Source organism: Curtobacterium sp. 18060 (genome assembly GCF_902706105.1).
Lineage (GTDB): Bacteria > Actinomycetota > Actinomycetes > Actinomycetales > Microbacteriaceae > Curtobacterium.
Genome location: NZ_CACSJV010000005.1, coordinates 1 through 57,671, shown reverse-complemented (window position 1 = coordinate 57,671; position 57,671 = coordinate 1). Strand labels below are relative to the sequence as shown.

The 57,671-nt window shown below is 71.4% G+C and carries 49 protein-coding genes and 1 tRNA gene (1 of these 50 running past the window's edge); 29 read left to right on the top strand and 21 right to left on the bottom strand.

What is annotated here, in order from left to right; all coding sequences use genetic code 11:
- On the top strand, positions 1-950 hold the 3' portion of the coding sequence (locus GVL05_RS04300; RefSeq protein WP_159571600.1) for an ABC transporter family substrate-binding protein. Its footprint begins 769 nt before the window's first position; the window shows 950 of its 1,719 coding nt (coding positions 770-1,719); the start codon falls outside the window, past its left edge; the stop codon is at positions 948-950.
- Positions 951-1,041: 91 nt separating this feature from the next.
- Here the strand turns inward: GVL05_RS04300 and GVL05_RS04295 are convergent, their stop codons facing one another.
- From GVL05_RS04295 to GVL05_RS04285, 3 genes are all read right to left on the bottom strand, one after another.
- Positions 1,042-1,593 (bottom strand): PH domain-containing protein, encoded by a 552-nt coding sequence (locus GVL05_RS04295; protein WP_159571597.1) that lies wholly within the window; start codon positions 1,591-1,593, stop codon positions 1,042-1,044.
- 225 nt (positions 1,594-1,818) lie between these two features.
- Entirely contained in the window at positions 1,819-2,298 is a 480-nt protein-coding gene (locus GVL05_RS04290; RefSeq protein WP_123294109.1) for a peroxiredoxin, read from the bottom strand.
- A gap of 9 nt (positions 2,299-2,307) precedes the next feature.
- On the bottom strand, positions 2,308-3,057 hold the full coding sequence (locus GVL05_RS04285; RefSeq protein WP_159571594.1) for a CPBP family intramembrane glutamic endopeptidase: 750 nt from the start codon (positions 3,055-3,057) through the stop codon (positions 2,308-2,310).
- Positions 3,058-3,178: 121 nt separating this feature from the next.
- Here GVL05_RS04285 and typA point away from each other — a divergent pair, with 121 nt between their 5' ends.
- The 7 genes from typA (at position 3,179) to GVL05_RS04250 (ending at position 11,309) form a co-directional block, all read left to right on the top strand.
- The gene (gene typA, locus GVL05_RS04280) at positions 3,179-5,101 is read left to right on the top strand and encodes a translational GTPase TypA (protein WP_111084979.1); all 1,923 of its coding nucleotides are present in this window, start codon (positions 3,179-3,181) and stop codon (positions 5,099-5,101) included.
- A 66-nt stretch (positions 5,102-5,167) separates the two neighbouring features.
- Positions 5,168-6,361: an amidohydrolase gene (locus GVL05_RS04275; protein WP_165918732.1), complete on the top strand. Its 1,194-nt coding sequence runs from the start codon at positions 5,168-5,170 to the stop codon at positions 6,359-6,361.
- Positions 6,362-6,588: 227 nt separating this feature from the next.
- Positions 6,589-7,131, top strand: coding sequence for a hypothetical protein (locus GVL05_RS04270; RefSeq protein WP_123673112.1), 543 nt, complete (start codon positions 6,589-6,591; stop codon positions 7,129-7,131).
- A gap of 19 nt (positions 7,132-7,150) precedes the next feature.
- Positions 7,151-8,341 carry a PIG-L family deacetylase gene (locus GVL05_RS04265; protein ID WP_159571591.1) on the top strand — a complete coding sequence of 397 codons (1,191 nt, stop codon included), beginning with the start codon at positions 7,151-7,153 and terminating at the stop codon, positions 8,339-8,341.
- Positions 8,342-8,376: 35 nt separating this feature from the next.
- Positions 8,377-8,694, top strand: coding sequence for a ferredoxin (gene fdxA, locus GVL05_RS04260; RefSeq protein ID WP_069711637.1), 318 nt, complete (start codon positions 8,377-8,379; stop codon positions 8,692-8,694).
- A gap of 13 nt (positions 8,695-8,707) precedes the next feature.
- Entirely contained in the window at positions 8,708-9,826 is a 1,119-nt protein-coding gene (gene dapC, locus GVL05_RS04255) for a succinyldiaminopimelate transaminase (protein ID WP_159571588.1), read from the top strand.
- A gap of 184 nt (positions 9,827-10,010) precedes the next feature.
- Positions 10,011-11,309, top strand: coding sequence for a citrate synthase (locus GVL05_RS04250; protein ID WP_123340789.1), 1,299 nt, complete (start codon positions 10,011-10,013; stop codon positions 11,307-11,309).
- Positions 11,310-11,425: 116 nt separating this feature from the next.
- On the opposite strand, the gene dapD is transcribed toward GVL05_RS04250, so the two are convergent.
- Positions 11,426-12,412: a 2,3,4,5-tetrahydropyridine-2,6-dicarboxylate N-succinyltransferase gene (gene dapD / locus GVL05_RS04245; RefSeq protein WP_159571585.1), complete on the bottom strand. Its 987-nt coding sequence runs from the start codon at positions 12,410-12,412 to the stop codon at positions 11,426-11,428.
- Between the two features lie 131 nt (positions 12,413-12,543).
- Between dapD and dapE the strand changes: the two genes are divergently transcribed.
- Together dapE and GVL05_RS04235 are read left to right on the top strand one after the other, a co-directional pair.
- Positions 12,544-13,626, top strand: a complete 1,083-nt coding sequence (dapE, locus tag GVL05_RS04240; protein ID WP_159571582.1) for a succinyl-diaminopimelate desuccinylase — start codon at positions 12,544-12,546, stop codon at positions 13,624-13,626.
- The gene (locus GVL05_RS04235) at positions 13,611-14,855 is read left to right on the top strand and encodes a hypothetical protein (protein WP_159571579.1); all 1,245 of its coding nucleotides are present in this window, start codon (positions 13,611-13,613) and stop codon (positions 14,853-14,855) included. Before dapE ends, GVL05_RS04235 begins: the two co-directional genes overlap by 16 nt.
- Here the strand turns inward: GVL05_RS04235 and GVL05_RS04230 are convergent.
- A complete protein-coding gene (locus tag GVL05_RS04230) occupies positions 14,834-16,069 on the bottom strand; it encodes an AI-2E family transporter (protein WP_235035843.1) in 1,236 nt (411 codons plus the stop codon). The genes GVL05_RS04235 and GVL05_RS04230 overlap by 22 nt on opposite strands.
- Positions 16,070-16,196: 127 nt before the next feature.
- On the opposite strand from GVL05_RS04230, the gene GVL05_RS04225 reads away from it, so the two are divergent.
- Positions 16,197-16,370, top strand: a complete 174-nt coding sequence (locus tag GVL05_RS04225; protein ID WP_123673120.1) for a DUF3117 domain-containing protein — start codon at positions 16,197-16,199, stop codon at positions 16,368-16,370.
- 124 nt (positions 16,371-16,494) lie between these two features.
- Complete coding sequence (locus tag GVL05_RS04220) at positions 16,495-17,223, top strand: AAA family ATPase (protein ID WP_159571576.1); 729 nt, start codon at positions 16,495-16,497, stop codon at positions 17,221-17,223.
- Between the two features lie 27 nt (positions 17,224-17,250).
- On the opposite strand, the gene GVL05_RS04215 is transcribed toward GVL05_RS04220, so the two are convergent.
- Positions 17,251-17,883 (bottom strand): O-methyltransferase, encoded by a 633-nt coding sequence (locus GVL05_RS04215; RefSeq protein ID WP_123294100.1) that lies wholly within the window; start codon positions 17,881-17,883, stop codon positions 17,251-17,253.
- 64 nt (positions 17,884-17,947) lie between these two features.
- Here GVL05_RS04215 and GVL05_RS04210 point away from each other — a divergent pair, with 64 nt between their 5' ends.
- Positions 17,948-18,322, top strand: coding sequence for a twin-arginine translocase TatA/TatE family subunit (locus GVL05_RS04210; protein WP_111084987.1), 375 nt, complete (start codon positions 17,948-17,950; stop codon positions 18,320-18,322).
- A gap of 94 nt (positions 18,323-18,416) precedes the next feature.
- Here GVL05_RS04210 and GVL05_RS04205 read toward each other — a convergent pair whose 3' ends face one another.
- From GVL05_RS04205 to GVL05_RS04185, 5 genes are all read right to left on the bottom strand, one after another.
- Positions 18,417-19,715 carry a carbohydrate-binding protein gene (locus tag GVL05_RS04205; RefSeq protein WP_159571573.1) on the bottom strand — a complete coding sequence of 433 codons (1,299 nt, stop codon included), beginning with the start codon at positions 19,713-19,715 and terminating at the stop codon, positions 18,417-18,419.
- Positions 19,716-19,882: 167 nt separating this feature from the next.
- Positions 19,883-20,731 (bottom strand): bifunctional 2-polyprenyl-6-hydroxyphenol methylase/3-demethylubiquinol 3-O-methyltransferase UbiG, encoded by an 849-nt coding sequence (locus GVL05_RS04200; protein WP_159571570.1) that lies wholly within the window; start codon positions 20,729-20,731, stop codon positions 19,883-19,885.
- 10 nt (positions 20,732-20,741) lie between these two features.
- Positions 20,742-21,902 carry an Mrp/NBP35 family ATP-binding protein gene (locus GVL05_RS04195; protein ID WP_159571567.1) on the bottom strand — a complete coding sequence of 387 codons (1,161 nt, stop codon included), beginning with the start codon at positions 21,900-21,902 and terminating at the stop codon, positions 20,742-20,744.
- Positions 21,895-22,395 (bottom strand): DUF1003 domain-containing protein, encoded by a 501-nt coding sequence (locus GVL05_RS04190; protein ID WP_111085044.1) that lies wholly within the window; start codon positions 22,393-22,395, stop codon positions 21,895-21,897. Before GVL05_RS04190 ends, GVL05_RS04195 begins: the two co-directional genes overlap by 8 nt.
- A gap of 52 nt (positions 22,396-22,447) precedes the next feature.
- Complete coding sequence (locus tag GVL05_RS04185) at positions 22,448-23,767, bottom strand: CBS domain-containing protein (RefSeq protein ID WP_123313343.1); 1,320 nt, start codon at positions 23,765-23,767, stop codon at positions 22,448-22,450.
- 84 nt (positions 23,768-23,851) lie between these two features.
- On the opposite strand from GVL05_RS04185, the gene GVL05_RS04180 reads away from it, so the two are divergent.
- The gene (locus GVL05_RS04180; RefSeq protein ID WP_159571564.1) at positions 23,852-24,766 is read left to right on the top strand and encodes a general stress protein; all 915 of its coding nucleotides are present in this window, start codon (positions 23,852-23,854) and stop codon (positions 24,764-24,766) included.
- Between the two features lie 31 nt (positions 24,767-24,797).
- Here GVL05_RS04180 and GVL05_RS04175 read toward each other — a convergent pair whose 3' ends face one another.
- On the bottom strand, positions 24,798-25,286 hold the full coding sequence (locus tag GVL05_RS04175; RefSeq protein ID WP_159571561.1) for a GNAT family N-acetyltransferase: 489 nt from the start codon (positions 25,284-25,286) through the stop codon (positions 24,798-24,800).
- A 9-nt stretch (positions 25,287-25,295) separates the two neighbouring features.
- Positions 25,296-26,762, bottom strand: coding sequence for an aminopeptidase P family protein (locus tag GVL05_RS04170; RefSeq protein ID WP_159571558.1), 1,467 nt, complete (start codon positions 26,760-26,762; stop codon positions 25,296-25,298).
- A 69-nt stretch (positions 26,763-26,831) separates the two neighbouring features.
- Here GVL05_RS04170 and GVL05_RS04165 point away from each other — a divergent pair, with 69 nt between their 5' ends.
- Positions 26,832-27,704 carry a PHP domain-containing protein gene (locus GVL05_RS04165; RefSeq protein ID WP_159571555.1) on the top strand — a complete coding sequence of 291 codons (873 nt, stop codon included), beginning with the start codon at positions 26,832-26,834 and terminating at the stop codon, positions 27,702-27,704.
- Positions 27,705-27,882: 178 nt separating this feature from the next.
- Here GVL05_RS04165 and GVL05_RS04160 read toward each other — a convergent pair whose 3' ends face one another.
- Positions 27,883-29,385 (bottom strand): DEAD/DEAH box helicase, encoded by a 1,503-nt coding sequence (locus GVL05_RS04160; RefSeq protein WP_123294092.1) that lies wholly within the window; start codon positions 29,383-29,385, stop codon positions 27,883-27,885.
- Between the two features lie 90 nt (positions 29,386-29,475).
- Between GVL05_RS04160 and GVL05_RS04155 the strand changes: the two genes are divergently transcribed.
- Positions 29,476-30,192 carry a ferritin-like fold-containing protein gene (locus GVL05_RS04155; protein WP_235035842.1) on the top strand — a complete coding sequence of 239 codons (717 nt, stop codon included), beginning with the start codon at positions 29,476-29,478 and terminating at the stop codon, positions 30,190-30,192.
- Between the two features lie 22 nt (positions 30,193-30,214).
- Here the strand turns inward: GVL05_RS04155 and GVL05_RS04150 are convergent, their stop codons facing one another.
- Both GVL05_RS04150 and GVL05_RS04145 read right to left on the bottom strand, forming a co-directional pair.
- Positions 30,215-30,511: a hypothetical protein gene (locus GVL05_RS04150; protein WP_123294090.1), complete on the bottom strand. Its 297-nt coding sequence runs from the start codon at positions 30,509-30,511 to the stop codon at positions 30,215-30,217.
- Between the two features lie 4 nt (positions 30,512-30,515).
- Complete coding sequence (locus GVL05_RS04145) at positions 30,516-30,740, bottom strand: DUF3107 domain-containing protein (protein WP_111084998.1); 225 nt, start codon at positions 30,738-30,740, stop codon at positions 30,516-30,518.
- A gap of 127 nt (positions 30,741-30,867) precedes the next feature.
- On the opposite strand from GVL05_RS04145, the gene GVL05_RS04140 reads away from it, so the two are divergent.
- Together GVL05_RS04140 and GVL05_RS04135 are read left to right on the top strand one after the other, a co-directional pair.
- Positions 30,868-34,023: a UrvD/REP family ATP-dependent DNA helicase gene (locus GVL05_RS04140; RefSeq protein WP_159571552.1), complete on the top strand. Its 3,156-nt coding sequence runs from the start codon at positions 30,868-30,870 to the stop codon at positions 34,021-34,023.
- On the top strand, positions 34,020-37,304 hold the full coding sequence (locus tag GVL05_RS04135; protein ID WP_235035841.1) for an ATP-dependent DNA helicase: 3,285 nt from the start codon (positions 34,020-34,022) through the stop codon (positions 37,302-37,304). Before GVL05_RS04140 ends, GVL05_RS04135 begins: the two co-directional genes overlap by 4 nt.
- A gap of 377 nt (positions 37,305-37,681) precedes the next feature.
- Here the strand turns inward: GVL05_RS04135 and GVL05_RS04130 are convergent, their stop codons facing one another.
- Complete coding sequence (locus GVL05_RS04130; protein WP_123294087.1) at positions 37,682-38,680, bottom strand: phosphotransferase; 999 nt, start codon at positions 38,678-38,680, stop codon at positions 37,682-37,684.
- 129 nt (positions 38,681-38,809) lie between these two features.
- Between GVL05_RS04130 and nudC the strand changes: the two genes are divergently transcribed.
- Together nudC and GVL05_RS04120 are read left to right on the top strand one after the other, a co-directional pair.
- Entirely contained in the window at positions 38,810-39,745 is a 936-nt protein-coding gene (gene nudC, locus GVL05_RS04125; protein ID WP_159571549.1) for an NAD(+) diphosphatase, read from the top strand.
- The gene (locus GVL05_RS04120) at positions 39,742-41,565 is read left to right on the top strand and encodes an ATP-dependent helicase (protein ID WP_235035840.1); all 1,824 of its coding nucleotides are present in this window, start codon (positions 39,742-39,744) and stop codon (positions 41,563-41,565) included. The genes nudC and GVL05_RS04120 overlap by 4 nt, the downstream gene beginning before the upstream one ends.
- Here the strand turns inward: GVL05_RS04120 and GVL05_RS04115 are convergent.
- Together GVL05_RS04115 and GVL05_RS04110 are read right to left on the bottom strand one after the other, a co-directional pair.
- A complete protein-coding gene (locus tag GVL05_RS04115) occupies positions 41,456-42,313 on the bottom strand; it encodes a hypothetical protein (protein WP_159571546.1) in 858 nt (285 codons plus the stop codon). The genes GVL05_RS04120 and GVL05_RS04115 overlap by 110 nt on opposite strands.
- Before the next feature lie 75 nt (positions 42,314-42,388).
- Entirely contained in the window at positions 42,389-43,855 is a 1,467-nt protein-coding gene (locus GVL05_RS04110; protein WP_235035839.1) for a zinc-dependent metalloprotease, read from the bottom strand.
- Positions 43,856-44,007: 152 nt separating this feature from the next.
- On the opposite strand from GVL05_RS04110, the gene GVL05_RS04105 reads away from it, so the two are divergent.
- From GVL05_RS04105 to GVL05_RS04090, 4 genes are all read left to right on the top strand, one after another.
- Positions 44,008-45,117 (top strand): PDZ domain-containing protein, encoded by a 1,110-nt coding sequence (locus GVL05_RS04105; protein ID WP_235035838.1) that lies wholly within the window; start codon positions 44,008-44,010, stop codon positions 45,115-45,117.
- A 114-nt stretch (positions 45,118-45,231) separates the two neighbouring features.
- Positions 45,232-48,252 carry a UPF0182 family protein gene (locus GVL05_RS04100; RefSeq protein WP_235035837.1) on the top strand — a complete coding sequence of 1,007 codons (3,021 nt, stop codon included), beginning with the start codon at positions 45,232-45,234 and terminating at the stop codon, positions 48,250-48,252.
- Between the two features lie 63 nt (positions 48,253-48,315).
- Positions 48,316-48,392: transfer RNA gene (locus tag GVL05_RS04095), tRNA-Met, on the top strand.
- 123 nt (positions 48,393-48,515) lie between these two features.
- Complete coding sequence (locus GVL05_RS04090; RefSeq protein WP_159571543.1) at positions 48,516-49,385, top strand: carbon-nitrogen hydrolase family protein; 870 nt, start codon at positions 48,516-48,518, stop codon at positions 49,383-49,385.
- Between the two features lie 168 nt (positions 49,386-49,553).
- Here the strand turns inward: GVL05_RS04090 and GVL05_RS04085 are convergent, their stop codons facing one another.
- The gene (locus GVL05_RS04085; protein ID WP_159571540.1) at positions 49,554-50,756 is read right to left on the bottom strand and encodes an aminotransferase class I/II-fold pyridoxal phosphate-dependent enzyme; all 1,203 of its coding nucleotides are present in this window, start codon (positions 50,754-50,756) and stop codon (positions 49,554-49,556) included.
- Between the two features lie 191 nt (positions 50,757-50,947).
- On the opposite strand from GVL05_RS04085, the gene GVL05_RS04080 reads away from it, so the two are divergent.
- The 5 genes from GVL05_RS04080 (at position 50,948) to GVL05_RS04060 (ending at position 57,334) form a co-directional block, all read left to right on the top strand.
- Positions 50,948-53,011 carry a S1C family serine protease gene (locus tag GVL05_RS04080; protein WP_235035836.1) on the top strand — a complete coding sequence of 688 codons (2,064 nt, stop codon included), beginning with the start codon at positions 50,948-50,950 and terminating at the stop codon, positions 53,009-53,011.
- A gap of 183 nt (positions 53,012-53,194) precedes the next feature.
- Positions 53,195-54,238, top strand: coding sequence for a glycosyltransferase (locus tag GVL05_RS04075; RefSeq protein ID WP_159571537.1), 1,044 nt, complete (start codon positions 53,195-53,197; stop codon positions 54,236-54,238).
- 4 nt (positions 54,239-54,242) lie between these two features.
- Positions 54,243-55,064, top strand: a complete 822-nt coding sequence (locus GVL05_RS04070) for a CDP-alcohol phosphatidyltransferase family protein (protein WP_159571534.1) — start codon at positions 54,243-54,245, stop codon at positions 55,062-55,064.
- 86 nt (positions 55,065-55,150) lie between these two features.
- Positions 55,151-56,059 (top strand): glycosyltransferase family 2 protein, encoded by a 909-nt coding sequence (locus GVL05_RS04065; protein ID WP_159571739.1) that lies wholly within the window; start codon positions 55,151-55,153, stop codon positions 56,057-56,059.
- A 42-nt stretch (positions 56,060-56,101) separates the two neighbouring features.
- Entirely contained in the window at positions 56,102-57,334 is a 1,233-nt protein-coding gene (locus tag GVL05_RS04060; RefSeq protein WP_123938939.1) for a CDP-glycerol glycerophosphotransferase family protein, read from the top strand.
- A 17-nt stretch (positions 57,335-57,351) separates the two neighbouring features.
- On the opposite strand, the gene GVL05_RS04055 is transcribed toward GVL05_RS04060, so the two are convergent.
- Positions 57,352-57,654 carry a hypothetical protein gene (locus tag GVL05_RS04055; RefSeq protein WP_111085009.1) on the bottom strand — a complete coding sequence of 101 codons (303 nt, stop codon included), beginning with the start codon at positions 57,652-57,654 and terminating at the stop codon, positions 57,352-57,354.
- Positions 57,655-57,671: the final 17 nt, after the last annotated feature.

The following is a 57,671-nucleotide window of genomic DNA, read 5'->3' as shown; positions in this document are numbered from 1 at the left end:
ACGAGGGCAAGCTCGACACCATCGTCTTCAAGACGGTCTCGCGTGACGGTGTCGCGCAGGCGTACGGCAACAAGGAACTCGACGCGTTCAACCTGAACGGCAGCGCCGACAACCTCAAGACGGCGAACTCGCGCTCCGACTCGAAGATCGAGCGCTCGCTCGGCACCACGCAGCGGCAGATCACGCTGAACGGCACCTCGGACGTCTTCAAGGACCAGGACGTGCGCCAGGCGTTCGCGCAGGCCATCAACCGCAAGGTCCTCGCCCAGGCGATCCTGTCGCCGGTGAAGAGCCCGGGTGACGTGCTCAACAACCTCGTCTACCTGCCGGGTCAGCAGGGGTACGAGGACGACGTCTCGTCGGTCTACGGCTACAGCACGGACAAGGCGAAGTCGAAGCTCGAGGACGCTGGCTGGAAGGTCGGTTCGGACGGCTACGCGACCAAGGGCGGCAAGGAACTCGACGTCCGCTTCGTGATCCCGTCGGACAACCCGAACTCGGCGAACGTCGCGCAGCTCGTGCAGCAGCAGACGAAGCTCGCCGGCTTCAAGGTCACGATCGACACCGTGCCCTCGGACGACTTCTTCACGAAGTACATCACCACCGACGGCCGTGACTTCGACGCCACGTACTTCGCGTGGCAGGGCACGCCGTTCCCGATCTCGTCGCTCAAGTCGATCTACTACCCCGCCGACGCCGGCCAGAACTACACCGGCGTGACGGACGACTCGCTCGGCGCGGCATGGGACAAGGCGAACGGCGAGCTCGACCCGGATGCCCGCATCAAGGACGCGCAGGCGATCGACAAGAAGATCGTCGCCGTCGCCGGCACCATCCCGCTGTTCGCCGAGCCGTACGCCTGGGGGGTGCGCAAGGACCTCGTGAACTACGGGCCCGCGCAGTTCCAGCAGTCCTCGGTCAAGTGGCAGGACGTGGGCTACTCCAAGTAGTCCCGCGGTCGCACGACCCGCAACGACACCCTCGACGTCGCACGACGTCGGGGGTGTCGTTCTGCGTCGGCGGGGGCGTGGACGCCTGGCGCTACAGCCGGGCCGCCGCGAGCGACGCCGCGATCCCGAGCACGACGAACGCCAGGACCGTCCAGCCGTGCACCCGGTGGGTGATCGGCGCCGCCGTCACGGTCGCGGGTGGTGGGCCGTCCTGCGGAGCCGGGGCGGGTACGAGGGCCAGCATCCGCGCGGCCGCAGCGTCGACGTCGAGGTGATCCGGGCCTCCCGGTCGGCCTTGGACCTGCGCGGTGAGCCGCGCGGTCGGGCGCGTCGCGGTCCAGACGCGGCGGACGCCCTCGCTCGTGACGACCTCGATGCCGTACTTGGTGCGCACCTCGGTGACGCGCGACCACGTGTAGGTGCTGGTGCGGCGGACATCCACGATCCGCAGGTGCTCGGGCGTCAGCTCGATGCGCGGACGCCAGAGGGCGGCCCACGCCACGAACGCGACGCAGATGCTCGGGACCGGGACGAGCCACGGGTTGCTGCCACCGAGCAGTGCCAGGGGGACGAGCGCCACCCCGACGACCCAGAGGACGATGGCGAGACGGCGAAGACCCGGGGCGACGATGGTGGTGTGCACCGGACGAGGTTACGAGATGCCTCCCCGGAGACGCCCGGGGAGCGGGTGTGACACACCAGCGCGTATCTCCGGACGACCCGATTCCCCGGGGAGGCAGATCCTGCGTGGACCTCTCGTGCCGACAATGGTCGTCGCCCCCAGTTCGGGTGTCAATACCCCATGGCGACGGATTCCGGGATTCCCCACGCCGGGAACGGCCGAAGCCGTGGGAGCCGCGAGATCCGGTTACGAGACCAGCAGTTCGATCTGTTCACGGATGGTCTCGGCCTTCGGGAACCGCAGACCGACCAGCCCGACGTGCCGCCACCGCACGACCCCGTCGGGGCCGATCACGAACACCGACCGACGGAGTCCGATCCCCGGCGCGCGCACGCCGTAGTCGCGGATCACCGAGCCGGCGGTGTCACTCAGCAGGGGGAACGTGAGCGAGGAACCGCGCGCGAACGTCTCGTGCGAGTCGAGGGCCTGCGGGCTGATGCCCCACACCACGGCACCCAGGTCGTCGAACTCGTCGAGTTCCGCCTGGTAGCTGCAGAGCTGTGCGGTGCAGACGGCCGTCGCGTCGCCGGGGTAGAAGGCGAGCACCACGGTCCGGCCGATCTCCGACGACAGGTCGTACTCGTCGTCGGTGCGAACCCCGTCGCGGACGATCATGCCCGGCAGGGTGAACGTCGGCGCGGACTCGCCGACCTCGGGGATGCTCATGTGCTCACGCTACGAGAACAACCGGGGGAACGCGCTCGCGACCCAGGGGTACCCGACGAACACCGCGGCGTCGAGCAGGCAGTGCGTGATGATCAAGGGCATCAGGCGGCCCCACTTCGTGTAGATCCAGCCGAACACGATGCCCATCACGGCGTTGCCGACGAACGCGCCGAAGCCCTGGTACAGGTGGTAGCTCCCGCGCAGCAGTGCCGTCGACAGGATCACCTGCCACCGCCCCCAACCCAGGTCGCCGAGCCGGGCGTAGAGGTACCCGATCACGATGACCTCCTCCTGCAGGCCGGAGCGGATCGCGGACAGCAGCAGGACCGGCACCGTCCACCAGTACGAGTTCAGGGCAGCGGGGTCCACGTCCACCGTGATGCCGAGCGCACGCCCGACGAAGTACAGGGCGAGCCCCGGGATCCCGATGCACAGCGCGATGAGCGCCGGACCGCCCAGGTCGGGCTTCACCCGGAACCGGTCGATGCCGAGCCGGGACAGGTGCGGGCGCGACGTGCTCCACAGCAGGAAGCACACGAGCGCGACCGGTGCCAGGTCCACTGCGATGCCGAGCAGCTGCCGGGCCAGGTCGACGTACTGCACCGTCGTCGACGACGTGTTGAGCGCCGTGGACTGCTCGCCGAGCGGCGTCGTCTGCGACAGGTCGTCGATGATCTGGAGGATCGAGTACAGCGCGCTGGCACCCAGTGAGAGCAGCAGCACGATGGTGATCTCGACCCACGTTCGCCGTCGGCTCATCTGCTGTACTCCTGACGGTTGCGAACTACCGGTAGACTGGCGTGTCGGGCGTTCTGCCCGCGGGTGCGGTGCCGACAAATCACTGGCCCGACACTCTCCCAGAAATTGAAGGATGTCCTGTATGGCGCTCGCCACCCGGTCCGACCTGCGCAACGTCGCCATCGTGGCACACGTCGACCACGGCAAGACCACCCTCGTCGACGCGATGCTCACGCAGACCAACTCGTTCGACGCCCACTTCGAGGGCGAAGACCGCATGATGGACTCGAACGACCTCGAGCGCGAGAAGGGCATCACGATCCTCGCGAAGAACACGTCGGTGCTCTACAACGGCAAGCACGCGACCGAGTTCGGCGCGGACGGCCCCATCACCATCAACGTGATCGACACCCCGGGCCACGCCGACTTCGGTGGTGAGGTCGAGCGAGGCCTCTCCATGGTCGACGGTGTCGTCCTGCTCGTCGACGCGTCCGAGGGCCCGCTGCCGCAGACGCGCTTCGTGCTCCGCAAGGCGCTCGCCGCCAAGCTCCCGGTGATCCTGCTCGTCAACAAGACGGACCGCCCCGACTCCCGCATCGACGAGGTCGTCTCCGAGTCGCAGGACCTGCTCCTCGGCCTGGCGTCCGACCTGTCGGACGAGGTCGACGACCTCGACCTCGACGCGATCCTCGACGTCCCCGTGGTCTACGCCTCGGGCCGTGCCGGTGCCGCGTCGCGCAACAAGCCGGCCGACGGCTCGCTGCCCGACAACGACGACCTCGAGCCGCTGTTCGAAGCGATCCTGCAGCACGTCCCCGCGCCGAAGTACGACGACCAGCACCCGCTGCAGGCCCACGTCACCAACCTCGACGCGTCGCCGTTCCTCGGTCGTCTCGCGCTGCTGCGCATCTTCCACGGCACGATGAAGAAGGGCCAGACGGTCGCGTGGGTCAAGCACGACGGCACCGTCGTGAACGCCCGCATCACCGAGCTCCTCATCACCAAGGCCCTCGAGCGCTACCCGGCCGAGTCGGCGGGCCCCGGTGACATCGTCGCCGTCGCCGGCTTCGACACGATCACCATCGGTGAGACGCTGACCGACCCCGAGGACGTCCGCCCGCTGCCGACCATCACGGTCGACGACCCGGCGATCTCGATGACGATCGGCACGAACACCAGCCCGCTCGTGGGCAAGGTCAAGGGGCACAAGCTGACCGCCCGCATGGTCAAGGAGCGCCTCGACCGCGAGCTCATCGGCAACGTCTCGCTCAAGGTCCTCGACATCGGTCGCCCCGATGCGTGGGAGGTCCAGGGCCGTGGTGAGCTCGCGCTCGCCATCCTGGTCGAGCAGATGCGTCGTGAGGGCTTCGAGCTCACCGTCGGCAAGCCGCAGGTCGTCACGAAGCGTGACGAGAACGGCAAGCTGCAGGAGCCGTACGAGCACATGACGATCGACACGCCGGAGGAGTACCTCGGCGCGATCACGCAGCTCATGGCCGCTCGCAAGGGCCGCATGGAGAACATGACGAACCACGGCACCGGCTGGGTGCGCATGGAGTTCATCGTCCCGTCGCGCGGCCTGATCGGCTTCCGCACGTCGTTCCTGACCGAGACCCGCGGCACCGGCATCGCCAATGCGATCTCGCACGGCTACGACGAGTGGGCCGGCCCGATCCAGACCCGCATCAACGGCTCGATCGTCTCCGACCGTTCGGGTGTCGTCACGCCGTTCGCCATCACGAACCTGCAGGAGCGGATGACGTTCTTCGTCAACCCCACCGAAGAGGTCTACGAGGGCATGGTCATCGGCGAGAACTCGCGCGCCGACGACATGGACGTCAACATCACGAAGGAGAAGAAGCTCACGAACATGCGTTCGGCGAACGCCGACTCCTTCGAGTCGATGACGCCGTCGCGCCAGCTCTCCCTCGAGGAGTGCCTGGAGTTCGCGCGCGAGGACGAGTGCGTCGAGGTCACCCCGGCCGTCGTCCGCATCCGCAAGGTCGAGCTCGACGCGCAGGCCCGCCAGCGCTCGTACGCCCGCCTGAAGCGTCAGGACGCGTAAGCACCAAGCGACGCGTCGCGTCAGCAAGAGCACGACCTGAGGAGGTCGGGGGTTACGGTGGATGCCGTGACCCTCGACCTCCTCTCGCTGTACCAGGACCTGCACGCCCACCCCGAGCTCGGTTTCCAGGAGCACCGCACTGCGGGCATCGTGGCCGACCGGCTCGCCGAACTCGGTGGCATCGAGGTGACCACCGGCGTCGGCGGCACCGGTGTCGTCGGCGTCCTGTCGAACGGCGAGGGCCCGGTCGTGTGGCTCCGCGCCGACATGGACGGCCTGCCGGTCCAGGAACGCACGGGGCTGTCCTACGCCAGCCAGCACCGCGGCACCGACGAGGACGGCAACGACGTCCCGACGATGCACGCGTGCGGCCACGACATCCACGTCACCTGGCTGCTCGGCACGCTCGAGCGCCTCGTCGCCACCAGGGACCAGTGGAGCGGCACGGTTGTCGGCGTCTTCCAGCCGGCGGAGGAGGTCATCTCCGGCGCCCGCGCCATGGTCGAGGACGGTCTGGTCGACCGGTTCCCGAAGCCCGACGTCGTGCTCGGCCAGCACTCGGCTCCGGCCCCGGTCGGCATCGTCGCGATCGGCTCCGGCCCGGTGATGGCCTCGAGCGACCGGCTCACCGTGACCTTCAACGGTCGCGGGGCGCACGGGTCCGCGCCGCAGGCATCCCTCGACCCGGTCGTCACCGCCGCGTCCGCCGTCGTGCGGCTGCAGACCGTCGTCTCGCGCGAGGTCTCGCCGAGCGACGCCGGCGTCGTCACCGTCGGCAGCTTCCACGCCGGCACCCGCGCGAACATCATCCCTGACCAGGCCGTCATCGAGATCTCGACGCGTGCTCGCAACGAGGACACCCGTGCGCGCATCATCGCGTCGATCGAGCGGATCGTCCGTGCCGAGAGCGACGCCGGCGGGCTGCCGGAGCCGACGATCGTGCGGTCGCCCGGCGCCGAGGTGACCGTGAACGACGCGGAGTCTGCTGCCCGGGTGCTCGCGGCCGTCAGCGCCGCCGTGCCGGGTGCCCGCGAGCTCGAGATCGGGCTGGCGATGGCGTCGGAGGACGTCGGGCAGCTCGCGACGGCGGCGGGCGTCCCGCTCGTGTACTGGTTCACGGGGATCACCGACCCGGAGCTGTTCCGCCGTGGCGAGGACATCCCGAGCAACCACTCGCCGTTCTACGCGCCGCAGGCCGAGACCGCGATCCCGGTGGGCGTCGACGCCTTGGTCGCCGCGACGCGCGCCTACGTCGCCTGACGCTTCCTTCCCATCGCGCGGGCGGTGGGAAGCGGAAACGGGCGTACCTGGTCGGAACGAAGGACCAGGTACGCCCGTTTCGGCCAGGTACGCGCGACGGGCGCGACGGGCGCGACGGGCGGACGGGAGGCGCGGGGCGGCCCCGCCGCGCGGGTGACCGTCCCGGGGACAGGACGTTCACAGCCAACTCGCGCCGTGCCTCCCGGCTCACCCGTTACCGTCGGCGCATGCGTTCCCTCCGTACCCCGCTGATCGCCGCCGTCGCCGCCGGCATCGCCCTGGCCGGACTCACCGGCTGCTCGTCCGACTCCGTGAAGCAGGCGACGGACCTCGGGTCATCGGTGGCCTCGACGGTCGCGGACGGCGTCGCGGGCATCGACGGCAAGGCGATCCAGGACGGCATGTCCTCGGTCGCGGGCGGCATCGACGGGGCGCTCGACACGGCACTCAAGGGCGCGAACGTCACCTCTGACGGCAAGGTGCCCGACGGGTTCCCGTCGTCCGACGTGCCGCTCGTCGACGGCACGGTGCTCGGCGGGGGAGCGGGACCGAACGGCTCCGGGTGGGTCGTGCAGGTGCGTGCCGGGTCGGTCGACGACTTCGCCTCCGCCGCGCAGCAGCTCGCCGACGCCGGCTACACCGAATCGGCGAAGCGCGCCGACTCGTCGAGTGCGTTCGGGATGTTCCGCAGCGACGGGTACCGCGTCGTGCTCACGTTCTCGGACGGCGACGACGGCGTCACCGCGACCTACATCGTCACGGCCCGCTAGTCCCGTACCCTTGGGGGCGATGTCGAAGGCCTCCGTCACGCGCCCCGAGCGCGTCCTGTTCGTGCACGCCCACCCCGACGACGAGACCCTGTCGTCCGGTGGGACGATCGCGACCCTGCTCGAGCTCGGCGCCGAGGTCACCGTGTTGACGGCGACCCGCGGTGAGCGCGGCGAGATGCTCACCGAGCGGCTCGCGCCCCTGGCCGGCGACGCCCAGCGCGTCGCCGCGCACCGCGAGACCGAGATCGACGCGGCACTCGCAGCCCTCGGCGGCCCGGCGCACCTGTGGCTCGGCGGGCGCGGTGCCCGGCCCACCGACCTGCCGGAACGCCGGTACGTCGACTCCGGCATGCAGTGGGGGCCGGACGGGCGGGCGACCGCCGCCGACGACGCCCCCGCCGACTCGCTGACCGCCGCCGACCTGGGCGAGGTCGTCGACGACGTCCGTGCCGCGATCCGCTCCACCGGGGCGGACGCGGTCGTGAGCTACGCCGACGACGGCGGGTACGGCCACCCCGACCACGTGCGTGTGCACCACGCTGCTCGGTACGCGGCCCGGGCGGAGGAAGTGGCGTTCTCGATGATCGTCGCCCCGGAGACCGGGGACGCCGACGTCACCGTCGACGTCCTGCCGGTGCGGGCGAAGGTGCGTGCCGCCGTCGAGCAGTACCGCTCGCAGGTCACCGTCGACCCGGTCGACACCGCCGACCCGACCGCGCTGTCGTGGGTGATGCCGCACGGCGTCCGCGAGCACGCCCCCGCCGTCGAGGCCTTCCGGCACGACGCCGACCCGCAGCCCCCGGCACCGCAGACCTACGCCGAGATGTCCGGCCAGGGCAAGGTCGCCGCGGTCGCCGTCGCGCTCGTGCTCGGGCTCGTCACCGGCGGCCTCGGCACCGTGACGCACCAGCAGACCGTCGGCGCCGCCGCGTTCCCGATCGGCATGGTGATCACCACGCTGCTCGTGATCGGGCTGACCGTGGGCATCCGGCTGCTGTACCGGTCGCGGGCGATGGTCGCCGCGATCGGCATCGGTATCCTCGTCGCCACCCAGGTGCTCGTCTCCGTCGGCGGCCAGGGCTCGCCGCTCGTGCTGGCGAACGCGGCCGGGTACGTGTGGACGTTCGCCCCCGCCGTCATCGCCGCCCTGGTGCTCGCGTGGCCGGACCTGTCGGGGCTCCGGTCCCGGACGGCCCCGGGCCGCGAGTAGACTCGAACCCGCTCGTCGAAGGGAGCACCCGAACCGTGACCTACGTGATCGCCCAGCCCTGTGTCGACGTCAAGGACCGTGCCTGCATCGACGAATGCCCCGTCGACTGCATCTACGAGGGCGACCGCTCGCTGTACATCCACCCCGACGAGTGCGTCGACTGCGGTGCGTGCGAGCCGGTGTGCCCGGTCGAGGCCATCTACTACGAGGACGACCTGCCCGACGAGTGGGCCGACTACTACAAGGCCAACGTCGAGTTCTTCCAGGAAGTCGGCTCGCCCGGTGGTGCCGCGAAGGTCGGTGTGATCCACAAGGACCACCCGGTCGTCATGGCCGAACCGCCCCGCGGCTGAGCCGGACACGCACGTGGCGCTCGACCTGCCCGACTTCCCCTGGGACCAGCTCGTCCCGTTCAAGCAGCGCGCGGCCGAGTACGAGGGCGGCATCGTCGACCTGAGCGTCGGTTCGCCCGTCGACCCGACCCCCGAGGTCGTCCGACGCGCTCTCGCCGACGCCACCGACGCGCACGCCTACCCGCAGGTCGCCGGCACCCCGGCGCTGCGGCAGGCCATCGCCGACTGGTACGGCCGACGCCACGGGGTGCGGCTGACCGAGGCGCACACGCTGCCGACGATCGGGTCGAAGGAGTTCATCGCCGGCCTGGCGCTCTGGCTCGGCATCGGCGCCGGCGACACCGTGGTGTTCCCCGCCGCTGCGTACCCCACCTACGAGCTCGGCGCGGCCCTGGTCGGTGCGGACGCCCTCGCATCGGACGACCCGGCGGCGTGGCCGGCGACGACGAAGCTGGTGTGGCTGAACTCGCCCGGCAACCCCGACGGCCGCGTGCTCTCGATCGACGACCTGCGTGCAGCGGTGGACCGCGCCCGCGAACTCGGTGCCGTCATCGTCGGCGACGAGTGCTACGCCGAGCTCGGCTGGGACCCGCAGTACGCGACCACCCCGACCCCCACGATCCTCGACCCCCGGGTCGTCGGCGACTCGGTCGACGGCGTGCTCAGCGTGTACTCGCTGTCGAAGCAGTCGAACCTGGCCGGGTACCGCGCGGCGTTCGTCGCCGGTGATCCCCGGATCCTCGCCGACGTGCTCGCGGTCCGGAAGCACGCGGGGCTGATGCCGCCGCTGCCGGTGCAGGAAGCGATGATCGTCGCACTCGCGGACCAGACCCACGTGCAACAGCAGAAGGCCCGCTACCGGGCGCGCCGGAACATGCTCCGACGGGCACTCGAGGACGCCGGCTTCCGCATCGACCACAGCGAGGCCGGCCTGTACCTCTGGGCGACCCGCGGTGAGCCGGCGCTCGACACGGTGTCGTGGTTGGCCGACCGCGGGATCCTCGTCGCACCGGGCACGTTCTACGGCACAGCGGGCGGGGAGCACGTGCGGGTGGCCCTCACGGCGACCGACGAGCGCATCGCCGCGGCGGCCCAGCGGCTGGCCAGCAGTCGTCGGCTCGGCACCGCGTAGCGCGGGGACGGGCCCCGCGACCGGGCGGATCGTGCATTCCGCCCGGAGCGCAACCGGGGGTTCCCACCAAGTCGTGACCATCGATGTGTGCACGAGCGACAGACGCCGCGATTAGGCTGTCAACGTGACTGACACTGCCAACGACGCTCAGAAGACGGCCACACCGCCCACGACGCCCGTGCCCGTGAGTCCCGCCGCCGAACAGACGGGCGAGACCGCGACGCTGACGTACCCGGGCGGCAGCGCGGAGTTCCCGATCCTGCCGAGCGTCGACGGCGCGTCCACGATGGACATCTCGACGTTCAAGAAGCAGACCGGGATGAACACGCTCGACTACGGGTTCGTGAACACCGGGTCGACCAAGAGCGCGATCACCTACATCGACGGCGACGAGGGCATCCTGCGGTACCGCGGGTACCCGATCGACCAGGTCGCGTCGAACTGCACCTTCCTCGAGGTCGCGTGGCTCCTGATCTACGGCGAGCTGCCCGACGAGTCCGAACTCGCCGACTTCGACGCCCGCATCCGTCGGCACACCCTGCTGCACGAGGACCTGCGGCGCCTGTTCGACGCGCTCCCGCACTCCGCGCACCCGATGTCCGTGCTGTCCAGCGCCGTCAGCGCCCTGTCGACGTACTACGAGGACGACATGGACGTCGACGACCCGGAGAAGGTCGAGCTGCAGACCGTGCGGCTGCTCGCCAAGCTGCCGGTGATCGCCGCGTACGCGCACAAGAAGTCCATCGGGCAGGCGTTCCTGTACCCGGACAACGGGCTGTCGTTCGTCGACAACTTCCTGCGCCTGAACTTCGGCACCATGGCCGAGACCTACCAGCCGAACCCGGTGCTGTCGAAGGCCCTCGACCGGCTCCTCATTCTGCACGAGGACCACGAGCAGAACGCCTCCACCGCGACGGTCCGCCTGGTCGGCTCGACGAAGGCGAACATGTTCGCCTCGATCTCGGCCGGCATCAACGCCCTGTACGGGCCGCTGCACGGCGGCGCGAACGAGGCCGTGCTCGAGATGCTGCAGCAGATCAAGGACTCCGGCGAGCCGGTGCAGCGCTTCGTCGAGCGGGTGAAGAACAAGGAGCGCGGCGTGAAGCTCATGGGCTTCGGACACCGCGTCTACAAGAACTACGACCCCCGCGCGAAGCTCGTCAAGGAGTCGGCGGACGAGGTCCTCGAGTCCCTCGGCGTGCAGGACGACCTGCTCGACATCGCGAAGGAGCTCGAGCAGATCGCGTTGAGCGACCAGTACTTCATCGACCGCAAGCTCTACCCGAACGTCGACTTCTACACCGGCATCATCTACAAGGCGATGGGCTTCCCGCCGCGCATGTTCACGGTGCTGTTCGCGATCGGCCGCCTGCCCGGCTGGATCGCGCAGTGGCGCGAGCTGAACAACGACCCGCTCAACAAGATCGGTCGCCCGCAGCAGCTCTACGTGGGTGCGCCGAAGCGGGACCTCCCCGCGCGGTAGCCGCTTGGTGAGCAGAAATGGTCGGGTCCCGAGATGGGACCCGACCATTTCTGCTCACGAAGTGACGTACGGGAGGCCCGTGGCGGCGTGGCCACGGGCCTCACGTCCGACGCGTCCTACGCGTGGAGCGCGGTGTTGAGCTGGATGCCCTCGCCCTTGCGCTGCAGCGCCTCGACGGCGCCGCTGACGCTGTTGCGCCGGAACAGGACGTTCGGGGTGCCGGACAGCTCGGCGGCCTTGACGGTCTTCGGCGTGCCGTCCGGGTTCGGTGCGGCGCCGACCAGGACGACCTTCGTTCCGGCCGTGACGTACAGGCCGGCCTCGATGACGGAGTCGTCGCCGAGGGAGATGCCGAGACCCGCGTTCGCACCGAGCAGCGCGCGCTCGCCCAGGGAGACCCGGTGCGTGCCGCCGCCGGAGAGCGTGCCCATGATGGACGCCCCGCCGCCGATGTCGGTGCCGTTGCCGACGACGACGCCCTGCGAGACGCGGCCCTCGATCATGGCGTCGCCGAGGGTGCCGGCGTTGAAGTTCACGAAGCCCTCGTGCATGACGGTCGTGCCCGGCGCCAGGTGCGCACCGAGACGGACGCGGTTGGCGTCACCGATGCGGACGCGGTCCGGCACGACGTAGTCGACCAGACGGGGGAACTTGTCGATGGCGTGCACGGCGATGCCCGCGCGCTGCAGCGACGGGCGCAGGCGGGTCAGGGACTCCGGGTGGACCGGCCCCGCGTTCGTCCACGCGACGATCGGGAGGTACCCGAAGACACCGTCGAGGTTGATGGTGTTCGGGCGCACGTGCAGGTGGCTCAGCAGGTGCAGACGCAGGTACGCGTCCTCGGTGCTGGTCGGGGCGGCGTCGATGGTGACCTCGGTGGTGACGGCCTCGATCCGGACCTCGCGGCGGGGGTCGTCGCCGACGTGCGCCTGCAGTTCTGCGGGGAACACCGCGTCAGCGGGCAGCGGGCCGAGGTGGGTCTCCGGGTACCAGGTGTCGAGCGTCGTGCCGTCGGCGGCGATCGTCGCGAGGCCGTGGCCCCAGGCGTGCGTCGGGCGGTCGGCGGTGGCGGTCGGGTCGGTGGCAGCGGTCGTGTCGGTCACCGCACCAGGGTACCGACGCACTGGACGGGAGCACCGGACCGACCGGACGGACGCTGCGGAACCGCACCGTGCCTCCCGGCCGCCGTGCCGTGGGCCAGCGCGACGGGAGCGACGGCAGATAAGGTGACCGCATGCCGGAGCAGCTCGACCTCACCGCCTCGTCCATCGACATCACCCGTGCCATCTGCGACATCGAATCGGTGTCGGGGAACGAGCAGGCCCTCGCTGACGCGATCGAGGCGGTGCTCGCACCGCTGCCGCACCTCGAGGTGATCCGGGACGGCGACGCGATCGTCGCCCGCACGAACCTCGGCCGCGACCGCCGCGTCGTGATCGCCGGGCACATCGACACGGTGCCGCTCAACGACAACCTGCCGACCGAGTTCCGCACCGCCGAGGACGGCACCGAGATCCTGTGGGGTCGCGGCACCGTCGACATGAAGGCGGGCTGTGCAGTGCAGCTCAAGCTCGCGTACGACCTCGTCGAGCCCTCGGTCGACGTCACGTGGGTCTGGTACGACCACGAAGAGGTCAGCGACCTGCTGAACGGCCTCGGTCGTCTCGCCCGGACCCGTCCGGACCTGCTGGCCGCCGACTTCGCCATCCTGGGGGAGCCGTCCGGCGCGCAGATCGAGGGTGGCTGCAACGGCAACCTCCGCGCCGAGATCCGCACGTTCGGCAAGCGCTCGCACAGCGCCCGCAGCTGGATCGGCGACAACGCGATCCACAAGACGGCACCGATCCTCGCCACGCTGGCCGCCTACGAGCCGCGCACCGTCACGGTCGACGGGCTCGAGTACCGTGAGGGCCTCAACGCCGTCGGGATCAGCGGCGGCATCGCGGGCAACATCATCCCGGACGAGGCGATGGTGCACGTGAACTACCGCTTCGCGCCGTCGCGTTCGGCCGACGAGGCCGTGGCGCACATCCGTGAGCTCTTCGACGGCTACGACGTGACCATCGTCGACCTCGCCGCCGGTGCCCGCCCCGGCCTCGACGCCCCGCTCGCGCAGGACTTCGTGTCGGCGGTCGGTGGCCCGGAGCCCCGCCCGAAGTACGGCTGGACCGACGTCGCCCGCTTCTCGGCGCTCGGGGTGCCCGCGGTCAACTACGGACCCGGTGAACCGGTCTTCGCCCACCACGACGACGAGCAGGTCCCGGTCGCGCAGATCACCGCGGTCGAGGCCGGCCTCCGTCGGTGGCTGACGGCCTGACGACGGCCGGGGCCACCCGGCCGACCCCAGCACGCACCCGCTGGCGCGCCCGCTACCGGGTGGTGCCGTGGTGGGTCCGCATCACGGTCGTCTACGTGCTCGCCCGGTTCGTCACCGGACTGATGATGCAGGCCTTCGCGAGCGTGCAGGCGGCGAACTCGTTCACCGTCCAGCACCCGGCGTACCTGTCGTTCGCGTCCATCTGGGACGGCGCCTGGTACCGCGTCATCGCGACCGGCGGTTACCCGTCGACCCTGCCCGTGGACGCCGCAGGGCACGTGACCGAGAACGCGTGGGCGTTCATGCCCGCGTACCCGTTCCTGGTGCGCGGCCTGATGCTGCTCACCGGAGCGTCGTTCGAGTTCGTCGCGGTGGCGGTCTCGCTGCTCGCCGGACTCGGCGCTGCGCTCGTGTTCCGTCGCCTGATGGGGCGCTTCCTCGACCCGGCGCGGGCGACCTTCGCCACGGTGCTGTTCTGCGTCGCGCCCGTGTCGGCGATGTTCCAGGTGGCGTACGCCGAGTCGATGGGGCTGTTCCTGCTGCTCGTCGCGCTGCTGCTCATGGTCGACCGACGGTGGTGGACGATGCTGCCCGTCGTGCTGCTGCTCGGGATGACCCGGCCGACCGGGCTCGCCTTCGCGCTGCTCGTCGTGCTGTTCGTCGGTGCCTGGGCGATCCGGCCCGCGTGGGTGCGGTCGTCGGAACCGCTCACCCTGCGCCGCCTCGTGCCGCCCGCCGTGGTCGCGGTCGTGTCCGGACTGGTCGGCCTGGCGTGGCCGGCGATCGCCTGGGCCGTCACCGGGGTGCCCAAGGCCTACACCGACACCGAGCTCGCCTGGCGGTCGTCCTACGTCGGGTGGCAGGAGCTCGTGCCGTTCGCGCCGTGGATCCAGGGCTTCGGGTGGTGGTTCCACCAGCCCGCCGGCGGGGTCCTGCTGGCCGTCGTGGTCGTCGGCTTCGTGGCGTTCGTCTGCATGCCCGCAGCCCGGGTGATCGGGATCGAGCTGCGCCTCTGGGGCATCGCCTACGTCGTGTACCTGCTCGCCGTGTTCTTCCCGCAGTCGAGCACCTGGCGGATCCTGGTGCCGATCGCGCCGCTGCTCGGCATCGTGGCGCTGCCGCGGTCCCGCGTGTACTGGGTGGCCGTCGTGGTGGCGTTCGTCGGGCTGCAGTGGGTCTGGCTGTACTACTGCTGGTGGATCGACGGCTACGACTGGACCCCGCCGTGATCGGCACGGCGCTCACGGGCCTGGGCGCGGGCCAGGAGCCGTGCGGCGGGACCGCTCCGCTCGCGCTTCGGCACCGTCGCTGACATCGGCTCCGGGTCACCCGGCCGCCAGTTCGCCGCCGCCACGACCATCGCGTTGACGGTGGCGATGAACGGCACCGCGAAGAACGCGCCGACGACACCCGCGATCGTCGTGCCCGCGGTCACCCCGAGGACGACTCCGAGCGGGTGGACCTTGACGGCCGTGCCGGTCAGGAACGGGTGCAGGACGTGGCTCTCGAGCTGCTGCACGACCACCACGATGCCGAGCATCACGAGCGCCGGCACCCAGCCGTTGAAGACCAGGGCGATGAGCACCGCGACCGCACCGGCGACGATCGCCCCGACGACGGGGACGAACGCGCCGAAGAAGACGATGACGCCGATCGGGATCGCCAGCGGGATCTGCAGCGCGAGGGCGCCGATGGTGACACCGAGGGCGTCCGTGACGGCGACCACGAGCTGGACGCGGATGAAGCTCGTCAGGGTCTTCCAGCCGGCGTGCCCGGCGACGTCGATGCGAGCACGTGCCCGGCGCGGGAAGAGCCGGACGACCCACCCCCAGATGCGCGGGCCGTCGATGAGCACGAACAGCGTCGTGAACACGATGATGAACAGCCCCTCGAGCACGTGCACGGCGCCGGTGCCGGCGGCCTGGAACCCGGACAGGATCGTCGCGGCGTGCGCCTGCAGGTAGTCGAAGCCGTTCGACACCCACGAGTCGACGTCCTTCGCCGTGATCCCGAACGGCTCGCTGTCGAGCAGGGTCCGCAGGGACTGCACGCTGTGGTGGAGCCGGCGTTCGAGCGACGGCAGGTCGGACCGCACCTGCTCGGTGACGAGCAGCGCCAGCCCACCGAGCGCCAGCACCAAGGCGACCAGGCTCGACAGCACCGCCGTCCACTTCGGCCACCGGTGCCGCTGCAGGAACGCCGACATCGGCATGAGGAGCGCGCAGACCAGCAGCGCGATGAGGAACGGCACCACGATGTCCTGCAGCAGCACGACCAGCGCCACCAGGACGGCGAGGCCGGCACCCACGACGAGGATGCGCCAGGTGAACGCCGCGCCGATCCGCAGGCCGGCGGGCACTGCGTCGTCGGACCTGCCGGTCGGCTCGGACCGGTCGGGTCGTCCGCTGGGGGACTGACGGCGCATGGAGCGGATGTTCGGCATCCGCCAAGGTTACGAACGGAACCCGCGAAGAACCGCCGATCCGACACCCCCAACCTGGGCGGTTTCGCAGTTGCCCCATCAATACGAGATAATGAGTGGGCATGTACTGCACGAAAGGGGACATCTGATGGCAGCCATGAAGCCGAGGACCGGTGACGGGCCGATGGAGGCTGTTAAGGAGGGTCGACTCATCATCGTGCGGGTTCCGCTCGAAGGAGGAGGCCGCCTGGTCGTCTCGGTCAACGATGCCGAGGCCAAGGAACTCCATGACGCACTCGCTGAGGTCGTCTCGGCCTCGTAGTCGAAAGCACCAGAACGACGGGTCCGGAGCGTGTACGCGCCGGGCCCGTCGTCTGCGTCCGGGGCGCCGCGCCGTCGGCGTGCGCGCCCGTCGCGCTGTCGGTCGCGTCCGGCAGGATGGCCTCGTGCCGAGGACCCACATGCCGATCCGCCGCGTCGAGGAGTACCGCGACCCGGACCCGATGCCGCGAGACGTCTGGCCGGCGACGCTGCCCCCGGTGCGGCAGCTGCTCGACGAGGGGCTCGACCTCGACCCGGTGACGGTGTTCGTCGGCGACAACGGTGTGGGCAAGTCCACCCTGATCGAGGCGATCGCGCTCCGGTTCGGCATGTCGCCCGAGGGCGGCTCCACCCTGGCGAACCACTCGACGCGTCCGTCCGAGTCGTCGCTGTGGCAGCACATCGTCCTCCGCCGTGACTTCGGTGCGCCCCGCGGTGGGTTCTTCCTGCGTGCCGAGACCATGCACGGCTTCTTCACCTACCTCGAGGACCACCCCAACCACTCCCGCCCCGAGCCGGTGTTCCACGAGCGCAGCCACGGTGAGTCGTTCCTCGACTTCGTCATCGACCGCGCGCAGTGGCCGGGGCTCTGGATCCTCGACGAACCCGAGTCGGCGCTGTCCTTCTCCGGCTGTCTGACGCTCATCGCGCTGCTGCGATCGATCGTCGACAGCGGGGTCGGACAGGTCGTGCTCTCGACGCACTCGCCGGTGTTGGCGGCGTTCCCGGGCGCGACGATCCACGAGGTCGGCGAGTGGGGGTTCCGGCGCACCGAGTGGGAAGAGCTCGATCTGGTGCGCAACCAGCGCTCGTTCCTCGAGTCACCCGAGCGGTACCTTCGGCACCTCGAGTGACCGACGGCGAGGGTGACGCAGCGTGCGCTACGCGGTGACCTTCGTCAGCTGCAGCAGCCCGTCACCAGCCGGCGAGAGCGCACTGCGCACCGCACCCGACGTCGACACCTCGGTGAGCAGCAGCCGGAAGTCCGTGGTCGCCCGGTCGCGCTTGACCGGGTCGGCGACGCGTCCGCGCCACAGTGCGTGCGGCACCAGGACGGTCCCGCCGAGGCGCGCGAGCCGCAGCCCGTGCTCGACGTACTCGATGACGTGCTCGGGGTCGGCATCGACCAGGACGACGTCGTACGACGCCTCGTTCATCCGGGGGAGCACCTGGTTCGCGCGGCCCGGGATGAGCCGGATCCGAGCGGGGGCGGTGCCGGCGCTGATGTAGGCGTCGCGGGCGAACTGCTGGTGGTCGACCTCGACGTCGATCGTGGTCAGGGTCGCGTCCGGCGCGCCGCCGAGCAGGTACAGCCCGGAGACTCCCAGGCCCGTCCCGATCTCGATGATGCTCGTGGCTCGGGAGGCTGCGGCGATGACGCCGATCTGCGCGCCGATCGCGGGCGAGATCGCCTCGACACCGAGCTCCAGGGAGTGCTCACGAGCGCGGGCGATCGCCTCGGACTCCGAGACGATGTCCTCGGCGAACTTCCAGTTCGACTCTTTCTCTGACACGCACACTCCGTTCGGTTGACAACTCTAGGGGTGCATCGGAGCCGTACGGGTTAGGCTCGCTCACGTGAACATCCCGCTCGACAAGATCCTGATCATCGGGATCATTGCCGTGCTCCTGCTCGGGCCGCAGCGCCTGCCGATGTACGCCCAGAAGTTGGCCGAGTTCGTGAAGGCCGTCCGCCGGTTCGCCGACACCGCGAAGGAGCGGATGCGCGACGAGATGGGCCCGGAGTTCGACGACATCGAGTGGCAGAAGCTCGACCCGCGACAGTACGACCCCCGCCGGATCATCCGCGATGCGCTCCTCGACTCCGGCAGCGCCAGCAGCGCCGCCGCGGTCCAGACCGCGCAGGTGACCGCCTCCAAGGTCCGCGCGACGGCTCCCGTCGTGCCGCTGGCCGCGGGAGAAGCGCCGCCCTTCGACGCGGAAGCGACCTGACGCCCGTCACGTGACCACCTGACGGACGGGAGGCCCGGTGCCAGCTGGCACCGGGCCTCCCGTGTTCGGTGTGGTGACGACTACTTCAGGTCGGCTACTTCAGGTCGGCGAGGAAGCGATCCGTCCAGGCGAGCGCCGGTGCGCTCGGGACGGAGCTGCAGGTGGACGACGCCGTGGTCGAGGCGCAGGGCGTGTCCCGGTCGAGCGACCAGTAGTGGATCCCGGCGAGGCCGTTGGCCTTCGCGTAGGCGGACAGGGTGTCGACGTCGGCGAGGGTGAAGACCTCGTCGGTGGTGTCGTTGACGCCGATCATCGGGGTGACCTCGATCTTCGACGACGCGATGCCGTACGTGTGCTGCAGGTTCGTGACGGCCTGGATCGAGGACTTGCCCATCTGGCAGGTGGAGCCGGAGAGCACGCAGTTCGCGGTGGTCGCGCGGCCGAAGTCCATCGTCATGAGGTTGATCGTGTAGTTCGTCAGGGTCGACGCCTTGATCGCCTTCACAGTGGCGTCGCCGGTGCTGTTCAGCCCGCCGTACGAGCCGTCGCTGGCGGCCAGGGTCGCGAGCGTGAACGAGAAGCGCATGCCCGGGTACTTCGCCTGGGCGAGGGCTGCGGCGCTCACGAGGTTCTGCACGTCGGCGGCCGACTGACCGCTCTCGATGTCGAAGTCGACGCCGATCATGTGCGGGGTCGCGTACCGGGCGATGAACGACTGCAGTGCGGCGCCCGAGCACTTGAACGAACCGGCGGCTCCACCGGTGCTGACGATGTAGTTCACCCCGGCGGCGTCGAGCTTCGGGATGTTGGCGTTCGCGAAGGCATCCGCCGCGACGCCGCCCCAGTTCTCGCTGCCGCACGTGCCGGTCGCGAAGGCGAGGGTGATCGCCTTGAGGCCGGGCTCCCGGGTCGACACCAGGCTGTTGCTCGAGCCGACCACCGGGACCCGCGTCCCGGTGACCGCGGTGTTCATGACGTTCGTGTTCCAGTCGAGGTTCACGGTGATGTCCTTGTACGGGCTGAACACCAGTCCGCTGGCCGTGCCGCCGCTCCCGCCCGTGCCGGGGGTGGTCGTTCCCCCACCTGGAGGAGTGGTCCCGCCGCCCGTGCCCGTGCCCGTGCCGGAGCAGGCGCCGGTCGACGTCCACGGCTGGCCGCTGCCCGTCGCACCGGCGTGCGTCGCGGGGTCGTCGCCCTGCGTCCACCAGTTCGCGGTGTAGTTCGATCCGTTCTCGCTGACGGTGGCACCGCCGGAGTACGCGGTGCCGGCGGTCCACGCGGTCGCGCACGACGGTGTCGCGGCGATGGCCGGTGCTGCGGCGAGGGATCCGCCGGCGATCACTGCGGCGACGGTGGCCACGAGGCCGATCCGTACTCGGGTGTTCTGGTTCACACGGTTCTCCTGTCCTCGGCCGGACGTCGTCGTCCGGCGGGTGGAGCCCAGGCGGTCACATTCCGCACGGGCATTGTGCAATGCCCTTGCATAATGCTCCGGGGTGGAACGACCTGTCCATGAACGAACGTACAGGCGCGCGCCGAGCGGATGGCAGGCGCCCGTCGTCAGTCGCGGGTGGCGACGATCGTGTACGTCAGGGGAACACGGTCGCGGTCAGCGTCGGGCCACGCCCACGAGCCGTCGCCGGTGTCCTCCATGCGGGGACTGAAGCGCCAGGGCAGTGTGCGCCCCTCGTCCAGGCGGCGGAGTCGGAGTCCGGCGCCGAGCAGCGCGTTCACGATCTCGGACAGCGGGTGCGGCCATTCGAACGTGCGGGTGTTCGCCACGGTGCCGTCGCCGGCGTAGGTGCCGGCGTCGTCCCACTGCTGCGCGGTGCCGTCCGGGAAGTACCGGTACCGGGTGACGAGCTCGTCGGCGGTCTCGTCGAGGCCGTAGAGCGCGGGGTGGCCGTCGCGGATGAAGAACACCCCGCCCGGGCGCAGCAGGCCGGCGACCTGCGCTGCCCAGCGGTCGAGGTCGGGGAGCCAGCAGATCGTGCCGATGCTCGTGTAGACGACGTCGAAGTCGCCGGAGACGGCAGCGCGGGCGTCGAGCACGTCGGTCTCCACCCAGGTGACGTCGAGTCCGAGCCGCGTCGCGAGGCCGGCGGCGGAGGCGAGCGCCGCGGGGGAGAAGTCGACGCCGGTGAGCCGGGCTCCCTCGCGGGCGAGCGACACGGTGTCGGTGCCGATGTGGCACTGCAGGTGGCAGACGTCGAGGTCGGCGAGCGTGCCGTCCGGCAGCCACGGCGTCAACACCGGCAGGTCGTCGCGCACGACGTCGGAGCGGTGCGCCGGGTCGGACAGCTCGTCCACGGCGTAGGCGCCCTCGTGGATCGGGACCCGGTCGTCCCAGTTCGCCCGGTTCGTGTCGCGGGCGCGGTCCCAGTCGACGCTGACGTGATCCATGCTCATGCTGATGAGCCTAGGACAGCGAGAGACCCAGCTTCCGTCCGGCCAGTCCGCGCCCCATCGTCGTGATGCCGTCGGCGATCGCGGCGAGGGCGACGGCCGCGGGGTCCTCCGGCGCGCCGAGCACGACCGGCAGGCCGGTGTCCCCGCCCTCGCGGAGCGGCACGGACAGCGGCACGCTGCCGAGCACCGGCACCGGGGCGTCCTGGCCGCGGGAGAGCCGTGCGGCGGTCTCGGCGCCACCGCCCTCGCCGAACAGGTGCAGGACCGAGCCGTCGGGCTGGACGAGCCCGGCCATGTTCTCGATGACCCCGATCACCCGTTGGCCTGTCTGGCGTGCGACGATCCCGCTGCGCTCGGCGACGTCGGCCGCAGCCGCCTGGGGTGTGGTGACGACCAGGACCTCGGCGTGGGGGAGGAGCTGGCCGACCGAGATCGCGACGTCGCCGGTGCCGGGGGGCAGGTCGAGCAGGAGCACGTCCAGGTCGCCGAAGAACACGTCGGTCAGGAACTGGTTCACGGTGCGGTGCAGCATCGGGCCACGCCAGGACACCGCGGTGGAGGCGTCGTCGACGAACATCCCGATCGACACGACCTTCACGTCGTGGGCGACGGGCGGCAGGATCATGCTGTCCACGCGGGTCGGACGTGGCGCGACACCGTGCTCGTCGGTGAGCCCCATCAGCCCGGGGATGCTGAAGCCGTGCACGTCGACGTCGACGATCCCGACCCGCAGGCCCCGTCGGGCGAGCGCAACGGCGAGGTTGGCGGTGACCGTCGACTTGCCGACACCGCCCTTGCCGCTCGTCACGGCGATGACCCGGGTGAGCGAGTCCGCCGTGAACTGGATGCCGTTCGGCCGGCCGGCGCGCAGGCGCTCGGTGAGCGCGGCACGCGTCGCGGGGGCCATCACCGAGACGTCGACCTCGACCGACGACACCCCGTCCACGGAACCGGCGGCGACGCGCACGTCGCGCTCGATGGTGTCGGCGGCGGGGCACCCCACGATCGTGAGCTGCAGGTCGACGCGCACCGCGCCTCCCGGCTGCACGTCCACCCCGCGGATCATGTCGAGCTCCGTGACGGGCCGACGGATCTCGGGGTCGATCACGCGGCCGAGCGCAGCGAGGACCGCCGTGCCCAGCTGCTCGTCGGCGGGAGCCGCGTCAGCCACGGGTGGAGCTGCCGGGCTCGTTCGCGTACCCGGCGTCGTCGGCGTCGCGCCGGTCGAGTTCCTCGAGCAGCGACCGGAGTTCGGCGCGGATGAAGTCCTTGGACGCCATGTCGCGCATCGCCAGCCGGAGCGCGACGACCTCGCGCGCCAGGTACTCGGTGTCCGCCAGGTTCCGCTCGGCGCGCTGCCGGTCCTGCTCGAACTGCACGCGGTCGCGGTCGTCCTGCCGGTTCTGCGCGAGCAGGATGAGCGGCGCGGCGTACGAGGCCTGGAGCGACAGCACCAGGGTCAGCGCGGTGAAGCCGATCGCTGCCGAGTCGAACTGCCACGGCTTCGGCGCGAGGGTGTTGTAGCCCATCCAGACCACGCAGAACAGGGTGAGGCCGATGAGGAACCACGGCGTGCCCATGCCACGTGCGATGCCCTCGGTCGCGCGACCGAACGTGTCACCGCGTCCGCCGCGGCGGCGGGTCGGGAGCACGCGCGTGCGCATGCCCTTGGGCGAGTCGAGGCGGACGTCGGAGCGCTCGCGATCGCGACGGTTCTCATCCGTTCGGGCCACGGGTGGTCCTCCTTCCCGTCGTCACGGGTGTCTTGCGCGGGCGTTGGCGTGGAAGCGGTGAGGGTTCCCCCTCGCCCTGACTTCGCCAGTCGTCCGGCAGGACGTGGTCGAGGACATCGTCGATCGTCACCACCCCGACGAGGCGGTGGGCGTCGTCGACCACGGGGACGGACAGCAGGTTGTAGGTCGCCATCACACGGGTGACCTCGGCGGCGCTCGCGTCGACCCGGACCGGTTCGGTCTGCTGGTCGATGAGCGTGCCGAGCCGTTCGTTCGGCGGGTAGCGGAGCATGCGCTGGAAGTGCACCAGCCCGAGGAACCGGCCGGTCGGCGGCTCGTACGGCGGCAGCGTGACGCACACCGCGGCACCGAGCACCGGGGCGAGGTCGTGGCGGCGGACGAGCGCGAGCCCCTCGGCGACGGTCGCGTCGGCGGAGACGATGACGGGCTCGGTGGTCATCAGACCACCGGCGGTGTCCGGCTCGTACTCCAGGAGCATGCGGACGTCCTGCGCCTCCTCCGGCTCCATGAGCTGCAGGAGCGCCTCGCTCCGTTCGTCGGAGAACTGCGCGAGCACGTCGGCGGCGTCGTCGGGCTGCATCTGGTCGAGCACGTCCGCCGCACGGGCGTCCTCGAGCCGCGACAGGATCTCGACGCGCTCCTGGTCGGGCATCTCCTCGAGCACGTCGGCGAGACGGTCGTCCGGGAGTTCCTCGGCGACCTCGAACCGGCGTTCCTCCGGCAGGTCGAGCAGGGTGCTCGCCAGGTCGGCGGGCACGAGGTCGGAGTACGCGGCGATGACGTGCTCGGCGGACTGGGCCTCACCGGGGAGCTCGTCCTCGGTGACCTCGTTCCACGTCGCGAACGTCGTCGGGCCCTTGCCGAACGGCGACGGCGTGGTCTTCGGCTTGCGGAGGAAGAGCTGCGCGACCTCCCAGTCGCCCTGCCCGCGGTCCTCGATCGCGACGTCCTCGATGGTGGCGCGGATCCGCTGGTTCTTGATGAGCACCTTGCGGCCGAGCATCTCGGCGATCACCCGGACCTCGCCGCCGCGCTGCTCGAAACGGCGCATGTTGACGAGCCCGGTGGTGATCACCTGGCCGGCACCGATCGAGGTGATGCGGCCGACGCTGACGAAGATGCGGCGCTTGCCCGGCACCTCGACGATCAACCCCACGACGTGCGGGGGATCGGCCCGGCGGTAGACCACCAGGACGTCCCGGACCTTGCCCACGCGGTCGCCCGCGGGGTCGAAGACGGAGCACCCGGCGAGGCGGGCGACGAAGACCTTCGTGGCGCTCACCCGACCCAGCGTAGTCGGTGTGCGTGGTGGCGCTTCCCCGGCGGTGCACGTGCGATCGCAAGGTGTGCGGTGAATGATGGCTGTGTGAGCAATCAGAGTCCCTTCGCCGGCAGGACCGCCCAGGCCTTCCCGACGCTGCCCAAGGGCGACGTCCTCGGCACGTACGACAGCTACCCCGACGCCCAGCGCGTCGTGGCGAAGCTCGCCGACGCCGACTTCCCGGTCAACCAGCTCTCGATCGTGGGCAACGACCTGAAGACCGTCGAGCGTGTCACCGGCAAGATGACCTACGGCCGCGCGGCGATCGCCGGAGCGCTGTCCGGGCTCTGGCTCGGCATCTTCTTCGGCATCGTGCTCACCCTGTTCTCGCCGAGCGCCGGCGGCCTGATCCTCGCCGCAGCGATCATCGGCGCCGCGTTCGGCATGCTCTACGGCATCGTCTCGTTCGCGATCACGAAGCGGCAGCGGGACTTCACGAGCGTCCACCAGGTGCTCGCCACGAACTACCAGATCGTCGTCAACCCGCAGCTGACCGGCCAGGCGCAGCGGATCCTCGGCGAGCACGGCGCGACGCCGTCCACGCACTGGAACGAGCAGCCCCAGCAGGGCGCTCCCGGTGCGCCCGTGCAGGGACAGCAGCCGTGGCGTCCCGCCCCGCCGCAGCAGTCGCCGTACGGCGGACACGCCACGCCCCACCAGCAGCCAGGAGGCCCGCAGCAGCCCGGCACGTCGGCCCCCGGCGCGCAGACGGATGCGCCCACGGCGCCGGGTGCGTCGAGCGCGCCGCGGTACGGCACGAACGACGGGCCCCGGTACGGCGAGAACGCCGACCCGTCCGCTGCCGCCCCCGCCGACCGACCCACCTCGGGTGGGCCGGCGATCCCCGAGCGTCGTCCGCAGGACCCGCCGCAGTACGGCGAGCGGGTGCCCGGTGCGACGCCGCCGGCACCGTCGTCTTCGTCGACCCCGTCGTCCCCGAAGGGCGACGAGCGCCCCTGACGCCTGCGTGCTCGGGGCCGGTGTGTTCGGGTTACAGCACCTTCGAGTAGCAGATCGACAGCGGGGCGCCGATGTAGGGGCCGAAGTTGGCGATCCGCGTGAAGCCCTCGCGCTCGTAGAACCCGACGGCGCGCTTCTGCTCGTTCCCCGTCTCGAGCACGAGCGCCGGTGACCCAAGGTCCAGCGCGGCCTCTTCGAGACGACGCAGCAGCGCGGCCGCCACACCCGAGCCGCGGGACTCCGGCCGGACGTACATGCGCTTGATCTCGGTGATGCCGTCGTCGACGACCCGCAGTCCGCCGCACGCCAGCGGAGTGCCGGCCTCGTCGCGCGCCAGGAAGAACACCGCGATGGAGTCTGCCGTCGGCTTCTCGCCGGGTTCGGTGTCGCCGCCGTAGGCACGGTCGATCTCCAGGCGCTGCGCGGCTCGGAGTCGCTGCGCGTCGGGGGAGTCGAAGTGCTCGACCTCGATCGAGAACTGCGGCGTGCGGGAGTCGGTGGAGGCGTCGGGCGTCGTCACCCGCTCAGGCTAGCGGCCGGAGCGGGCGATCCACGCCTCCACGTCCGAGGGGGTCCGGGGGATGCCGATCGACAGGTTCTCGGCCCCGTCCTCGGTGACCAGGATGTCGTCCTCGATCCGGACGCCGATGCCGCGGAACTCCGCGGGCACGGTCAGGTCGTCCTGCTGGAAGTACAGACCGGGCTCGATCGTGAACACCATGCCGGGCTGCACGACGCCGTCGATGTACATCTCGCGACGGGCCTTCGCGCAGTCGTGCACGTCGAGGCCGAGGTGGTGGCTCGTGCCGTGCACCATGTAGCGGCGGTGGAACTGGTTGTCCGCCTCGAGCGACTCTTCCGCCGAGACGGGCAGGAAGCCCCACTCGGCGGTCTTGCGGGCGATGACCTCCATCGCCGTGGCGTGCACCTGGCGGAACGTGATGCCCGGTTTGACGATGGCGAACGCGGCGTCTGCTGCCTCGAGCACGGCGTCGTAGACCATGCGCTGCACGGGGGAGAACGTGCCGCTGACCGGCAGCGTGCGGGTGATGTCGGCCGTGTAGAACGAGTCGACCTCGACCCCGGCGTCGATGAGGATCAGGTCACCCGGCTGCACGGCGCCGTCGTTCCGGGTCCAGTGCAGGATGCAGGCGTGGTGGCCCGAGGCGGCGATCGTGTCGTAGCCGACCGTGTTGCCGTCGGCACGAGCCCGGCGGTTGAAGGTGCCCTCGACGATGCGCTCGCCCCGCTGGTGTGCCAGGACGGCGTCGAAGTCGGCGATCACGTCGTCGAAGCCGTGCTTCGTCGCGTCGACGGCCTTGCGGAGCTCGCCCACCTCGTACGCGTCCTTCACCAGGCGCTGTTCGGACAGGTCGCGGGCGAGGACGTCGTCGGTCGCCGGTGCGCCGCCGACGGCGCTGCCGAGTCGTGCGTCGAGGGTGCGGGTGAGGTCGTCGTCGGCCTCGCGCACGAGCAGCGCCGAAGCGTCGAGTCCGTCGGCGACGTCCGAGAAGGAGCCGAGGTCGGCCGTGGCCAGCCCGAGGTCGGCGGCGACGGCGTCGAGCGAGGGACGCGGCCCGACCCAGAACTCGCCGATCTCGGGGTTCGCGTAGAACTCTTCCGAATCACGACCGGCCGTGGCACGGAAGTAGAGCGTGGCGTCGTGCCCGGAGCCGTTCGGCGTCATCACGAGGACGGAACCGACGACGGTGTCGGTGCCCCACCCGGTCAGGTGCGCGAACGTGGAGTGCGGGCGGAACGGGTAGTCGCAGTCGTTCGAGCGGACCTTGGCCTGTCCGGCGGGGACGACGATCGTGCGGCCCGGGTGCAGCTCGGAGATGCGGGCCCGACGCTCGGCAGCGAAGGCGGCCTGCTCGCGGGGCTCGGGGATCGTCTGCTCGCGGTCGGCCCACTGCGACCCGATGAAGTCCTTGAAGGTCGAGGACCCGGGGGTCGTGGATCGGTTGCTCGTCGCGCGGGGAGTCGTGTCGGCCATGCCCCCATCATCGCACCGCGCTGCACCGGCGTCCTGTGCGGCCCCTCACCTGTGGATAGCATTGTCGACGTGCCCGACCCGTTCATCGACCTGCACGCGCACTCGAGTGTCTCCGACGGCACCGAGCGACCCGCGGAGCTCGTCCGAGCGGCCGCGGCCGCCGGCCTGGACGCCGTCGCGCTGACCGACCACGACACGACCGCCGGCTGGGCCGACGCGTCCGGGTCCGCCCGCGAGCTGCCGCTGACGCTCCTGCCGGGTCTCGAGCTCAGCACGCGCATCGGTTTCCGGAGCGTGCACGTCCTCGGCTACCTGGTCGATCCACACGACCCGGGCCTGGTCGAGGAGACGGACCGCATCCGCTCCGGCCGCCTCTCCCGCGCGCACCGCATGGTCGACCGCATCGGCGAGGACCACCCGATCACCTGGGCCGACGTCCTGGCCCAGGCGAGCCCCGGGGCCACCATCGGCCGCCCGCACATCGCCGACGCGCTCGTCGCGCGGGGCCTCGAGTCCGACCGGAGCGCGGCGTTCCGCGGCATCCTGCACCCGGCGTCCGGCTACTACGAACCGCACGAGGCACCGTCGCCCCTGCGCGGCGTCGAACTCATCCGACAGGCGGGCGGTGTGCCGGTCATCGCGCACCCGGCAGCCTCGTCGCGGGGGATCGTCATCGACGAGCCGATGCTCCGCGACCTCGTCGACGCCGGGCTCGGCGGGCTCGAGGTCGACCACCGCGAGAACCTGGCGCACGGCAGGCGCACCCTGCTCGACTGGGCGTCGCGCTACGGCCTGTTCGTCACCGGTTCGAGCGACTACCACGGCACGGGCAAGCCGAACCGGCTCGGCGAGCACCGGACGGCGCGGGTCGCGTTCGACGCCATCCTGTCCGAGGCCACCGGCAGCGCCCCCGTGGTCGGCCCCGGCTCGCGCCTGTCCTGACCCGAGGCTCGTCCCCACCGAAGCGACAGATCTCGCTCGGCGCGGCCTGACCCCTTCGCGAAAGCGACAGATTCCCGCCGACAGTTCGCGGCAATCTGTCGCTTTCGCGGGGGCAGTCGGCAGGTGAGGACGACGAAGGGCCCGTCGCGTCAGCGACGGACCCTTCGGTCTGGAGGCGCTACTCGCCGTCCGACGAACCCTGCGGTGCCGAGGCGGTCGCCGAGGCATCGCCGGTGCCGGCTCCGCGACGGCGGCGACGGCGGCGACGCTTCGCGGCGCCGTCGGTGGTCCCGCCCTCGGTGGCCGACGTGTCGTCGGTGGGCGCGGAGGTCGGAGCCGCGGACTCGGTGGCGGGAGCCTGCGAGGCGGGCTGCTCCGAGCCTCCTGACCGGGTGCGGCTGCGCGACCGCGAACGCGACGCGTCACGCGGACCGGACGCCGGACGGTCACTGCTGCGCTTCTCGGCGGGGGCACCGGCCGACGCGGCGTGCGACGAGGCACCGGGCAGACGGCCCTTGGTGCCCTTCGGGATGTCGAGTTCCTCGAACAGGTGCGGCGACGACGAGTAGGTCTCGACGGGCTCGGGGATGCCGAACTCGAGGGCCTTGTCGATCAGCGTCCACTTGTGCAGGTCGTCCCAGTCGACGAACGTGACCGCGATGCCGGTCTTGCCGGCACGGCCGGTACGACCGGCGCGGTGCAGGTAGGTGTCCGGGTCGTCCGGGATCGTGTGGTTGATGACGTGCGTGACGTCGTCCACGTCGATGCCGCGGGCGGCGACGTCGGTGGCGATGAGCACGTCGCGCTTGCCGGCCTTGAAGGCGGCCATCGCGCGCTCGCGCTGCTCCTGGTTGAGGTCACCGTGCACCGCTGCGGCGTTGAACCCGCGGTCCTTGAGCTCCTCGACCAGCTTCGCCGCCGCACGCTTGGTGCGGGTGAAGATCACGGTCTTGCCGCGGCCCTCGGCCTGGAGGATGCGGGCGATGACCTCGTCCTTGTCCAGGGAGTGCGCGCGGTAGATGAGGTGCTTGATGTTGGCCTGCATGAGGCCTTCGTCCGGGTCGGTCGCCCGGATGTGCACCGGACGGCTCATGAACCGGCGGGCGAGGGCGACGATCGGCGCGGGCATCGTGGCCGAGAACAGCATCGTGTGCCGCACCTCGGGGATGGCCTGGAAGATGCGCTCGATGTCCGACAGGAAGCCCAGGTCGAGCATGCGGTCGGCCTCGTCGAGGACGACTTCCTGCACGTGGGACAGGTCGAGGAGTCGCTGGCGCTGCAGGTCGATGAGCCGCCCGGGCGTGCCGACGACGATCTGGGCGCCGGCCTTGAGCTGCTCGATCTGGCCCTCGTACGCCTTGCCGCCGTAGATCGCCGCGACGGTGGTCGGGCGGTTCGAGGTGGCGACCTCGAGGTCCTCGGTCACCTGGACCGCGAGTTCTCGGGTCGGGACGACGACGAGGGCCTTGACGCCGGGCGCCGGGTCGGCGCCGAGGCGCTGGATGAGGGGGAGGCCGAACCCGAAGGTCTTGCCGGTACCGGTCTTGGCCTGGCCGATGATGTCCTGGCCGGTGAGGGCGAGCGGGATCGTCTGCTGCTGGATCGGGAAGGGCTCGAGGATGCCCTTGCCCGCGAGCGCGTCGACGATGTCCTGCTCGATGGAGAGGTCTGCGAAAGTCAAAGAATCACCTTAGTTCTGGTGGAAGTCCGGGCCAGTCTACCGATGGGCGGGTGGAGCGGGGCGCGAGGCGGTTCCCGCTATGCTCTCCGGGTGGTGTCGTGGTGGAACCGGAAGCGCGCGGCGCAGCTCGCAGCAGCGTGGCTCGCGTCGCGGAACCCGCGCAACGCAAGCCAGGTCAAGCGTCTGGCGCTCGACGACGTCACCCCCGAGCTCGACGTCTACCTGGGCCAGGCCGCGTACCTGCAGCTCTCCGTCTACGAGACGATGGGTCGTGCCGGTGCCTCGGCGCCGACGCTGTCCGGTCGCCTGGTGACCGGTGTGCTCGCGACGACGGCGCTCGACCGGCACCGCACGATCGTCGCCGAGATCGAACGCAACGGTTCGGACCCGGCGGAACTGATGGCGCCGCACCGCGAGGCGATCGACCGGTTCCTCGAGCGCACGAGCGGCGCCGACTGGTACGAGTCGATGCTGACCGGCTACGTCACGGCCGGCATCCTGAACGACCTGTTCGGCAACCTGCTGCGGTCGCTGCCGAACGACGTGCGGCAGCGGTTGCGCTCCGTGTTCGACGCGCGTGAGGAACCCGCGGTCGTCGAGGAACTGACCGCCCGGATCGAGGACGACCCCGAGGTCGGCTCGCGCCTGGCGATGTGGGGCCGGCGTCTGGTCGGCGACACCCTGCTCGTGGCACGGTCGGCGCTGGCGTCGCACGCGCGCGAGGACCAGGAGCGGCTCGAGCCGGTGTGGACCGAACTGATCGCGGCGCACACCCGACGGATGGACGCGCTCGGCCTGACGGCCTAGGCGCGGCGGTCCCGTGCTCGGCTCAGGCCCCGCGGGCCTTGAGTCGTTCGTAGTACTCGACGTCGCTCTTGTCGCGGCGCGTCCCGAGCAGCCACTCGACGACGAGGGCGACGACGCCCGCACCGACCAGGGCCACGACCCAGATCCAGGTGGCGTCGTACCGCCACCCGGCCCAGGTCAGTGCCTCCCACAGCACGGCAGCGGCGATGCCGCCCACGGCGGGCCCGATCAGGACGCCACGACTGGCGCGCCACGGCAGGACCACGTGCGCGATCCCGCCGATGATCAGGCCGCCGAGGACGGCGAAGAGCAGTTCCACGTCGTCAGGCGACGAAGCCGATGCGGCGTGCCTCTTCCGCGCCGACCTCGACGTACGCCAGGGCGGCGACCGGAACGATGAAGCGACGGCCCTTCTCGTCCTGGAGTGACAGGTGCGTCGCCTTCGACGCGAGGGCCTCAGACACTGCCTTCTCGATCTCGTCGGCGGTCTGGGCGGTCTCGAACGCGATCTCGCGCGGGCTGTTGATGATGCCGATCTTGATGTCCACGAGCACAGCGTATCCGAGCGGTCCCGGAGGACATCGGACGTTCGCCGCGGGCGCACTCGGCGGCCCGGGTGCGCGCCGCGCCCGCGTCGGGCCGGGTGGTGTCGGCGGTCGTGGGTACCGTACGAGCGTGCCGCAGACCACGCTGACGCCAGCCCCCGCAGACGTCGGCGTCGCACGCGCCCTGGCCGACGACCCGTCCCAGACCGCCGTGCTCGCGCTGCCCGACGGCCGGCACGCGGCGGTCATCGGCGCTCCCGGCACGGGCAAGACGACCACGCTCGCCCGGCTCGTCGCCGACCGGTTGCGCCGACCGGACGCGATCAGCCCCGACGGGCACGCCACCGTGCTCGCGCTGACCTCGTCGCGGACCGCTGCCACCGCCCTGCGTGACCGCCTCGCCGCCGCCGTCGACCGCGTGGTGCCCGGAGCCCTCGCCCGGACCGTGAACTCGTTGGCCTTCCAGATCGTCGCGCACGCCGCCGCGGTCCAGGGGCAGGAAGCGCCCACGCTGCTGACCGGTGGCGAGCAGGACCGCATCATCGCCGACCTGCTCGCCGGTCACGAGCTCGACGGCACCGGTCCGGACTGGCCCGAACCCATCACCGCGGTGGTGCGGGAGCGCGCCGGGTTCCGGACCGCGCTGCGCGACGTCATGATGCGTGCGGTCGCGGCGGGCGTCGAGCCCGAGGACATGCGCGAGCTCGGCGACGAGGGCGGTCGACCCGAGTGGCGGGCCGTCGGTGACTTCGTCGACGAGTACCGCGCCTCGGTCACCGCGTTCCGCGCGACCAGCCTCGACTCCGGCGAGCTCGTCGCGTTCGCCACCGCGGCCGTGCTGCGCGGTGAACTGCCCGCGAGCATCGCCGCCCTCGGACTCATCGTGGTCGACGACACCCAGGAACTCGTCGAGGGCGAGGTGGCACTCCTCGGTGCGCTCGCCCGGTCCGGCGTGCAGGTCGTCGCGTTCGGCGACCCGGACATCGCCGCCTCGGCGTTCCGCGGCGCCGAACCGGACGTGCTCGGTCGCCTGGCCGTGCGGCTCGGCGTGGACCGCGTCGACGAACTCTTCCTCGGCACCGTGCACCGGTACCCCGCGCCGATCCGGTCGTTGGTCTCCGGGATCACGGGGCGCATCGGCACGGCAGCGGCCGGTCGGCAGCGCGCGGCCACGGCGAGCGACGAGGACGCCCGAGCCGACGCCGTCGTGCACCTCGAGGCGGCGAGCCGGTCGGCGCTGCTGGTGGCCGTCGCCCGACGGCTCCGCGAGCACCGCCTGCTCGACGGTGTGCCGTGGCACCGGATGGCCGTCGTCACCCGCAGCGGCGCCGCGATCCCCGAGCTCGTGCGTGCGCTCTCGGTGGCCGAGGTCCCCGCGACCGCCGGTGCCGCGCCGGTGCGCCCCCGTGACGACTCGGCGGCGCGGGCACTGCTCGACGCCGCGGCGGTCGCCCTCGGGGTCCTGCCCCTCGACGCCGCCCTGGCCACGGCGTTCGCCACCGGGCCGCTCGGTGGGCTCGACACCCTGGCGATGCGCCGGCTGCGGCTCGCGCTGCGGCGTGAAGAGCTCGCCGGCGACGGCACCCGCACGGCCGACGAACTCCTGATCGACGCGCTCGGTGCCCCGGAGCGTCTGGCCACGGTCGACGCCGGCTTCGCCAGACGGGCGACCCGACTCGCACGCAGTCTGGTGCAGGCACACGCCGACGCCGAGGCCGGATCGAGCATCGAGGAGATCCTCTGGGGCCTGTGGGAACGCAGCGGCCTCGCGAAGTCGTGGGGCGGGCAGTCCGCAGCCGGCGGGGTCGGAGCGGGCGAAGCGGACCGGCACCTCGACGCCGTCGTCGGCCTGTTCACCGCCGCCAAGCGGTTCGTCGAACGCACCCCGGACGCCCCGGCCCGGGTGTTCGTCGACGACCTGCTCGGCGCCGACCTGCCCGAGGACTCCATCGGACCCGACCGCACCGCCGGCCGGGTCCGGGTGCTCACCCCCTCGGCGACGATCGGACTCGAGTGCGACGTCGTCGTCGTGCTCGGACTGCAGGACGGCGTGTGGCCGAACACCCGGGTGCGCGGCAGTCTGCTCGACCCGGACGGCCTGGTCCGTGCGGCGTCGGGGGTCGAGCGTTCGCCGATCGACGACCGCGCCGCGGTGGTGGCCGACGAACTCCGCTTGTTCGCCCGCGCCGTCTCCCGCGCAACCACGCAGGTCGTGATCGGCACCGTCGCCAACGACGACGAGTCCCCGTCGCCGTTCGTCCGCCTGGTGCCGGTGCCGCCGGACCGGCAGCCGACCGTGCACCCGCTGTCCCTGCGCGGACTGGCCGGGTCCCTGCGACGTCGGGTCGTCCTGTCCGGCGACCACGAGGCTGCCTCGGCGCTCGCCCGACTGGCCGAGGCCGAGGTCCCCGGGGCCGCACCGGACGACTGGTACGGCCTCGCCGAGCCCACCACCGACGAGCCGCTGGTCGACCTCGACGCCGAGCCGGTGCCCGAGGTCGAGGGCGGCGAACCCGTCGCCCCGACCGTGTCCGTCTCGCCGTCGCGCATCGGCACGTTCGAGGAGTGCCCGGTGCACTGGTTCGTGCAGACCTTCGGCGGCGGTGCGCCGAGTCCGGCGATGGGGATCGGCACGATCGTGCACGAGGCGATGGAGCACGCGACCGAGATCGACGTCGAGTCGCTGTGGGAGCGGGTCGAGGCCCGGTGGGACGAACTGACCTTCGAGTCGCCGTGGGTGGCCGATCGGGAACGCGCGCGCACCCGCCGCATGATCGAGGGGCTCAGCGACTACCTGCGGACCTTCGCGGGCGCTGGCCGCCGGTTGCTCGGCGCCGAGACCTCGTTCGCCCTGGTCACCGGCCCCGCCCGGATGCGCGGCAGCATCGACCGCATCGAGGTCGACCCCGAGGGCCGTGTCAGCGTCGTGGACCTCAAGACCGGACGCTCGATGCCGAGCGAGAAGAACGACATGCCGGAGCACCCGCAGCTCGGCGCGTACCAGCTGGCGATCGAGGACGGCGCGGTCGAGGGCGTTCCGGCCGGCTCGCCCATGACGGACGCCCGACTCGTGTTCGTGCAGAACCCCCGCGGCGGGCAGGCCTACTCGGAGCGCACCCAGCACGCGTTCGACGCCGAGGCGCGCGACGCCTACCGGGAGCGCCTGCACGGGGTCGCGCGCGGCATGGCCGGACGGACCTTCCTGGCGAACGTGGACGACCACTGCGAGAAGGCCCGGACCGGCGTCGAGTGCCGCATCCACGTGGTCTCGGAGGTGACCTGGTGACCGACACGACCGACACGACCGACACGACCGGCACGACCGACGCGACGGGCTCGACGGGCACGACGGACGTCCTCGTTGCGCCTGTGGTCCGGCACGGCGCCGACGCCATCGCCGACGCCCTCGGCCGCCCCCGCCCGACCGCACAGCAGCGCGCCGTCATCGAGTCCCCGCTCACCCCCGCCCTGGTCGTCGCCGGAGCCGGCAGCGGCAAGACCGAGACGATGGCGTCGCGGGTGGTCTGGCTGCTCGCGAACGGCATGGTCCGCCCCGACGAGGTCCTCGGTCTGACCTTCACCCGCAAGGCCGCCGGCGAGCTCTCGGTGCGCATCAACGACCGCATCCGTGCGCTCGAGGACGTCGGCCTGATCACCCCGGGCGACGCCTTCGAAGCGCCCACCGTGTCGACCTACAACGCGTTCGCGAACGCCGTCTTCCGCGAGAACGCCCTGCTCGTCGGCCGCGACGGCGAGTCCCAGGTCCTGACCGAACCGTCCGCCTGGCAGCTGGCCCGCCGCGTCGTGGTGGCCGCGCGTGACGACCGACTGGCCGGACTCGACCGCGACGTCGACACCCTCACCGCGGCCGTCGTCGCGCTCGCCGGGGCCACGTCCGAGCACCTCGTCGAACCCGAGGACCTCCGCCGGTTCGCCGTCGAGTTCTCCGACCTGCTCGAACTGCCCGGCAACCGTGGCAAGCCGTACAAGGCGATCACCGAGGCCGTCGCCGCGATCGGTGCGCTGGAGCCCCTCGCCGACCTGGTCGCGGAGTTCCGACGGCAGAAGGTCGACCGCGGCTTCGTCGAGTTCTCCGACCAGATCGCCCTGGCGCTCGCCGCGGCCGAGTCCGCGCCGCGGGTGGTCACGGACCTGCGGCAGCGGTTCGGCGTCGTGCTGCTCGACGAGTACCAGGACACCTCGGTGGTGCAGACCCGGTTCCTCGCCCGGCTGTTCCGCGGGCGCTCGGTGATGGCCGTGGGTGACCCGCACCAGTCGATCTACGGGTTCCGCGGTGCGAGCGCCGCGAACCTCGCACGCTTCCCGCACGACTTCGGCGGCACCGAGCCGGACGCGGTCCGGCCCGTGACGTTCGCGCTGTCGACGAGCTGGCGGAACCCGGTCGACGTCCTCGCGGGGGCGAACGCGATCGTGGCGCCGCTGTCCGAGGCGTCCGAGGTCGACGTCGAGCGCCTGTCACCGCGACCCGGTGCGGACGCCGGGACGGTCCGGGCGGTGTTCCCGGAGACCCTGCCGGAAGAGGCCGACGAGGTCGCCGCCTGGTTCCAGGGCCACCGGAAGCGGAACCCGACCGGGTCGATGGCCCTGCTGCTCCGTGCCCGCAAGGACCTGGCGTCGTTCACCGCGGCGCTCGGAGCGCGTGCTGTGCCCTTCCACGTGCTCGGCACCGGCGGCCTGCTGCAGCGCCCCGAGATCGTGGACCTGGTCGCGTGCCTGCGGGTGCTGCACGACCCGGCTGCCGGCAACGACCTCATCCGGTTGCTCGCGGGTGCCCGGTGGCGGGTGGGCGCGGCGGACGTCGTCGCCCTGCACCACCTCGCGCGGTGGCTGTTCCAGCGCGACCACACGCAGCAGCGGCTCGACGACGAACTGACGGCGGCGTTCCGCGCCTCGGTGGCCGCGGGGGAGCACGGTTCGATCGTCGACGCCCTGGACTTCGTGGCGACCGCACCGGACGAGCACGGCGCGCTCGAGGGCATCACGCCCGCCGGCCGCAGCCGGATGCGGGCGCTCGGTACGCAGCTCGCGATGCTGCGGTCGCGGGCCGGCAGCGACCTGGTCGACTTCGTGACGCTCGTGGTGCAGGAGATGCGCCTCGACATCGAGGTCGCGGCGCACGAGCAGGGCAGCGGGGCGTACCTCGACGCCTTCATCGACGAGCTCGCCGGGTTCGTGTCCACCGACGACCGTGCCGACCTCGGCTCCTTCCTGGGGTGGATCGACGCCGCCGCCCGCCGTGACGACATGGGCCCGCGCTCCGAGGAACCCGAAGCCGGCACGGTCCAGATCCTGACGATCCACGGGTCGAAGGGCCTCGAGTGGGACGCCGTCGCGGTGCCGCGCATGGTCGAGGGCGGACTGCCCGCCCGGCCGCAGGAGGGCTCGTCCGGGTGGCTCGGCTTCGGCCGTCTGCCGTACGAGTTCCGGGGGGACGGCGCCGAGCTGCCGAGCCTGGCGTGGCGCGGGCAGGAGACCCAGAAGGACGTCACGACCGCGATCGACGCCTTCAAGGAGCGGGTGAAGGCCCGCAACGAGGACGAGGAACGCCGACTCACGTACGTCGCGCTGACCCGTGCCCGCCACGACCTGCTCGTGTCCGGTTCGTTCTGGGCCGGCGGCGTGCGCCCCACCGAGCCGAGCCGGTACCTGCACGACCTGGTCGAGGCCGGGGTGGTCGACGGCACCGCGATCCCGGAGACCACCGTGCACGACGAGAACCCCCTCGGCGAGGACGGCGCGCAGCAGCTCTGGCCGCACGTGCCCTTCGGGCAGCGGGCGCCCCGGGTGCTGGCGGCGGCCGAGCGGGTCCGGAACGCCAACCCCGGTGCCTCCGGCCGGTACGCGGCCGACGTCGACCTGCTGCTCGCCGAACGACGCGCGACCCGGAACGCGAAGCACGCGGTCGTGGTCCCGCACCGCGTGCCGGCCTCCGGCTTCAAGGACTACCTGACCGAGCCGGACAAGGTGGCCGAACGCCTGCGGCGGCCGATGCCGGAGCGCCCGTACCGAGCGACCCGGCTCGGCACGCTCTTCCACCAGTGGGTGGAGCAGCGTGCCCGCACGGGTGGTTCGCTCGAGACCCTCGACGTGTGGGGCGACGAGCTCGACCTCGACGCCGACGACCTGGTCGACGCCTCGCCGGACGCCGTGGTCACGGACGACGACGCCCGACGACTGGCCGACTTCCAGGCCACCTTCGCCCGCTCACGGTGGGCCGGCCGCACGCCGGTCGAGGTCGAGCGCGAGATCCACATCCCGTTCCTCGGGCACAGCGTCGTCTGCAAGCTCGACGCCGTCTACGAGATCGACGGGCGTGCCGAGGTCGTCGACTGGAAGACGGGCAAGGCGCCGTCCGGTGCCGACGACCTGGCCCGACGGACGCTGCAGCTCGCCCTGTACCGGGTGGCCTACGCCGAGTTCACCGGTCGACCGCTCGACCAGGTCGACGCCGTGTTCTACTTCGTCGCGGACGACCTCGAGGTGCGCCCGACCGAGCTGCTCGACCGTGCCGGACTCGAGCGCGCCTGGACGGCCGCGATCGGCTGACGGACGAGGGGTCGCGACACCCCGCGGCGTGCACGGCGCACCGGTCACAGGCCGTCAGTGCGCGGCTCGACGGCCGACGGCTCGCGGCCGGTCGGTGCTCGGAGGGCGGGGAGTCGTGACGGCTCGGGGCCGGACGCGGGCGGGGAGCGCGCCGCGCCCCAGCCGGCCACCCGGGAGGCCCGGTGCCGGTCTCGCGGACCGGCACCGGGCCTCCAGGCAGTCGCGCCCACCGCCCAGCGCGACCGCCACTGGTCACGACAGCCCGTCGGCGGCTGCGGACCGGTCGTGGACGGTCGCTCGAACGCGGGGCGGACGACGTTGCGTGACCGCTCGGCAGAGGTCAGCGCGGCGCACGAGCCGGAACGTCGGAGCGGAGATCAGCCGTGTCGGCGTTCGGTCGACGACAGCAACTGCTCGACCTCGCCGATCTCCATCGTCTCGGGGGACACCGACTGCAGCGGCTCCGCGCTCGGCGCGTGCACCGCGTCGACCAGCCGGTGCATCATCGCGACCGCGTCGTCGACGACCTCGGTGCTCTTCGCCTGGACGCCGTGCAGCAGCCAGTGCGCCGTCTCGAGTTCGTGGTGCACCCGGGCGCGCTGTGCGAGCTGACGGTCGCGTCCGCCGCCGTTCGCCTCGTAGGCGCTCAGGACGGTGTCGAAGGCGTCGCGTCGGCCGGCGAGCACCCAGGCGAGGTCCTTCGCCGGGTCGCCGAGTCGGAGCTCGCCCCAGTCGAGGATCCCGCTGACGGCATCGCCGTCGACGAGCAGCACGCCGGTGCCGATCGATCCGTGCACGACGGTGGGGGTGAACTGCCACAGCTGCTGGTCGCGCGCGGCGCCCTCCCACCGTTCGACCAGGGCGGCGGGCACGAGCTTGGTGGCGACGGCGCGGTCCATCACGGACACGGCGGAGCGCAGCACCTCGAACGGGGTGAGCGACGGCAGGCCGGCGTCCGAGACGAAGCTCGTCGGCAGCTGGTGGATCGCGGCGAGGGCGCGGCCGACGCTCGTGGCGAGCTCGGGGCGCTCGGCGAACGACGCGAGCGTCGGGTGCGCGCCCGGCAGCCGGGTGGTGACGATGGCGCGGGTCGATCCGATCGGCGCCTGGCCGCGGTACTCGGCCACACCGAACGGGAGGCGCGTGCGGATCCCGGCGCTCAGCGCACGGATCGCGACGAGGTCGGCCGACTGCCGGGCTTCCGCCCGCTGGTTCCGGGGACGTCGGATGACCGTCAGGGCGCCGTCGGCGTCGCGGAGGAGAGCCGACTCGTAGTCGCCGGCCGCGGCCGAGCCGAGCGTGCGCGTGCCCGTGACGACGAGACCGGGCACGGCCGTCGTCGCCAACGCGGCTAGAGTGAACTGGGATCCCGCCATGCCCCTCAGGGTAGGTGCGTGACGCCTGCACCGGTGCACGCCACGCTGTTCCCGAAGCCTTCCCAGTACGCCTTGCCGCACGCCCCGCCCGCAGGCCTCGCCTGCACCTGAACCGAGGAGCCCTCTGCCGTGACCGTCGAGTTCGCCTCCCGGCTCCCGCTGTCCCGCAACGAACTCGACCGCGACGCCGAGTTCCGCACGACGCCGGACCTCGACCGGGTCCTGCGCGAGGACTCCGCGACCCGGTACCTGCCGGTGCACGGCTCGGAGATGCTCCGGAACGCCGACGGCACCCTGCGCTTCGTGACCGCGGCCGACGTCCCCGACGGCACCGTGACGCTGTACCTCGGCCGCGCGGTCTCGGACGCTGCCGACGCCCCCGCCGGCACCCGCTTCGTCGCGACCCTCGTCGACGACGCCACCGCGTCGGCCATCGAACCGTCCGACGACGCGTGGGAGAGCCTGCGCATGTTCGGCACCGAGCTGTCCCCGCGCGACCAGGGCCTGGCGGTCGAGGCCGTGGCGATGGCGAACTGGCACGCCGTCCACGGCTTCTCGCCCCGCACCGGGTCCGCGACCGACGTCGTCACCGGCGGGTGGGTGCGCCGCGACCCTGAAGGACACGAGCACTTCCCGCGTACCGACGCCGCGATCATCGTCGGTGTCGTCGACGCCGACGACCGCATCCTGCTCGGCTCGAACGCCGCGTGGGACGCCAACCGCTACTCGCTGCTCGCCGGGTTCGTCGAACCGGGGGAGTCGCTCGAGGACGCCGTCCGCCGCGAGGTCTTCGAGGAGTCCGGCGTGCACGTCGAGGAGCCCGAGTACCTCGGCTCGCAGCCGTGGCCGTTCCCCGCGTCGCTGATGGTCGGCTTCCGTGCCCGCGCAGTGGACGGCGACCCGTCCACTGCCCGGCCCGACGGCGTCGAGATCCTCGACGTGCGCTGGTTCTCGCGCGAGGACATCCGGGAGCGCGCGGGGGACACCCTGCTGCTGCCCGGTCGGACCTCGATCGCCCGCGCCATCATCGAGGAGTGGTACGGCGGGCCGCTGGACCTGCCGTGAGCAGTGCTGGTGGTGGCCCGGTGCCGGCTGGCGCTGGTCCGGGCGGTTCGGCCGGTTCGGCCGGTTCTGCCGGTTCGGCCGGTTCGGCCGGTTCGGCCGAGGTCCGTCCGCCGTCGCCCGATGAACTCCTCGCCGCCCTCGACACCGAGCAGCGCACCGTCGCCCGGACCCTGCTGGGCCCCGTCGCGGTCCTGGCGGGCGCCGGCACCGGTAAGACCCGTGCGATCACCCACCGCATCGCCTACGGCGTCGCGACCGGCACCTACGCACCGAACCACGTCCTCGCGCTGACGTTCACCACCCGCGCCGCCGGGGAGCTGCGGTCGCGGCTGCGCTCGCTCGGCGCCGGCACGGTGCAGGCGCGGACCTTCCACGCCGCGGCGATGGCGCAGCTCAGCTACTTCTGGCCGGACACCGTCGGCGGGCACGCGCCGAAGATCGTGGAGTCCAAGGGCCGGATGATCGCGCACGCCGCGGACACCGTCGGGATGTCGGTCGACACCCCGGTGCTGCGCGACCTGGCCGCCGAGGTCGAGTGGCGCAAGGTGCAGATGCTCTCGCTCGAGGAGTACGAGGCCGCCGCCGCCGAACGGGTGATGCCGCGCGACACCTCGCCGCGCCGGGTGATCGACCTGATGAAGGCCTACGAGCGCCTGAAGGACGACCGCCGACAGCTCGACTTCGAGGACGTCCTGCTCGCCACGCTCGGCATGGTCGAGTCGGAGCCGCGCGTGGCGTCCTACGTGCGGCAGCAGTACCGGTTCTTCGTCGTCGACGAGTACCAGGACGTCTCGCCCGTGCAGCACGATCTGCTGCGAGCCTGGCTCGGCGGCCGCGACGACCTGTGCGTCGTCGGCGACGCCAGCCAGACGATCTACTCGTTCGCCGGCGCGTCGAGCGACTACCTGCTCGGCTTCGGCTCGGAGTTCCCCCGCGGCTCGGTCGTGCGACTCGAGCGGAACTACCGCTCCACCCGCGAGGTCGTGCACGCCGCCAACGCCCTGATGCGCGGGCAACCGGGCGCGCTCGACCTGGTCGCCCAGACGGACGAGCCCGGGCCCGACCCCGTCGTGGTGCCGTGCGTGCACGACGGCGACGAGGCGCAGACCATCGCCCGACGGATCGCGGAACTCGTCGCCGGCGGAGCGTCGTACGGCGACTGCGCAGTGCTGTTCCGCGTCGGCGCCCAGTCCGCGGCCCTCGAGTCCGCGCTCGGCCGCAACGGCATCCCCTACCGGGTGCAGGGCGGCACGCGCTTCTTCAACCGGCCCGAGGTCAAGCTCGCGGTGCACCACATGCGCGGCGAGGCGATCCGGCAGACCGACGACGAACTGACCCGCCGGGTCCGCCTCGTGCTGCAGGTCAGCGGGTGGACGTCGACCGCCCCCGAGGGCACCGGCGCCGTCCGCGAGCAGTGGGAAGCGCTGCAGGCGATCATGGGCCTGGCCGAGGACGCCCCCGCCGGCACGACCATGCAGCAGTTCACCCAGGACCTGGTGGACCGTGCCGCGACCCACCACGAGCCCGAGGTCGACGCCGTGACCCTGGCGACCCTGCACTCGTCCAAGGGACTCGAGTGGCCGAACGTGGTCATCGCCGGTGCCGCCGAGGGCCTCTTGCCGATCTCGCACGCCACCACCGACACCGAGGTGGACGAGGAACGTCGCCTGTTCTACGTCGGCCTGACCCGCGCCCGGCGGACCGTGACGATCACGTGGTCGAGACAGGGTTCCACACGTGGGGGAGCCCGCGCTCCGAGTCGGTTCCTGGCAGTGCTCGGCACGCGCACCGCGGATGGAGCGGCACCGACCACCGGCTGACGGCCAGGTCGTCGCGGTCGAACACCACCTGGTCCGGGTCGGCACGTTGCGACCGGAGCGGCAGGCGCTGCACGAGCAGCCGGGTGGCGGCCGCGGCTACCGCGGCGGACCGCCACGGTGACAGCGGCGCCGGTGGTCGTCCCCACAGCTGCGACGCGATCGCGGGCCACGCCGGGTCGTCGTCCACGCGTGCGAACTCCGCGCACTGGAGGCACGGGCCGGCCCCCGGGACCACGAACGGCCCGAGGCGGATGCGGCCGTCGCCCACCACCACCGCCAGGTGCGGCACGCCCCTGCGGGTCCAGGCGGCGCGGAGCGCGGGGTCGACGACGTGGTCGGCGACCACCACGGCGAGCCGGGGTTCGTGCTCCGGCAGGTCGACGGGGCCGCCCCGCGGGGACGAGGTCCGGGCGACGGTCACGCCCTCGCCGGACAGGTGCGCCGCGATCGTGTCCGGCAACCCGCCGGCGCCGTGCACCTCGACCCGTTCGAGCGGTTCGGGCAGGACGTCGATCACGGCGGGGGACGCCGCACCGAGCACGCGCGCGGCGACGTCCGGTGGGCAGCCCGAGGTGACGGCGAGGCCGCTCAGCGCTTCGCGCCCCGTCTCACGCCGCAGGGCACTGAGGAACCGTTCCTCGCCCGTGGTCGGGACGTCGACGACGGCACGAGGCGGATCGACCCCGAGCTGCACCGTCGTCGGGTCGCGCCAGACGAACTCGAGTGTCGGATCGATGCGGATGCCCATGACCCCACGGTGCCCGAGTCGGGGGCACGCGTGGGGCCGGGTGGTGGATCTGTGGAGAACTCGACGGTGCCGGACTCAGCGGGGCTGGTCGCCGGGGCGGTCCTCGTCGGTGCCTGTCTCGTCGGTGCCCGTTCCGTCGGTGGCCGTCTTGCCGGTGCCCGTTCCGTCGGTGCCCGGGGCGCCGTCGTCGATCCGGCCGGACTCGTCCTCGTGCGGACGGGCGCCGGTGGCGTCGTTGAGCAGGTCCTCGAGCGCCTTGTCGAACGCGTCGTCCTCCTCGGTCTGCGCGGGGTTCCGCAGACGGGCGACCAGGGCGTCCGGTGCGTCGACGTCGTCGGACGTGGGGACCAGGTCGAAGTGCGACCAGAGTGCGTCACGCTGCTCGGCACCGAGCTCGTCCGTCACCCGCTGCCACATCGCGGCGGCCTCGCGCAGACGGCGGGGTCGCAGTTCGAGGCCGACGAGCGTCGCGAACGCGGACTCGGCGGGTCCTCCGGCTGCCCGGCGACGGCGGACCATCTCGGCGATGGCGCCGCTCTTCGGCAGCCGGACGGTGGCGGCGGCGGTGACCGTGTCGACCCAGCCCTCGACGAGCGCGAGCATGGTCTCCAGCCGTGCCAGCGCAGCGTCCTGCTCGGGCGTGCGCGGCGGGATGAGCGCACCGGAGGCGAGCGCGTCCCGCAGCTGCTCCTGGTTGGTCGGGTCGATGTCCGCGGCGAGCTCCTCGACGCGGTCGAAGGGGATGTGGATGCCCCGTGCGTAGTCCGTGATCGACGAGATGATGTGCAGGCGCAGCCACCGCGCCGAGCGGAAGAGCCGTGCGTGGGCGAGTTCGCGGACCGCCAGGTAGATGCGGACCTCGTCCTCGGAGACGTCGAGTCCCTCGGCGAACTCGGCCACGTTCTGCGGCAGGAGTGCGGCGACCTGCTCGTCCAGCAGCGGGACCCCGACGTCGCCGCCGGACACGACCTCCTTCGACAGCTGGCCGACGACCTGGCCGAGCTGGATGGCGAAGAGGGCACCGCCGACGCCGCGCATCGCCTTCGAGACGTCGCCGAGCATCGCCTTGAGTTCTTCGGGAGCACGCTGGTCGATGGCCTCGGTGAGCGCATCGGCGATGCTGAACGCGACGGGCTCGGCGATCTGGGTCCACACCGGAACCGTCGCCTTCGCCCACTGCTCCCGCGTGTACAGGCTCGGGGTGGCGGTGAGCTCGGCCACGGTCGTGACCTCGTCCAACCAGAGGGCGGCGACCTGGAACGCCTGGTCGGCCGCCTGCGAGGCCACCGGGTCGACGGCGTGGCCGCCTTCACGGGCGATCGCGGTGGCGCGCTCGGCGGTCGCGGAGAAGTCGATGCCGTCGCCGCCGGACTGCGCGGCACGCTGCAGCTGGCTCATCAGGTTCGCGACGAAGGCCGGGTCGTTCGGCAGGCCGGCTGCACCGGCGAGCTGCGACGGGTCGATCTGGCCCTCGCCCGAGAGCAGCTTGCGCAGCATCTCCTGGAAGTCGTCGTCCGGCCCCGGCTGTGGTTCATCAGGCATGCCGACTACGCTAATCGCTGCTCACGGGGCCGCACCTGGGATGCCCCCGTGGGAACGCCCGAACCGCTGCGCCGAGGGCGAACAGTCCCGCCGCACGGCGCGGACGACCGCCCCGCCGTCAGGCCCGGCGACCGCCCCTGGAAGGACCCCGCGTGACCCTCTTCACCCCCGCGCCCCGTCGTCGTTCGCGTGCCAGGACCGTCGGGTGGGCGTTCGTGATCGGTGCCGTCGTGCTGGGGATCCTGGCGAGCGTGCTGCCGAGCCCGTACCTGATCGAGGTCCCCGGACCGGTCTACAACACCATCGGGACCCAGAAGCAGGGGACGGGCAAGGACGCGAAGGACGTCAAGCTGATCCAGGTCTCCGGGCACGAGACCTACCCCACCGCCGGGGCGCTCGACATGCTGACGGTCGGCATCCAGGGCGACGCGACGAACCGCCCGTCGTGGACCAGCGTCGTCCGGGCGATCTTCACGAAGTCCGAGGCCGTGATCCCGGTCGAGGCGATCTACCCGACCGGCACCACGACCGAGCAGGTGAACCAGCAGGACTCCGCCGACATGCAGGCGTCGCAGCAGTCCGCAGTGGCCGCAGCACTGATCCAGCAGGGGAACGACCTGCCGACCGAACTCGAGGTCGGTACCGTGCAGCCCGGCTCGGCTGCCGACGGTCCGATCGAGAAGGGCGACGTCATCACGGCCTTCGACGGCACCTCGCTCACGACGAACGCCGACGCCACCTCGCTGCGCGAGCTCGTCGCGAAGCACGGCACGTCGACCCCGGCCACCGTCACCATCGAGCGCGACGGTGCGACGAAGGACGTCCGGGTGACCCCACGCGACGAGCAGGGCACCGCGCTCCTGGGCGTCGGCGTCACGGAGAAGTACGACTTCCCGTTCGACGTCTCGATCAAGCTGCAGGACGTCGGTGGCCCCTCGGCCGGCATGATGTTCGCGCTCGGGATCATCGACGAGATCACGCCCGGCAAGCTCAACGGCGGCAAGCACGTCGCGGGGACGGGCACGATCACCGCCGACGGCGAGGTCGGAGCCATCGGCGGCATCCGGCAGAAGCTCTACGGAGCGCGGGAAGCGGGGGCGACGGTGTTCCTCGCCCCGGCTGACAACTGCGGCGAGGTCGTCGGGCACGTGCCGGACGGGCTCGACGTCTACAAGGTGTCGACGCTCGACCAGGCCGTCACCGACCTGCAGACGATCGCCGCCGGGAAGAGCACTGCGAAGCTCGCCCGCTGCGGTTCCTGACCGGGTTCCTGAGTCCTCGCACAGTTTCACAGTCCGCCCGGTCCAATAGGATCAGTGCACTGACGGCCCGCCGCGAGCCGGGCCCGCCGGTCCGACACGTCTGGAGCACATCAAGTGACGACAACCTCGTCCACCTCGGGGCGGCGTTCGCCGCGGGTCCCGATCGTGGTCACGATCATCGTGCTGGCCGCACTGGTGATCGGCTTCTTCATCTTCGCCAGCCTGTACACCGACTACGCGTGGTTCGCCCAGCTCGGGTTCCAGCAGGTCCTCACGACGCGGTGGATCGCAGGGACCCTGATGTTCCTCGCGGGCTTCCTGGGCATGGCGATCCCGGTCTTCCTGAGCATCGGACTGGCCTTCCGGTACCGCCCGGTCTACGCGAAGCTCAACTCGCAGCTGGACCGGTACCAGCAGGTCATCGAACCGCTGCGCCGCGCCGTCATGATCGGCATCCCGGTGGTGCTCGGCATCTTCGCCGGGCTGTCGACCTCGGGGCGCTGGAGCATGGTGCTCGAGTACTTCAACCGGACCCCGTTCGGCAAGACGGACCCGCAGTTCGGCCTGGACATCGGCTTCTACGTCTTCGAGCTGCCGTTCTGGCGCTCGATCGTGGCGTACTCGTCGGCCGTGGTGCTGATCGCGGGGCTCGCCGCCCTCGCCGCCTGCTACCTGTACGGCGCGCTGCGCTTCGGGGGACGTGAAGTCCGGATCTCCCGTGCCGCGCGCATCCAGCTCGCCGTCACCGCTGCGCTCTACATCGCGCTGCAGGCCGTCAGTCTGTGGCTCGACCAGTACGCGGCGCTCACCAAGTCGAACTCGCTCATCACCGGTGCCCAGTACACCGAGGTCAACGCGGTCATCCCGGGTCGCGAGATCATGGCGGGCATCGCGGCGATCGTCGCGATCCTGTTCATCGTCACCGCGGTGATCGGCCGCTGGCGCATCTCGATCGTCGGCACCGGCCTGCTGCTCGTCGCCGCGATCGTCATCGGGGGCATCTACCCCTGGATCGTCCAGCGCCTGCAGGTCAAGCCCTCGGAGCGTACGTACGAGTCCGCGTACATCGAGCGGAACATCAAGGCCACGCGGGACGCCTACGGTGTCTCCGACGTCAAGGAACAGAACTACGACGCCACGACCGAGGCCAGCTCCGGCGCCCTCGCGCAGGACGCCCAGACGACGGCGAACATCCGCCTCATCGACCCGAAGATCGTCTCCGACACCTTCAGCCAGCTGCAGCAGTACCGGCAGTACTACCAGTTCCCGGACGAGCTCGACGTCGACCGGTACGACGTCAAGGGCGAGACCGAGGACACCGTCATCGCGGTGCGCGACATCGACCTCGACGGTCTGAGCTCGGCCGCGAACACCCAGTACAACCGGGCGTTCGTGTACACCCACGGCTACGGCGTCACCGCGGCCTTCGGCAACCAGCGCGCGAGCGACGGCAAGCCGGTGTTCCTCGAGTCGGGCATCCCCTCGAACGGTGCGCTGGGTGACTTCCAGCAGCGCGTGTACTTCGGCGAGACCTCGCCGGCGTACTCGATCGTCGGGGCGCCGAAGGGTTCGAAGGACGTCGAGCTCGACTACCCGTCCGGATCCGACGACGACAACGGCGGCAACGCCACCACGACGTACTCCGGCGACGGCGGACCGAGTGTGGGCAACTTCTTCAACCGACTCGTCTACGCGGCGAAGTTCCAGTCGGAGCAGGTCCTGCTGTCGGACGCGGTCAACAAGGACTCGCAGATCCTCTACGACCGCGACCCGATCACGCGTGTCCAGAAGGTCGCGCCGTACCTGACGGTCGACAGCGACGCCTACCCGGCGATCGTCGACCACCGCATCCAGTGGGTCGTCGACGGCTACACGACGAGCGACGCCTACCCGTACTCGCAGAGCCAGAGCCTGTCGGACAGCATCGCCGGTTCGGAGTCCTCGGCGTACCGCACCGACCAGGTCAACTACATCCGCAACTCGGTGAAGGCCACGGTCGACGCCTACACGGGCAAGGTGACCCTCTACGCGTGGGACACCAAGGACCCGGTGCTGAAGACGTGGGAGAAGATCTTCCCGACGTCGGTCAAGTCGGTGTCGAGCATGAGCGCCGAGCTGCTGGACCACGTCCGCTACCCGACGGACCTGTTCAAGGTGCAGCGGTCGATCCTCGGCACCTACCACGTGACGAACGCGAACTCGTTCTACTCGGGTGACGACGCGTGGAACACACCACAGGAGCCCACGACCACGGGGTCGACCGACACGGATGCGAGCGCCGCCGACACGTCGACGACCACCAACGCCCTGGGCGCGCAGACGACGACGACCGCGAGCAAGGCGAACCTGCAGGATCCGTACTACCTGACGATGAAGGTGCCGGGGCAGGAGACCGCGTACAACCTGTACACGACCTACATCCCCCAGCAGTCCGCCGGCGCGAACAACCGCAACGTGCTGACCGGCTACCTGGCCGCCGACTCCGACGCGGGAGGTGCAGGCAAGGGCAAGAAGGCGTCGGGCTACGGCAAGCTCACGTTGTTGACGATGCCGAAGACCGACAACATCCCGGGCCCGGCGCAGGTGCAGAACCTGTTCAACTCGGACACCACGGTGTCGCAGGAGCTGAACATCCTGAAGCGCGGCAACTCGACGGTGAAGCAGGGCAACCTGCTCACCCTTCCGGTCGGCGGCGGCTTCCTGTACGTGCAGCCCGTGTACGTGCAGTCGACGTCGAGCGGTTCGTACCCGCTGCTGCAGAAGGTGCTCGTCGCGTTCGGCGACAAGATCGCGTTCGAGGACACCCTCGACGAGGCGCTCAACTCGCTGTTCGGCGGTGACTCGGGTGCTGCTGCCGGAGACTCCGATGCCAGTGGTTCGGGGAGCGACTCCGGTTCGTCCGGGTCGGGCTCGTCCGACTCCGGTTCCGACTCGGGCTCCGGGTCGACCGGTGGCTCGACCGGCTCGGGCACCACGGACAACGACGCACTGCAGCAGGCGCTGTCCGACGCGAACGACGCCCTGCAGGACCGTCAGCAGGCCTACGCCGACAACGACCTGGTCGCTGCAGCCGAGGCCGACAAGCGCCTGCAAGAGGCGATCGAGGCCGCGACCGCAGCCGAAGACGGCAGCTGACACGCCGTGGCGGGGCACACGATTTGTGCCCCGCCACGACCGTGTGTAGGCTATTCAATGTGCCGCGGGGTGGAGCAGTTCGGTAGCTCGCTGGGCTCATAACCCAGAGGTCGTAGGTTCAAATCCTGCCCCCGCAACCAAGCGTCACACGAAAGCCCCGGTCCGAAAGGACCGGGGTTTTCCTCGTTCGCGGACGCCTCCCTGGACTCGTGCATGCCAGAGCGCGCCCAAGGGCACCGGATCCCGCCGAGTACGCTCGGCGAATGGGCACCCTCACGATCGCCGCCGCACAGTTCGCTCCCGTGGACGACCCGGCAGCCAACCTCGAGACCGTCCGGACCGCGGCAGCCGACGCAGCGGCGCGGGGAGCGGCCCTGCTCGTCACGCCGGAGTACTCGTCGTACTTCACCGCCGACATCGACGACCGGTTCGTTGCCGCAGCGCAACCGCTGGACGGCCCGTTCGTCTCCGGGCTCCGCGACATCGCCCGCGACACCGGTGTCGCACTGATCGTCGGGATCGCCGAGACGACCGACGCCGAGACGACCGACGCGGCGACCCCGGCAGGCCCCACGCGCTTCCGCAACACCCTCGTGGCGGTGCTCCCCACCGGCGAGCTCGCGGCGACCTACCGGAAGGTGCACCTCTACGACGCGTTCGGGTCACGGGAGTCCGACCGCATCGAGTCCGGCGACCCGGAGCAGCTGCCGGTCTTCGAGTTCGACGGTGTCCGGATCGGGCTCGAGACCTGCTATGACCTGCGCTTCCCCGAGGTCACCCGGCGGCTGGCGGCGTCCGAGCAGGGTGCGGCCGACGTCGTCGTGCTGCCGGCCGAGTGGGTGCGCGGTCCCGGCAAGGAGCACCACTGGCGGACGCTGCTCACCGCGCGGGCGATCGAGAACACCGTGTGGGTCGTCGGTGTCGGCCAGACGCCCCCTATCGGCATCGGTGCCTCGGTGGTGCTCGACCCCTCCGGTGTCGCCGTGGCGTCGGCCGGCTCCACGCCCGGCACGCTCGTCGCGACCGTCGACACCGCCGTGACCGATGCGGTCCGCAAGGTCAACCCGTCGCTGGCACTCCGCCGGTACGACGTCGCGCTGCGCGCCCAGCCAGGAGGCACGGCTCGCCCCTGACAGGCGCGTTCCGTCCCATCGCGGTCGCCCTGCAATGCCGGAACGCGCGTGGGGAGCAGGAACGTCCGGCCTCCGACGCGCGGGACGTCCTCCGACGCGCGGGACGTCCTCCGACGCGCGGGACGTCCTCCCACGCGCGGAACGTCCTCTCACGCGCGGGACGTCTCGCTACGCGCCAGAGGTCAACTGTGCCAGGCGGCCGGCGGCCTCCTCGAGAACGGAACGCCGCTTGCAGAACGCGAAGCGCACGAGGGACCGGTAGCCCGCGGCGTAGTCCGGCCGGACGAAGGCCGACACCGGTACGCCGACGACCCCGGCCAGGGCGGGCAGCTCGAGGCAGAAGGCCCGCGCATCGTCGTACCCGAGCGGCGCGGTGTCGGCGATCACGAAGTACCCGCCGTCCGGCCGCATGACGTCGAAGCCCGCTGACCGGAGCCCCGAGGCGAGCAGTTCGTGCTTGGCGGCGAGTTCGGCGGCGATCCCGGCGAAGACGGCGTCGGGCAACCGCAGTCCGACGGCGACGGCCGGCTGGAACGGTGCGCCGTTGACGAAGGTCAGGTACTGCTTCACCGTCGTGATCGCGTCGACGAGCGTCGGGGGAGCGGTGAGCCAACCGATCTTCCAACCGGTGGTGCTGAAGGTCTTGCCGGCGCTCGAGATCGACACCGTCCGCTCGGCGGCTCCGGGCAGTGTCGCGATCGGCGTGTGCGGGACGGTGAACGTCAGGTGCTCGTAGACCTCGTCGGTGACGATGAGGGCGTCGTACCGTGTCGCGAGTTCCACGATCGTGCGCAGGACCTCGTCGGGCAGGACCCGGCCGGTCGGGTTGTGCGGCGTGTTGACGAGCACGACGCGGGTGCGGTCGGTGAACGCCGCACGCAGGGTGTCCTCGTCCGGCAGGAAGTCCGGAGCGGTGAGGGGCACGGTGACGTGGGTGCCGCCGGCGAGCCGGACGAGCGCACCGTAGGCGTCGTAGAACGGTTCGAACGTGATGACCTCGTCGCCCGGTTCGACCAGGGCGAGGAGCGTCGCGGCGAGGGCTTCGGTGGCGCCGGCGGTGACCAGGACCTGCCGGTCGGGATCGACCTCGAGGCCGTACCACCGCTGCTGGTGTTCGGCCACGGCGGTGCGGAGGTCGGCCGTCCCGCGTCCGGGCGGGTACTGGTTGACGCCGTCCCGGATGGCGCGGACCGCGGCTTCGAGCACCTCGGCGGGGCCGTCCTGGTCGGGGAAGCCCTGCCCGAGGTTGATCGCGCCGGTGCTCGCGGCGAGGGCGCTCATCTCGGCGAAGACGGTGGGCGCGGGGACGCCGTCGGGTCCCAGGAGCATCGCTCCCTCGGCTGCTCGCAACCAGGGTCCTGCCTGCCGCATGTGGTTCCCTCCGGTGACGGCGACGACGTGTCGCGCTGAACGGACCCCAACCTAGCTGGCCGTCCGACGGCGATCCGGGGACGGACCCACAGCCCACGCATAAGATCGGCAGAGGATGCTTCCAGCGTCGCCAGAAGCACCGCTCAGGTGGTTGCGACAGACTGCACGAGCTTGAAAGGAGCACGTCCAGCATGACCGACACCACGCCCAACGGGCAGGGCGACGACCGCCGTCCGGACGATGCGGCATCGCCTGCCGCCAGTGAGGACGCCGCCGCAGCGGCCACGAAGGGGAACACGTCGATGCCGAACGACTCCGAGCAGTTCAACGACGCCGAGCAGCCCGAGAACGCCGAGCGGGCCGACGACGCCGCGCAGCACGCGGCTCCGTCCGACGACGCCACGAGCGCCGACCACACCGACGTGATCCCGTCGGCGACCGACCACCCCACGGACCGCTACACGGCCCCGTACCCGACGCTCTCGGGCGACCAGCAGCGCGATGCCGGCCAGCAGCCGGCCGGGTACGGCCAGCAGACCTCCCCGTACGGGCAGGCGTCCCAATACGGCCAGCAGCCCGCCGCAGACCAGACGAGCCAGTACGGGCAGGCCCAGCAGAGCCAGTACGGGCAGAACCAGCAGCCGCAGTACGGGCAGGCCCAGCAGAGCCCGTACGGCCAGCAGTCGCAGTACGGCCAGGGCCAGCAGTCCCAGTACGGCCAGAGCCAGCAGTCCCAGTACGGTCAAAACCAGCCAAACCAGCAGTCCCAGTACGGTCAGCAGTCGCAGTACGGCCAGCAGGGCCAGTACGGCCAGGCCCAGCAGCCGCCGTACGGCCAGCAGCCGACCGCGGGCCAGCCGCGGTACGGCGAGTACGCCCAGCCGGCCTCCGCCGCTGCCCCCGCGTCCTCGTCGGAGTACGCGACGGCGTCGGCGCAGGCACCGCAGTCCGCCACGAGCGCCTTCGGCGACGTGGACGGCGCGAACCAGCGCAACGGCCACTACTTCGCTGACGGAACCGCGGGTGCAGCGGCCACCACGACCACCACCCGCTCCGGGCGCAGCAAGCTCGTCCTGCCGATCATCGCCGGACTGGTCGTCGCGGGTCTGGTCGGCGGCGGCGCCGGGTGGCTCGCCGGGTCGTCGCAGGGCGGCACCGTCACGTCGTCGTCCGGTTCGTCGCAGGGCGGCAACCTCACAGTCAACGACTACGACTCCGCGACCGTCGTCACCGCGGTCGCTGCTCAGGCGACGCCGTCGGTCGTGACGATCAACGTGTCGTCCAGCAACGAGGCCGGCACCGGTTCGGGCGTCGTGATGAGCAAGGACGGCTACATCGTCACGAACACTCACGTGGTGACGCTCGACGGCGACAGCTCGAACGGTTCGATCACCGTGACGACCTCGGACGGCAAGATCTACGAGGGCAAGCTCATCGGCACCGACCCGACGGTCGACCTCGCGGTCATCAAGATCGACGCGACCGACCTCAAGCCGATGGAGTTCGCCGACTCCACGAAGCTCAACGTCGGTGACACCGCGGTCGCGATCGGTGCGCCCCTGGGCCTGTCGAACACGGTCACGGACGGCATCGTCTCGACCCTGAACCGCAGCATCCAGGTCACGTCGAGCGCTCCCAGCGAGGGCGGCGACTCGAACGAGGGCGGCAACGGCGGCAGCGGCCCGTTCGACTTCTGGGGCAACGGCGACAACGGCAGCAGCTCGTCCGCGAACACCACGGTCTCGTTGCCCGTCATCCAGACCGACGCGTCGATCAACCCGGGCAACTCCGGTGGTGCCCTGCTCGACGCGAAGGGCAAGCTGATCGGCATCAACGTGGCCATCGCCTCGGCCGGCAGCTCGTCGTCGTCGGACTCGGCGGCCGGCAGCATCGGCGTGGGCTTCTCGATCCCGTCGAACCTGGTGAAGCGCGTCGCGAACGAGATCAAGGACAAGGGCTCGGCCACGCACGGCCTGCTCGGTGCCACGGTCGGCGACGCCTCGGAGAACGCGAGCGCGACCCAGATGGGTGCGCTCATCAAGTCGGTCTCGTCCGGCGGTGCGGCGGCGAAGGCCGGTCTGCAGAAGGGTGACGTCGTCACGAAGATCGGTTCGGCGACCGTCTCGGACGCCACCGACCTGACGGCACAGGTCCGGTACTTCGCGGGCGGTGCGTCGACGACGATCAGCTACCTCCGGAACGGGCAGTCCCGCCAGGCGGACGTGACCCTGGGCACGTACGACAGCAAGGGCTGACGCCACCACGGACAGGACGGGAGGCCCGGTGCACGACGTGCGCCGGGCCTCCCGTCCGTCTGCGGGTCGCGTCGCGGGCACCCCGCAGGTTCCGGGTTCGGGTCTTGATAGGCTCATGGTCGCTCTGCGGGGCGGCACCGCCCCGGTGCGTCCCGTGCACCCAGCCAGCACCCCGAGGTACGCATGCAGACAGACGGACAGCCCCTGCCGGGCGTCTCGTACGTGATGCCCGTGCTCAACGAGGTCACCGAGGTCCGCGCTGCGGTCGCCAGCCTGCTCGACCAGGACTACACCGGCGTGTTCGAGGTCATCCTCGCGCTCGGCCCCTCGATCGACGGCACGAACGAACTCGTGGCCGAGATGAGCGCGGCCGACCCACGCATCCGGGCGATCGACAACCCGGTCGGGTCCACGCCGGCCGGACTGAACGTCGCGATCACGGCGTCGGTGCACCCCGTGGTGGTCCGCGTCGACGCGCACTCGGTGCTGCCCCCGGACTACACGCGCATCGCCGTCCGCACCCTGCTCGAGTCCGGTGCGGACAACGTCGGCGGCATCATGCGCGCCGAGGGCCGCAGCCCGTTCGAGCGGGCCGTCGCGTTGGCGTACGGCAGCCGCGTCGGACTCGGCGGCACCCCGCACCACGTCGGTGGGACCGCCGGCCCGGCCGAGACCGCGTACCTCGGCGTCTTCCGCCGCCACCGCCTGTTCGAGGTCGGCCTGTTCGACGAGGGCATCAAGCGCGGCCAGGACTGGGAACTGAACCGACGCCTGCGCCAGACCGGCGGCACGGTGTGGTTCACGCCCGAGCTGGTCGTCACCTACCGCCCGCGACCGAGCCTGAAGCGCCTGGTGCGGCAGTTCGTCGCCACCGGGTTGTGGCGAGGCGAGCTCGCCCGTCGGTTCCCCGCGAACAACGGCCTGCGGTACTTCGTGCCGCCCGCGATGGTCGCCGCCATGGCCGTCGGGATCCTCGCCGGCATCGTCGGTGTCGTCGGCGCGGCCCTCGGCAGCCCGGTCGCCTGGGCGCTCCTCGGGTTCGCCGTGCCCGCCGTGTACCTGCTCTTCGTCGTCCTCGGGTCGGTCGCAGTCGCGCGCCGGTCCGGGGTGGCGACCTTCCTCTGGCTGCTCGTGGTGCTGCCCTGCATCCACGTGGGATGGGGGCTCGGTTTCATCATCGGGTTCCTCACCCGTACCTCCGAGCTGACCACCCACACCGGACGGTGACCCCATGACCGACCCCGCCACCCACGGCCGCGGATCCGCACGCCCGACGTCGATCGCCGAGCTGCGGGCCGTCGCCCAGCCGGACGAGGTCCGCGCCCGCGCCAACGCCGAGCACTGGACGGCGTCGCTGTACCTGCGCGACGTCTCGCCGTACCTGACCTGGGTGCTGCTGAAGACCCGCGTCAGCGCCAACCAGGTGACCGGCCTGATGATCCTGGTCGGGTGGAGCATCGCCGCGGCCCTGCTCATCCCCGGCATCTGGGGCGCAGCGCTCGCCCTGGTGCTCGGACAGCTGCAGATGCTCGTGGACTGCTGCGACGGCGAGGTCGCACGGTGGCGTGGCACCCGATCGCCCGCCGGAGTGTTCCTGGACAAGGTCGGGCACTACACGACCGAGGGACTGATCCCGGTCGCGCTGGGCATCCGAGCCGCCACCTGGCCGATCCACGGCGCCGACTGGATGTGGACCACGATCGGCTGCGCGCTCGGCCTGGTGATCGTGCTGAACAAGGCCCTCAACGACATGGTGCACGTCGCCCGGGCGAACGCGGGGCTCGACAAGCTCGTCGACCGACGCGACGCCTCGACCGCGCCGTCCGGCCGGAAGCTCGCGTCGCTCCGCCGCCTGGCCAGGTTCCTGCCGTTCCACCGCCTGTACCACTCGGTCGAGCTGAGCATGCTCGCGTTCCTGTTCGCGCTCATCGGACTGGCGATCGGCGACCCGCTCGCCAGCCGCATCCTGGTCGGCGCGCTGCTGCCGCTGGCCGTGCTGGCGACCGTCGGGCACTTCCTGGCGATCATCGCGTCCAAGCGGGTCAAGGCGTGACCGACGACGCGGTGCCCGACGACGCGGTGCCCGACGACGCGGTGCCCCACGACGCGGTGCCCCACGACGCGGTGACCGATGGCACCGTGACCCCGAGCACCGTTCGTCGCCACGCGGTCGCGCACCCGCAGCGACCCCGCGTCGCCGTCGTGAGCCTGTCGCAGGGCACCCGGCCCGATGACCTGCGCCGCGGGCTCGACAGCGTGCTCGCGCAGCAGGGCGTCGAACTCGACGTGGTCTGCGTCGGCAACGGCTGGGAGCCGACCGGCCTGCCGGACGGGGTGCGGACGCTGGCGCTGCCGGAGAACCTCGGGATCCCGGCCGGCCGCAACGCCGGTGCCGAGGTCGTCGACGGGGACTACGTGTTCTTCCTGGACGACGACGCCTCGATCCCCTCGGTGACGTTCCTGCAGGACGCCGTCGGCCGCTTCGAACGCGACCCCTCGCTCGGACTGCTCCAGCCCCGCGTGGTCGACCCGACCGGCGCCGCCAACCCGCGGCGCTGGGTCCCGCGCATCCGCAAGGGCGAGCCGGACCACTCGTCGCCGGTGTTCTCGGTGTGGGAGGGCGCCGTCGTGCTGCCGATGGACGTGTACCGGGTCGTCGGGGGATGGGGCGCTGAGTACTTCTACGCGCACGAGGGCATCGAGCTCGCGTGGCGCGTGTGGGACGCCGGTCGACGTGCTTGGTACGCCGGCGACCTGGTCGCCCACCACCCGGCCATCGACCCGGCGCGGCACACCGAGTACTACCGCCTGAACGCCCGCAACCGGGTGTGGCTGGCCCGACGGAACCTGCCGGCACCGCTCCGACCGCTCTACGTCGGCTCGTGGGCCGCGATCCAGGTCGCGCGCTGGTGGCGACACCCGCGACGCCTGACGACGTGGTTCGCCGGCATCCGCGAAGGACGGACCACCGACTGCGGACCGACCCGACCGATGAGCTGGCTGACCGTCGCCCGGATGACGCTCGCCGGGCGCCCGCCCGTCGTCTGACCACCCCGAACCCCACCGCCACCGCAGAACGGGAGACAGTCCATGCCGATCACCAGTGACGTGCGGACCGCCGTGCGCCTGGCCCAGCGCTTGCTCGCCTCGCGCCGAAGCCGCCGGGAGCTCGCCCGTCGCCTGCCGTCGGTCGCGGCGCCGGCGCCCGGCACGATCGAGATCGCGGTCTACTTCGCCGACGGCCCCGTGAACATGTACCAGGTGCGCCAGTGGTACGCGCCGCTGGCCGAACTGGCGAAGACGCACCCGGTCGCGATCATCGCGCGCAGCCCGGGCACGATGACCACGCTCATCGACGAGTCGCCGGTCCCCGCCGTGTACGCCCGTCAGGTCGTCGACCTGGAGCAGTTCGTCGAGACCCAGGCGCCGAAGGTGGTGCTGTACGTCAACCAGAACGCCCGCAACTTCCAGATGATGCGGTACGGGCGCATGTGGCACGTCTTCGTCAACCACGGCGAGAGCGACAAGATGTACATGACGACGAACCAGTTCAAGGCGTACGACTACGCGTTGATCGCCGGGGACGCCGCGCGTGGCCGGCTCGCCGAGGCGCTGTGGGACTACGACCTCGACGCCAGGACCATCGCGATCGGCCGCCCGCAGGCCGACCACTTCGCCGGCGCGGCACCGTACCCCGCCGACGACCGGACCGTCGTGCTGTACGCGCCGACGTGGGAGGGCGACCGCGGAGCCGCGGCGTACGGATCGATCGCGTCCCACGGCACCACCATCGCCGAGCAGGTGCTCGCGTCGCCCCGGCACCGCCTGGTGTACCGACCGCACCCGCGGAGCGGCGTGCTCGACCCGGCGTACCGAACGGCACACGAGCGGATCGTCGCGGCGATCACGGCGGCGAACGCGGCCGACCCCACCGCGCACCACGTCCACGACGAGGGCGGCGAGCTCGGCTGGCAGCTGGCCGACGCAGACGTGGCGATCACCGACATCAGCGCGATGATCTACGACCGCCTGGCGGTCGGGAAGCCCCTGATCGTGACCCGCCCGGTGTCGCCGGAGGCCGATGTGGACGAACGCGGCTACCTGAGCGACGCCAACTGGCTGACCGCGGCCGACGCGCCGTCGGTGCTCGCGCGGATCGACGCCGCCGTGGGGGACGCCGCCGAGCTCGCCAAGCTGCAGCAGTGGGTGGCGCGCTACTTCGGCGACACCACGCCCGGTGCCGCAACGGCCCGGTTCCACGCCGCCGTCGAGTGGCTGCTGGAGCGCTGGCGCACCGTCGCTGCCGAGCGCGGCGAACGCTGAGCCCTGTCCGGACACGGTCACGGGTGCAGCCCCTGACCGACCAGTGACATCCGCCACACGTACTCGGAGCGGTCCGGACGGCGCCAGCGGACGATCACGACGCCGGTGTCCTGCGGATCCGCGCCGAACACGGCGACGGACAGACGTCGACCCGGTTCGAGCCGGTGCACCGCCAGCGGCGGGCTGTAGCCGTTGCCGAGGTGGGTGAGGGTCAGGCCGTCGACCGGTTCGTCCCCGGTGTTGACGAGGTCGTACCGGCGGGGGGCCTGCGAGCGGTCGATGGTGAACGGGACGGCGTACGCGGGTGCTGGGTGGTGCATGGGGGGAACGTTAGGGG

What these genes read in the sequence shown, in the direction of transcription:
- dapE (WP_159571582.1), top strand. Translation starts at nt 12,544, where the DNA reads ATGCCGGAGCAGCTCGACCTCACCGCCTCGTCCATCGACATCACCCGT.
- GVL05_RS04230 (WP_235035843.1), bottom strand. Translation starts at nt 16,069, where the DNA reads ATGCCGAACATCCGCTCCATGCGCCGTCAGTCCCCCAGCGGACGACCC.
- GVL05_RS04290 (WP_123294109.1), bottom strand. Translation starts at nt 2,298, where the DNA reads ATGAGCATCCCCGAGGTCGGCGAGTCCGCGCCGACGTTCACCCTGCCG.
- GVL05_RS04075 (WP_159571537.1), top strand. Translation starts at nt 53,195, where the DNA reads ATGCAGACAGACGGACAGCCCCTGCCGGGCGTCTCGTACGTGATGCCC.
- GVL05_RS04130 (WP_123294087.1), bottom strand. Translation starts at nt 38,680, where the DNA reads ATGGCGGGATCCCAGTTCACTCTAGCCGCGTTGGCGACGACGGCCGTG.
- GVL05_RS04170 (WP_159571558.1), bottom strand. Translation starts at nt 26,762, where the DNA reads ATGGCCGACACGACTCCCCGCGCGACGAGCAACCGATCCACGACCCCC.
- typA (WP_111084979.1), top strand. Translation starts at nt 3,179, where the DNA reads ATGGCGCTCGCCACCCGGTCCGACCTGCGCAACGTCGCCATCGTGGCA.
- GVL05_RS04055 (WP_111085009.1), bottom strand. Translation starts at nt 57,654, where the DNA reads ATGCACCACCCAGCACCCGCGTACGCCGTCCCGTTCACCATCGACCGC.
- GVL05_RS04115 (WP_159571546.1), bottom strand. Translation starts at nt 42,313, where the DNA reads ATGGGCATCCGCATCGATCCGACACTCGAGTTCGTCTGGCGCGACCCG.
- GVL05_RS04285 (WP_159571594.1), bottom strand. Translation starts at nt 3,057, where the DNA reads ATGAGCCGACGGCGAACGTGGGTCGAGATCACCATCGTGCTGCTGCTC.
- GVL05_RS04080 (WP_235035836.1), top strand. Translation starts at nt 50,948, where the DNA reads ATGACCGACACCACGCCCAACGGGCAGGGCGACGACCGCCGTCCGGAC.
- GVL05_RS04070 (WP_159571534.1), top strand. Translation starts at nt 54,243, where the DNA reads ATGACCGACCCCGCCACCCACGGCCGCGGATCCGCACGCCCGACGTCG.
- GVL05_RS04110 (WP_235035839.1), bottom strand. Translation starts at nt 43,855, where the DNA reads ATGCCTGATGAACCACAGCCGGGGCCGGACGACGACTTCCAGGAGATG.
- GVL05_RS04270 (WP_123673112.1), top strand. Translation starts at nt 6,589, where the DNA reads ATGCGTTCCCTCCGTACCCCGCTGATCGCCGCCGTCGCCGCCGGCATC.
- GVL05_RS04060 (WP_123938939.1), top strand. Translation starts at nt 56,102, where the DNA reads ATGCCGATCACCAGTGACGTGCGGACCGCCGTGCGCCTGGCCCAGCGC.
- GVL05_RS04090 (WP_159571543.1), top strand. Translation starts at nt 48,516, where the DNA reads ATGGGCACCCTCACGATCGCCGCCGCACAGTTCGCTCCCGTGGACGAC.
- GVL05_RS04265 (WP_159571591.1), top strand. Translation starts at nt 7,151, where the DNA reads ATGTCGAAGGCCTCCGTCACGCGCCCCGAGCGCGTCCTGTTCGTGCAC.
- GVL05_RS04225 (WP_123673120.1), top strand. Translation starts at nt 16,197, where the DNA reads ATGGCAGCCATGAAGCCGAGGACCGGTGACGGGCCGATGGAGGCTGTT.
- GVL05_RS04200 (WP_159571570.1), bottom strand. Translation starts at nt 20,731, where the DNA reads ATGAGCATGGATCACGTCAGCGTCGACTGGGACCGCGCCCGCGACACG.
- GVL05_RS04085 (WP_159571540.1), bottom strand. Translation starts at nt 50,756, where the DNA reads ATGCGGCAGGCAGGACCCTGGTTGCGAGCAGCCGAGGGAGCGATGCTC.
- GVL05_RS04190 (WP_111085044.1), bottom strand. Translation starts at nt 22,395, where the DNA reads ATGCGCACGCGCGTGCTCCCGACCCGCCGCCGCGGCGGACGCGGTGAC.